Source organism: Actinomadura sp. WAC 06369 (assembly GCF_003947565.1).
Classification (GTDB): domain Bacteria; phylum Actinomycetota; class Actinomycetes; order Streptosporangiales; family Streptosporangiaceae; genus Spirillospora; species Spirillospora rifamycini.
The window spans coordinates 1-40,960 of sequence record NZ_QHJN01000062.1; the positions used below are offsets into that span (position 1 = coordinate 1).

The window sequence follows — 40,960 nt, forward strand, 5'->3', positions numbered from 1 at the left end:
CCTCCCGACCCCCGCCCGCTGACCCCACCCGCCCGGCCCGGCCTCACGACGCGCGCCGCGCTCCCGCCCGCCGAGCAAACGGAGAGCTGACGGCCCTCGGCGCCCGGCGCCCTGGCAGGCATGGTCGGCCCAGCAGGGGACGCCGTTGTCGGCCCGGGCGTCGATCACGCCGGGTTCTCGGGCCGCGCGGACGTCGTGGACAGCCGGGGGCAGGGGGCCGGGGAAGCCCGCAGCAGCCCCCCGGCCGGATCGGCGAGGACCCGCCCGTTCACCTCGCGTTTCTTAGGCTTCCCCGAGCGCGAGGGTGGTCCGTGCTGACCCGGTCGATCGGCGGCAGCGTGCCGCCGAGCAGGACGAACGCCTTCAGCGACGCCGTCCGGGCCGCCTGGGCGTGTGTCGGTGCCGGGGCGGCCAGGATGTCGATCGGGTCCGTCCGGCCCTGGTGCCTGCGCGCGGCCGTCCCACGTGGCGTTGCCGAGGGGCGCGCGTGGCGCGTCCCGCCGCCGGCCTCGACCGGGCCCAGGGCGCCTCGGTCCATCCCGGGGAAGCGACCGGTCGGCCGGTCGGCATGCGTTGCCGGTGGGCTCAGGCGGCCTTCTCGCCGGCGGCGGGCAGGTCGCGGACGAAGGCGCCCATCTCCTCGATGGAGCGCAGGCCCTCGCGGCAGAAGTCGGCGAAGATCTGGAAGACGTGGGGCTGGCGGTCCCAGACGACGAGGGTGACGGGCACCCCGGCGTCCGACAGGCGTCGGGCCATCAGCTCGGCGTCCACCAGCAGCACCTCGGTCGACCCCACGTGGATCAGGGTCGGCGGCATCGCGGCGAGGGCGCCGTTGACGGGCGAGTGCAGCGGTTCCAGCGCGAGGCCGCCGAGCAGCACCGGGGTGAGCTCCGGCAGCAGCGCGCCGGGGATGTAAGGGTCGAGCGGCAGGTTGGCGTGCGCGAGCTTGTCGGCGTGGTCGAGGTTGGTCAGCGGCGACATCGCCACCAGGCCGCCGGGCGCGGGCAGCCCGTCCAGGACGGCCTGGAGCGCGGTCGCGAACGTCAGGAACCCGCCCGCCGAGTCCCCGGCGATCACGATCTCGTCCGCCCGGTACCCCTCGTCCAACAGGAACTCGTACGCCGTCACGCAGTCGGCGATCGACCCGAGCAGCGACGTGCCGGGCAACTGCCGGTAGGCCACCGACAGCGCGGGCGCCCCCGACGCCGCCGACAACCGCGCCACCATCCGCCGGTGCGTCCGCAGACTGCCGACCACGAACCCGCCCCCGTGCAGGTAGAGGATCACCCGTCCTCGCCCGCGGGCCGCGCTCACCCCGGGCCCCAGCACCCACTCCGCGGCGAACCCGTCGAAGGGCACCGCGGCCCGCCGTGTCCCCGGCGGCGTCACCATCACCACGCACAGCGGGTCGAGCACCTTCCACAACCGCATCCCGAACGGAGTGAACAGCACATACCGCATCAGCGGCCGCAACCAGAACCGCAAGAAGAAGGTGAACACCCGGGTGGGCACCCCCACCCCGAGCCGCTCCTCCACCTGTCCCATGGCCGCCTCCCGAGCAAGCGTTAGGCCGCCACGCTACCGGAGCCCCCGCCCGAAGCCCGAGCCGCCCACGCCCTATCCGGGAGGACGCGCCTAAAGCCTGTTTTGTAGTGGCCCGCCCTGCCGGCAACGCGGCGGGGCCTGGGCGAACGTCCTGGCCGGGCCGCAGGCCGGGGCCGACGCCGCTGGGTTGATCGGCTGGCGGATCGGCCTTGATTCCACCGTCCTGCGCGCCCACCAGCACGCCGCCGGAGCCCGCCGCCACGGCGACGAGCAGGCCGAACCGCCCGGCGGAACCACGCCCTGGACGGTCGCGGGGCGGGTTGTCGGCCAAGCTGCATCCGGCCTGCGAGCAGGGACACGAACCCTTGTCGCTGGTGGTCGCCGCCGGGCAGCGTGGCGACGCACCGCAGGTCGAGGCGGTCATGGCCGGGATCCGTGTCGTCCGGAGCGGCGGCGGGCACCCGCGCACGTGGCCCGGACGGGTTCGGGCCGACAAGGCGATTCTCGTCCCGCGCGATCCGCCGCGATCTGCGGCGGCGGGGCATCGCGGCCACGAGCCCGCCGACCAGGCCCGCCACCGGCTGCGGCGCGGCGCCCGCAGCGGTCGGCCGCCGGGGCTCGATCCGGTATCCGGTCATCATGTAGTGGCTCTGGGAGAGGCCCCTGAGCCAGGCTGCGGGTCGCTTGTCTCGTCATATCGGCGAGCCCTAGGACAAGTGTAGCCACGCACTTTTCCGCGCAAGGGGAGTGACCCCTTCCCCGTAAGGGGGATCGGCGGCGGAGAAGACGCGGCCCGATGTGTCGACCGGCCAATCCGGTCGCGGTATGGTCGACGATCGGTCCGTGAAAGTTCAACGAAAGCGGTAATGCAGCGATGTCGCAGGCCCACCTTCAGCAGGTGCGAATGTTCGGCGCGATCCGGGCTCGGCTCCGGCGAACCGGTGGCTTGACGGCCCGCGCGGCCGTCGCCGCCCTGCCGGTCGCGGCCGTCCTGGCCGGTTGCGCGGCTGAAGACGCCCTCAGCCGCGCCGCACCGGGAGACTGCGTGGCGGCGGAAGAGCAGGGCGGCAAGCTGGGCTCGCCGCAGGAGGCCCGCATCGTTTCCTGCACCGCGCCGGACGCCGCCTACAAGGTGGCCATGCGGCTGGACGGCAACGAGCACTGCGGCGACAACACCTACGGATACGTCAGGAACTCGCCGAGCAGAGGCGATGGCTGGCGACTGTGCCTCATGCTGAACGCGAAGGTCGGAGACTGCTTCCACCAGGAGATCGGGTTCCCCACCGGAACGGTCACCAAGGTGGCGTGCGGGCCGTCGGCGAGCTACCGGGTCGTGGCGGTGGTGCCGGGCAGGGCCGACAAGGACGCGTGCGCTCAGGGCGCCGCCCGTCCGGCCGACCCGACACAACCGGTCGCTTTCGCCTACCCCGAACCACCCCACACGGTCTGCGTGGAACGATAAGTCTGGCCGCGCATTGAAACCTCTACCCCGCGACCAGTGCGGCTGTTTCAGTGCGGCTTGATAGACGCCCGGACGCGAGCGGCGTCTTTTAAGGCTTGTCGCGAAAGCGGATTGTCTGTCAGAGCTGCCTGGGATGCTTCGAGCATGGAGATGACAGTGCAGCTGACGATCGACTGCTCCGATCCGCAGAAAATGGTGACTTTCTGGGCCGAGGCGCTGAACTACGTGCTCGAGCCTCCGCCGGGCGGGCACGCCACGTGGCGTGCCCACTGGGCGGCGGCGGGAGTGCCCGAGGCAGAGCTGCCGCCCGGTGCCGGGGACACGCCGGAGTCGATCATCGATCCCGCGGGGCGCGGCCCGAGGGTGTGGTTCCAGCAGGTTCCGGAGCCGAAGGTCGCCAAGAACCGCTGGCACTTCGACCTGAAGGTCGGCGGGGGACCTGACGTCCCACTGGACGTCCGCGTACAGCGGGTCAAGACCACGGTGGAACGGCTGGTCAAAGCCGGTGCCACCGTGCTGCGGATCACGGACGGGCCCGACACGGGGTTCTACGCCGTCGCCATGCATGATCCCGAGGGCAACGAGTTCGACGTCGTCTGAGTCTCCAGGGGCGGCCGTTGCGAGTGGCGCGTGCCTACCGCACTTGGCTTTCGGTGTAGTAGCCCGTGGCGATGAGCTGCTGCTCGTAGTTGCCCTTGTCCACGGTGACCGGTTCGAGCAGGTAGGCGGGGACGGCCTTCGCGCCGTTGTCCTGGGTGCCGGTGACCTGCGGTTCGTCCCCCTTCAGGACGGTGTCGGCGAGCTTCGCCGTGGTGTCGGCGAGCCGCCGCGTGTCGTTGAGGACCGTCGAGTACTGCTCCCCGGCGATGATCGATCTGACGGACTCCGCCTCGGCGCCCTGCCCGGTGATGACCGGGTACGGCCGTTCGCGCGTCCCGTAGCCGCGGGATTCCAGCGCCGACAGGATGCTCCTCGACAGGCCGTCGTACGGCGACAGCACACCCTGGACCGTCGTCCCGCCGCCGTAGTGGCGGGTGATGAGGTCGTCCATCCGCTTGCCCGCCGTCGTCGCGTCCCAGCGCATTGTCGCGACGGTGCCGAAGTCCGTCTGGCCGCTCTCGACGACGAGCCGTTCCGAGTCGATGTACCGCTTCAGGACGTCCATTGCGCCGTCGAAGAAACTCCGTGCGCTGGGGTCCTCCGGCGAACCGGCGAACAGTTCGATGGCGAAGGAGCCTCGTGCCGGGCCCTCCGAACCGTCCGGCTTTCTGATCCCGAGCCCCACCAGCAGGGACGTCGCCTGCTGCCGCCCGACTTCGCGCTGGTCGAAGGACGTGTAGTAATCGATGTCCGGGGAGTCGCGGACGAGCAGATCGTAGGCGATGACCGGGATGTTCTTGCCGGCCGCCGCCCGCAGCCGCTCCGCGATCGCCGGGCCGCCGGCCGAGGCGACGATCAGCAGCCGGGCGCCTTCGCCGATCTGGTCGTCGATCTCGCCCGCCTGGGCGGCGGCGTCGTCGGTGTACTGGAGGTCGACCCGGTAACCGAGCTGCTCCAGCTTCGACCTCAGGCGGTCGCCGTCGTTGGTCCAGCGTTCCGAGAAGGGGTGCGGCAAGGTGACGCCGACGAGCGGGGCCGCCTCCGCCCCGTCGTCGCCTCCGAGACCGGGGAAGACGACGTAGCCGAGGCCGAGCACGGCGAGCAGCGCGAGGGCGAGGAGGCCGCGGCCAGCCCAGACCCGGCGGTGGGCCCCGGCGTTACCGGACGGCCGAGTCGCCGCGGCGTCCCGGTCCGGTTCGGCGTCCGAGGGAGCGTCCCCGCGCCGCCCGCCAGGCTCGTCCGCCACGGTGGGCGCGTCACTGTGCCCGGGCCGTTCGGCGGGCTCGGCGGGTTCGGGGGACAGTGCGGCCGTGTCCTGCCTGGTCGGCGGCGGGCCAATGGGCTGCCGGGCCTGGCCCGGCAGGGCACGCAGGCTGTCCACGACCTCCGCGGACGTGGGACGGTCGGCCGGGTCCTTGGCCAGGCAGGCGCGGACGAGGGGCGCGAGCCGGCCGTCCAGTCCGTCCAGGTGCGGCTCGTCCTGGAGGATCGACCGCATCACCGAGGGGAGGGAGTCGCCGCCGAACGCCGGCTCGCCGGTGGCGGCGAAGACCATGGTCGCCCCCCACGCGAACAGGTCGGCGGCGGGCCCGACCTCGTGATCGGAGAACTGCTCGGGCGCCATGTAGCCCGGGGTGCCGACGATCTGGCCCGCGGTCAGCGACCGGCTGACGTCCAGCGCTCGGGCGATCCCGAAATCGATCACCACCGGGCCGTCCGGGCCGAGCAGGACGTTGCCCGGCTTGAAGTCCCGGTGGACGATGCCCGACTGGTGGATCGCCGCCAGAGCCGTCGCGGTGTTGAGCGCGAGCCGTTCCAGCGCGGCCGCGCCGCGCGGCCCCGTCCCGCGCACGGACTCGTGCAGCGACGGCCCGTCCACGAATTCGCTGACGATGTAGGGCTGTCCGTTCACCACGCCGCTGTCGAGCACCTGTGCCGTGGAGAAGGGCACGACGCGCTTGGCGATCTCCACCTCTCTGAGGAAGCGCGCCCGAGCCCGCTCGTCGATCACCAGATGCGGATGGAGCAGCTTCACCGCCACACGCTCGCCCGAAGCGGTACGGCCGACGTAGACGGCGCCCTGGCCGCCGGTGCCCAGCCGACCCTCGATGCGGTAGGGCCCTACCTCGGCCGGATCCGTGGGCAGCAGAGGCGTCCACTCGCGCATGTGTCCCCCCCAGCCACTCGCCGTGTCGGACGTCCGGGGCGGCGCTGCTTCGAAGCCGGAGTCCCGCCCACATGATCGTCCTAAGAGACACGGATGTCTACTTGACAGGCCGCCCCGGCCGGGCCATCGGCCCATGCCGACCGGACGGCGTCAGGGTGCGGTGTCGGCGATCAGGTCGGGCAGCTTAGCGAGCCTTTCCGAGGTGGGCTCGTCGGCCGGGGTCATCACGGTGAGTCGGTGACCGGTCTCCGCGACGTTCGTGGAGACGAAGTTGAGCCGGAGCATGCCGACGAGAGGGCTGTCCAGGCGCTTGGTCTCCAGGTGCTGGAGCAGGACGTCGTGGCGGTCCCACAGCTCGGAGAACTCCTCGGAGCGCCGCCGCAGCTTCTCGATGGTCTCCGCCGCGCCGGAACCGGCGGTGCTGCCGACGACCGCGCGCAGGTGGGCGACCATCCGCGAAGCGACGACGTCGTCATCGACGTAGCGGCTCCGCCATTCGGCGTCGGTGAAGAACTGGAGCGCGCAGTTGCGTTCGGGCGGTGGTATCCGGTCCATGTCGGTGAACAGGAAGCGGTAGGCGCGGTTGTAGGCGACGATGTCGAACGCACCGGTCTGCAGGCACGCGGGGAACGGGTCGAGTTTGTCCAGCACCGGCTGGTAGGCAGCCGCCAGGGCAGCGTCCAGCGCCGGCGGCCTGCTCGGCTCGGACCGGACGCCGGCGAGGCGCTCCAGGTGCCGCTTCTCCGCGTCGTCCAGGCGCAGTGCTCGGCCGACCGCGGCCAGGACCTGCGTGCTGACGTTGATCGGCCGCCCCTGTTCGAGCCACGTGTACCAGGTGACTCCCACGCCGGCGAGCACGGCGACCTCTTCCCGCCGCAGACCCGGCGTGCGGCGGCGACCGGTCGCGGGGAGACCGACCCGGTCCGGGGTCAGCCGTTCGCGCCGGGAGCGCAGGAACGCACCGAGCTCTCGTCGGGTCTCAGGAGGTCGCACGCCGGTCATGCTCCCATCGTGCAGGAACCGCATGAGCTCATCCAGGTTCGTCCAGTAACCCCATAAACAGGCTCCTGGTACCTGGATAAGAGCGCCGTCAGGGTCGGAGCATGCCTTCGAGACCGACGGCGCAGAACGATGCGCTTCCACCGAACGTCCGAGACCGCCACGAGGCCGCCGCCGGCGCGGCGCCGTCACCGACGCTGGGCATGGCGGGCCTGCTGACGGCGCTGTCGGCGCTGCTCCTGTCGGTGGTGAGCTTCGCCGCCACCGGGATCGCCGTGCCGGACATCGGCGCCTCGCTGCGGGCGACCGCGGCCGAGCAGTCGCTGGTGGTGTCGGTCTACACCCTCGGGTTCGCCGCGCCGATGGTCGTCGGCGGACGGCTGGGCGACCTGTACGGCAGGAGGCGGCTCTTCCTGCTCGGCATGGCCGGGTTCACGGCGGCCTCGCTCGCCTCGATGCTCGCGCCGACCATCACCGTCCTGATCGTCGCCCGCGCCCTCGCCGGGGTGTCCGCGGCGGCCATGGTGCCGCAGGTGCTGGCCACGATCACGGCCTCGACGCAGGGGCGCGAGCGCGCCCGCGCCGTCGCGCTGTTCGGGGCCACCGCGGGCGGCGCGACGGCCGTGGGCCAGGTCCTCGGCGGTGTGCTGCTGTCCGTGCCGATGGTCGGCGCGCCCTGGCGCACCGTCTTCGCGATGAGCGTCCTCATGGGCGTCGTCGCGTTCCTCGCCGCCCTGCGCTGGATGCCCGGCACCGACGCCCCGGGGCACCGCTCCCTCGATCTGATCGGCACCGCGCTGCTCGGCTCGGCGCTGCTCGCGCTGCTGGTCCCGCTGTCCCAGGGCGGCGCGCTCGGCCGGCCGGTGTGGAGCCGGGTCCTGCTGGCGGCCGTCCCGGTGCTGTTCGCGGCGTTCTGGACGCGCCAGCACCGGCTGCACCGCCGCGGCCTCGTCCCTCTCGTGCCGCCTCCGCTGCTGCGGCTGAGGCCCTACCGGCTCGGCCTGGTGATGGCGCTGATGCTCCAGTCGGCCTTCGGCGCGTTCACCTTCCTCTATGCGCTGACCACGCAGACCGGGTTGGGCTGGTCGCCGATGAACGCCGCCCTCGTGCTCCTGCCGTTCGCGCTGTGCTTCTTCGCCGCGTCGATCTGGTCGGGGAGGCTCGCGCCCCGCTTCGGGTTCCGCCGCCTGCTCACGATCGGCGGGATCGTCCAGGCCGTGATGCTGGCGGTCACCGCATGGTCGGTCCTCGTGCAGAGCGACGACCTGGACGCGTGGACGCTGGCCGCGCTGCTGGTCGGTGTCGGCGTCGGCCAGGCCCTCATGTTCGGACCGCTGGTCGGAGCCATGATCGCCGATGTCCCGGCGGCCTTCGCGGGCGCGGCGTCCGGTGTCGTCCAGACCGTGCAGCAGGCGGCCATGGGGCTGGGCGTGGCCGTCGCCGGAGGACTCCTCGGTTCGGCCGTCGCCGGATCGGGCGCGGCCGCGGTGGGGCAGGTCTACGCGACGGCTCTCGCCGTCTGCATGCTCGTCCAGGCCGCGTTCGCCATCGCCTTCGCCCTCTGCGCACTCGCCCTGCCCAAGAGGTGACCGGATCGTTCCGGTGCGCGTCGGGATCGGGTGTGTCGGGCGGGTGCCTCACTCTGGTTTCCTGGTGCCGGTAACGATCTTGGGGCAGCCGCCTGCCTCCACGGCCCGGTCCTCGGGCCGTCCCTGTCGCCGAAGGAGAAGAATGGCAGCCAGCAAGGCCGTCGCCGTCCTCGCGCTCGCGGGGGTGCTCGCCGCGGGATCGGCGGGGTGCTCGCCGGGCGACGGAGAGGAAGCGGCGGCGGGCGCGAGCGGCGGCGGAAGCGGTGGCGGCGCCGGCGGTGGCAAGCCGGCGCTGAAGAGCAGGATCCGGCCGCCCGCGGCGTTCGACGCCACCGCCGGGTGGGAGATCCAGGCCCGCTGGCTGGCGCCCGAGCAGCCCTTCCCGTACGCGGTCTCGCCGAAGAGCGGAAAGATCGCCTACCTGGAGAAGGGGCGGGACGACTTCACGTTGAAGGTGCGCGACGCCGCGGGCGAACTGCTGGCGTCCGCCCGTCCGTGGAAGTCGCCGCAGGTCACGGAGGACCAGATCGCGAGCAAGCCCGGCTCCTTTCCCGCCGTGCCCGTCATCACCCTGGTGAGCGGCGGCGCCCGCGAGTACTTCGCGGTATGGATGGCCGGTAAGAAAGCCGAAGACGAACTGCACGAGGCGCGGTCCGTCGTCTCCGTCGCCTTCTACCCGGTCGACGCGTCCGGGGAGAACGTCGCTCCGTCCGGTACCGCCGACGTCGGCGTCGAACACGATCGCGTTCACGTCTTCCCCGGGAGCGCCGGCATCGTCGTCTCGCACGAGATCGGCGACACCCACCTGATCTCGCCGGACGGAAAGGTGTCCGTCTCCGGCGAGACGGCCAAGGTGCGGATCGGGAACCAGGCGGTCGACCCCGACCCCGCCTTCGCGTACGCGGGCCGGAGCGGTCTGATCACCAACGCCGAGGAGCAGAACGACCCCTACGAGGGCGGCGGATTCGGTGCCGCCGGAGGGTGGCACAGCACGCAGGTCGCCCCGCCCGGCGCCGCCCCGGTCCTGACCTGGAGCAGTGTCAGCAGCGGCTCGGAACGCAAGCCGAACGGGCTTCTCGTCGGCTCCGCGGGCACGAACCTGATCGCGACGTGGACCAAGGGAGACGAAGCCGCCCACTCCGGCGGGCGGGAGCTGCTGACGGCCGTGCACGAGTCGGCGGACGGCAAGGTACGGGCCACCGCGCCTTGCGCCACCGAGCCCCACGACTACGAAGCGGACATCCCCAACCCCGATCGGCGGCTGCCGCGGCTGCCGGCCCTGTCACCCAACGGCGCGTACCTCTCCTCGGCCGCCACCCTGTTCGACCTCGGCCAGGGCAAGGGCCACTGCCTCGGCCAAGAGGAAGGAGCCAAGGACATCACCCTGTTCGCGGTGGGCGACGACGGCGTCGCCTACGGCACGGCGGGCCCCGAACGACGGGACGAGCCCGCCGTGCCGATCTCCGTGGCCGCCGCGACCGGCGCCATCACCACCCTGCCCGCGGAAACCGTGCTCCCCGACGCCCTCGTCAAGGGCGGCGGCGTCTTCGTCGACCGAGGCGCCCTGGGCCCGGTCGAGGCCGGCGGCGGGGACGTGCCGCGGATGATCGTGCTCACCTCGAAGGAGTGACCCACCGCCGGACGTCCGTCACCGAACCGGCGCACGCACGAGTTCGCACGAACGTCGGGCAGGGCGTTGCGCCGTGGCCGCCTGATTGAATAGCCGTACCTGTTCATTTGCCCGGGAGGTGGACGTGCGGCCGCTGCGACCAGGGGATCCCGCGCGCGTCGGACCGTACCGGATCCTCGCGCGGCTCGGGGCGGGCGGGATGGGGACGGTGTACCTCGCGCGGTCGCCGGGTGCGCGGCTGGCCGCGCTGAAGGTCGTCCGGCAGGAGTTCGCCGACGACGCGGCCTTCCGGGCGCGGTTCCGGCGGGAGGTCGCCGCGGCGCGCAAGGTGAGCGGGCTCTACACGGCGCCGATCCTGGACGCCGACGGCGACGCGGCGCACCCGTGGTTCGCCGCGGCGTACGTCCCCGCGCCCACGCTGGGCGAGGCCGTCGCGCGGGGAGGGCCGCTGGACGAGCCCGCCGTCCGGGCGCTGGGCGCGGGGCTGGCCGAGGCGCTGCGCGCGATCCACGGGGCCGGCCTGGTGCACCGCGACCTCAAGCCCGGCAACATCCTGCTCGCCGAGGACGGCCCCAAGATCATCGACTTCGGGATCGCCAGGACCGCCGACGCCACGCGCGTCACCCGCACCGGCGCGATGATCGGCACGCTGGCCTACATGGCGCCCGAGCAGATCGCCGAGAGCAAGGACGCCGGGGCCGCCGCGGACGTGTTCTCCCTCGCGGGCGTCCTGGTCTACGCGGCGACGGGCGCCAAGCCGTTCGGCGAGCGCGACTCGGCCGCGGTGGTCTACGAGGTCATGTACGAGGAGCCGTCCCTCGACGGCGTCCCCGCGTCGCTGCGTGACCTGCTGGCCGCCTGCCTCGCCAAGGACCCGTCCGGACGTCCCGCGCTGGAGTCGGTGCTCGCCGCGCTGACCCCCGCCGATCCCCGGGCGCTGGACTCGCCGCTGCTGCGGCAGGAGGTGGCGGACCGGGAGGCCGAGGCGAACCGGGTGGCGTCGCGGCCGGTCGCGCCGCCCCCGCCGACGCCGCGGGTCGACGGCGGGGTCGGACGGCGGCGGGTCCTGGGACTGGCCGCCGCGGTCGCCGTCGCGGGCATCGGCGCGGGGACCGCGGGATGGGCGATGACCCGCGAGGACCCCGCGCCCGCCGCGTCCGCCGAGCCGGCCCCAAGCGCGACGCCCCTCGCCTCGGCGCCGCCGCCCGTGTGGACGTTCGACCCGCCCCGGCCCGTCGGTGAAACCTCGAAGCTGCTGGTCGCGGACGGCATCGTTCTGTGGGGCGGCGCGAACGAGATGTACGGGGTGGACACCGGCTCCGGGCGGCGGCTGTGGACGAAGGCCGAGGCCAGCGCCGCATACGCGGACGGTACCGCCCGCGGGTCGCGTTTCGTCGTCGTCGGCGGCGTGGCCGGTAATCTCGGTGACCAGAAGGTCACCTTGCTGGACGCCCGGACCGGCAGGGCCACGGAGTTCCCCTGGCCGCTCGACGTCTTCCCCAGGTCCCCCCTCGGCGTCCTCGACGACATGCTCTTCGTGTATTCGCTGGAGGACCTCTGGGCCTTGGACCTGACCAGCGGTGACGTCCGGTGGCACGTCCCGAAGGAGGAGGCCGTGTCGGGAACCGTCGACCGGTCCGGGGTCTACCTCAGCAGAGACCCCTCTCTCACCTGCCTCGACCCTCGCACCGGCCGCGAACGTTGGGTCCGCACCTGGCCCGAGAACCGCCCGGACAGGGGGAGTCTGGACATCGCCCTCGCCAGCGGGCGGGTGTTCGGCAACTTCGGCGACACCGTCCAGGCGGTCGACGCCGCCGACGGGAAGACCGTGTGGTCGCGGAACACCGCCGAGCAGTACGTCGCCGTCGTCCCCGCGGGTCCCGACGTGGCCTTCAAGAACGAGGTCATCGAGGTCTTTGACCAGGCGACCGGTGCTCACCGGCGAACGCTGGTCGCACCGGAACCGTTCGTCTCTCTGAGGCCCTTCGCGGCGAGCGACGCTCTCATCGCGGCCACGTTCAAGGCGTCGGCGGGATCGGCCGAGGGCGTCTACGTCGCCGGGACGGACGGCCGGGCACTGTGGGCGCACCAGGGACAGTCCGGCGGGGAGGACGGTTGGGAAGTCGCGGTGTCCGGCTCGTCCGTCTTCGCGACCGACCACAAGCGGCTCTACCGATTCGAGGCGGTGCAATGACGGCGTCGGACCTGAAACCCGGCGATCCCGAACGCATCGGGCGGTACCGCCTGCTGCGGCGCCTGGGCGAGGGCGGCATGGGGGTCGTCTACCTGGGCGCGTCCCCGGCGGGACGGGCGGTGGCCGTCAAGGTCGTCCGGCCGGAACTCGCCGGAGACCCCGACTTCCGCGCCCGGTTCCGGGGCGAGGTCGAGGCCGCGCAGAAGGTCAGCGGCGCGTTCACCGGCCCCGTCGTCGAAGCCGAACCCGACGGGACCGTCCCGTGGCTGGCGGTCGCGTACGTCAACGGGCTCAACCTGAGGGACGCGGTCGAGCGGTACGGGCCCATGCCCGAGCCGCTGCTGCGCACCCTCGGCGCCGGCCTGGGCGAGGCTTTGATCGCGATCCACGAGGCGGGCCTGCTGCACCGCGACCTCAAACCGGCCAACATCCTGCTCGCCAAGGACGGCCCCAAGGTCATCGACTTCGGCATCAGCAAGGCCGCCGACTCCGCCACGCTCACCGCGGAAGGCCAGTTCATCGGCTCGCCCGGCTACATGGCCCCCGAGCAGATCCGCGGGACGGGCCTCACCTCGGCCGCCGACGTGTTCGCCTTCGGCGCCGTGCTGGCCTTCGCCGCCACCGGCCGTCCGCCGTTCGGCAGGGGCGAGGTCCCCGCGATCGTCCACCGGACCCTGCACAAACAGCCCGACCTGCGGGGCGTCCCGGAGTCCCTGGCGAAGATGGTGGCGGCCTGCCTCGGCCGGGACTCCGACCGGCGTCCGCCCGCGAAGCTGCTGCCGTCGCTGCTGGCCGCCGAGCCGGTCGCGCCCGGCTGGCTCCCCGGCGACATGGGCGAGGAGCTGCGGCGGCGGGAGGACACCCTCGTCCTGGACCTGCGGACGGCCGCCGCGGCCCGCACCCGGCGCCGACTCCTGCTCGGCGGTGCCGCCGCCGCCGGACTCGCCGCCATCGGCGGCGGCACCGCCGCGGCCCTCGCCGCCACGCAGAGCAAGGACGAGCACCGGCTCGCCCCACCGAAGCCGCTGTGGCGCACCACGATCAAAGACGAGGAGCTGACCGAACTCATCGTCCGCCCCGGAGTGGTCATTGTGCTCGCCCACAAGGTCTTCCAGGACGACATCCGCTGCTACTCGCTCGCCACCAAGCGGCAGATCTGGGCCGAAGCGGGCCAACTGGTCACAGGACCGACGCTCCTCTACACGCTGGCCGCCTCCGACGGCTCGGTCACCGCCATGGACGAGACCGAGACGGTCAAGTGGACCTACCGGCCACCGGCGAAATCCAAGTTCCCCGAGCTCTTCGCCCCGGCCGGCGGCCTGCTGCCCCTCACCGGAGACGGGACGGTCACCGGCCTGGACCCCGCCACCGGCCGCCGGCTCTGGACCCGAGAGTGGCCGCAGGAGTCGCCCCCCATCCTCGACGGCCTCCAGGGCCGCACCCTCCTCGTCAGGGTGGACGAAGAGACGGACGGCGTCCGCCAATTCGCGCTCGACACCGCGACGGGCGCGGTCCGGTGGTCCGGTTTGCACGAGACGCTGAACCTGATGCCGCGGGAAGGCAACCTGATCTTCAGCAGTTCCTCCCGCACCACCCTCGACGCGCTGTCGTCCGAAACCGGCCGGAAGGTGTGGAGCGCCGAACTCCCCGACGCCGCGGCGGACCCCGACTTCGAGGACGCCCTCAAGCTCAACGTGACCGTGGCCAACGGGCTGGTCTACGTGAACGGGTCGACCCTCTACGCCCTGGACGCGTCCACCGGCCGGCAGCGGTGGAGCCACACGTCGGCCTCCTCTGACGACTGGACGTGGAACTACTCGGTCGACGAGCGATGCGTCTACCTCCTGGACGCGCCGCGACTCGTCGCCCTCGACGCCCGCACCGGCAGGCGCCTCTGGTCCGCCGACACCCCCGCCTCCGAGGTCCTCCAGGTGACCGTCGCCGGCGGCCTGGTCTTCATCGGCGTGGCGGGCACCGCGAACTCGGGCCTCTACGCCTGGGACGCCAAGACAGGACGACTCGTCTGGAACCACCCCGTAAGCGTCCCTGCCTCTCACGAGCAATGGGCCCTCGACAGCGACGGTTCCACCCTCGCCGCCGCCCACGGCACCACCCTGCTCACCTTCCGCCACGGCTGAGCCGCCGCAGGTCACCCGCCGGTCGCCTGCGCGGCGGACGTTCGGCTGCTGCACAATGTGGCCGGTGATGGAGATGCGTCCAGCGGTGAGCGCCGATCGTCCTGAGGTCGCCAGGATGGTGGAGGCTCGTTGTGCCTGGCTGGAGCATCGGGGACTGGCGAGCTGGCGGGGCGCGCTGGACGACCTGGTCGCACAGTGCGACAACCCTGTCGGGGACGTGTGGATCTTGCAGGACGGTGAGCACGGTGTCGTCGGGCAGATGCTCGTGCAGGAGCAAGGCCCGCCGTGGGGGTGGACCGACGAGGAGCGCGACGAGCCGGCGTTGTACCTGTCGGGGTCGATCACCGATCCGGCACTGCGTGAGCGGAAGCCGGGCACGTTGATGGCATGGTGGGCGGTCGATAGGGCCGCTCGGCTGGAGGTGCCGTGGGTTCGGCGCCACTGCCACTCCGAGCGGGTGGCCCGCTACAACCGGACGCAGGGGTTCGCGTTGGTGCGTGAGGAACAGCGGACGCACGCCCGGTTGTACATGATGGCGAGGCGGGCCGAGCGGCTCGCCCTGCCGTCATGGTTCGGGCTCAGGGCAGGAATGCCCTGACGGCCTGGTCCACGCACGGCTGGACGCGCTACCGCCACTGGAACCGGCCGGGCGCCCGAGCGACGAGCCCAACGGTCACTGAGGCCGCGGGACGAGGATGGCGCGGACGCGCAGGAGCGCTTCGCCCGTCGTTTGCATGGAGTCGAGGAGCCGCTGCCGCTGCCGCTCGCACCGGCAGGCGCCTCTGGTCCGCACCTTCCACCTCGGCTGAGCCGCCGGCCGGGTCGAGTCCTGCGGGCGCGAAGGGGTCACTGGGCGAAAAGTTCTGTCTCCCTGTTGCACAGCCAGCACCGCAGGTCCAAAGGGGCCTGCGTACGTGGATTGTGCAGTGTCGCCCGATAGCACCGCGCGCAGGCGAGCCCCTTGCACGACGAGCACTGGAAACCGGTCCCGTTCATCTCCATGTCTTCGAGGTTGAGATGGTAGGAGAAACTGGCGCCTTCAACGGAAGGGAACGCCGCCGCGGGGATCACCGAATAGCCGCAGCGGGCGCAGTTCTCCCGGGAGAAGGCAGGATCGGGCAGCGCCTTCCGGTCGGCGAGCTCGACGAACGCTCCGTCGTCCTCCTCGAAAATCATGATGAGGTCTTTGCCGAGGTTGCCTTCGGGCGTCTCCGCGATGACGTAGACCTTCTCGTCCCGCACCTCGCAACCGCGCAGAAAGTCGAGGGCTTCCGCTCTGCTGCCAAAACTCTCGATGAGGTAGCGGCCCGAAGGCTGGTTGACCTCGCGGATAGGCCGGTTGTCCGCGTATTCGGGGGGCCAGGAAACGCGATACGTGCCCGACTTGGCGCGTGCCTTGTGTCGATCCCGTCGGAATCTATTGAACAGCGACTTCTTCTGCATGCGGATCACCTTCCCGGGCGGGTGGAGTGCCTCGGCGCCGAACATCGCGTCTCGCGGGCGCGCGGGACTCACTGTGCCTCAAGCCGCCCGGGACCCCTCCCGCCGCGCGTTGACTTCGCGGGCGAACTGTAACTAACCTCGTTGCAGTTACGGTTCGCGGGAGTGGGGGGCTATGAAGGTCAGCAGCAGGACGGCGGTGGCCATCCACGCGTTGACGTTCCTCGCGCGGTGGGAGGACGACGGGCTCCAGTCGTCCAACAAGATCGCGGAGAGTCTGGAGAGCAATCCGGTGCTCGTGCGCCGGATCCTCGGGTCGCTGCGCGCCAAGGGCATGGTCGACTCGGTCGAGGGCAGCGGCGGCGGCTGGCGGCTGGCGCGGCCCGCCGAGGACATCAGCCTCCACGACGCCTACGCCGCCGTGGAGAGCGACGAGGCGCTGCTGCCGGTGCACGCGCACCCGCCGAGCCGGAACTGCATGGTCGGACGGCACATGCAGGCGCTGCTCGAAGAGGAGTTCGCGGCGGCGCAGCGCGCCCTCGAAGAGCGTTTGAGCCGGACGAGCGTCGCCGAGATGCTCGACCGCGTCATCGGCCGCGAACGCACCGCCGTCCCGCCTCGCTGACCGGAACCGCGCGGGCGGAGAGCCACCTCTCCGCCCGTCTTTTTCGCCTAGAACTGCAACTACACCGGTATCAGTTCTCTCGAGATCGGAGACCCCCATGCCCTCGGCCCCGGCGTCCGCGGCGCCCGCCGTGTCAATGCCTCGATTGCTGCTCGTGCTCGTACCGGCGATGCTCCTGAACATCACCGCCGCCGACATGGTCTCGCTCGTCCTCCCGCGCATCTCCGAGCAGTTCGCGGCGTCCACCGCCCAGGTCGCGTGGACGGTGACCGGGTTCCTGCTGGCGTTCGCCGTCGGCGTGCCCTTCTACGGACGGATCGCCGACCGGTACAGCCTCCGCGGCCTCTTCACCGTCGTGCTGGCGGTCTTCGCGGTCGGCGGCCTGATCAGCGCGCTGTCGCCCGGCCTGCCGGTCCTCGTGCTCGGCCGGATCGTCATGGGCATCGGCGGGGCCGCCGTCCCGGTCCTGGGGATCGTGGCCGTGATGCGGCTCCTGCCCGCCGACAAGGCGGCGGTCGGCGTCGGGTTCGTCGCCGCGGCCGCGGGCGTCGGAACCGCCGCCGGACCCGCCGTGGGCGGCATCGTCGGCGAGTACCTCGGCTGGCGGGCCCTGTTCTGGATCACGACCGCCGGTGCGCTGGCCCTCATCCCGGCGGTGCGCCGCGCCATCGCCGACGAGCCCCCCGGCGACTCCGGACCCTTCGACCTCGCGGGCGGCGTCCTGCTTGGCCTCGCCGCCGGCCTGCTGCTCTTCGGCGTCACCCAGTCCGAGGGGGCGGGCTTCGGCCACCCGCGGTCGTGGGGGCCGATCCTCGGCGGCGTCGTCCTCGCGGCGCTGTTCGCCGCACGCAACCGCGCCGCGGCGCACCCGTTCGTCCCGCCGTCGCTGTTCGCCGACCGCGCCTATGTCGCCGCGGTCCTCACCGTCTTCCTGGCGATGACCGCCAACCTCGCCACGCTGGTGCTGGTGCCGGTCCTCATCATCGACGTCAACGGCCTCACCCCCGGCCAAGGCAGCCTCGTCATGATCCCCGGCGGCATCGCCCTGGCCCTCCTGGCGCCACTGGCCGGACGGGTCGGAGCCCGCGGCCGCCACGCGCACCCCGTCCTCCTGGCGGGCCTCGCCGTCATGGGGCTCTCCACCCTCTTCCTGTCCACCGTCGCGGCCGGGTCGTCCCACGTGCTGGTCGGTCTGGCCGTTCTCGGCCTCGACGTGGGCTTCGCGTTCGTCATCACGTTGACCACCGGAGTGGTCGGCAGCGTCCTGCCGCCCCAGCACGCCGGCACCGGAGTGGGCATCTTCCAGGGAGCGCAGTTCCTGGGCGCGGGCACCGGCCCCGCCCTCTTCGGCGCCCTGCTCACCGCGCGAGAGTCCACCGGAGCCGGCGCGGTGAACCCCTTCTACACCGGCGACGCCCCCGCCTACTCCGACGTCTTCCTGGCCCTGACCCTGATCACCGCCTTGGCCGCCCTGGCCGCCCTCCGCCTGCGGACGGCATGGTCCCCGCAGCCCACGGCCCCTTCCCCGGTGGACACCGGCGCGCCGGTCAAGTAGCTTTGATGTCAAAGCCTTTGTTGTCAAAGCTATTGGAGGCGGCCGTGCCGCATCTGACCGTGCACCTTCCGGAGAACCGGCTGGCGGGCAAGGAGCCCGAGCTCGTCACCGCGCTCACCGACGCGATCGTCGGCGTCTACGGCGACTGGGCCCGCGACCTGGTGGGCATCCGGCTGGACGGCGTCCCGGCGGGGCGCCTCGCGCAGGGCGGCAAGGCGGTGGACGCGAGCGCCTCGGTGGTCCTGGGCGTCCGCGCCGGCCTCTTCGACCGTCCCGACGCCGCCCGGCTCACCGCCGACCTCGGCGCCGCCCTCACCGACGCCGTCACCGGCGTCCTGGGCGAGGACTTCCGCCCGGGCACCATGGTCGAACTCGTGGCGTCCCCACCCGAACGCACCTTCGTGGCCGGCGCCCCCGCCACCTGAACCGGGCACACGGCCGCATGCGGCCCGTCCCGGAGGACACCCCACATGCTCGACATCCGTGAGCACGACGCCGTCCTGTCGAGCCCGGCGGCGACGGCGGAGGCGGCCCTCTCGTTCTGAGGGCTCCGGGTCACGGCTCGGCGGGCGGGTCCGGTTGCTCGACGTAGCGGGCGCCCGCGAAGTGGGCGAGCGCCGCTCGGAGGTCGACGATCTCCTCCTCCGCCATGACATCGCTGATCGAGCAGACGACGGTGCCGCCGTGGAGGTCGTCGCCTTCGATCGGGCGCTCGTCCCCGGCGTACCAGATGACGAGCTTGTGCTCGTGGCCGTCGCCGATCACGCCCACCTGCTCGACGAGGTTCCAGGGGACGAACGTGTCCGCGACGTACCGGAACGCGAGGCCGTCGCGGTTCAGGGTGAGGCGGTCCGAGGGGAGCCACAGGCCGAGGAGCGTGAACAGTCCGCCGCCGAGGACGCTGATCGCCGCCGCGGCGGCGATCCTGCCGGACGTCCCGAGGCCGTGGAGGACGGGCAGCGCGAACAGCGGGAGGAGGACGAACATCCAGGTGACGAACAGGCCGGCCGTGAAGTGCGTCGACACCTGCCACCGCCTGTCCCGGACGTAGACGGCCTCGCCCGGGATCCGTGCGAGGACGTCGCCGGGGGTCGGGCGCTCGGCGGGGTCCTTGGCGAGGCAGTCGGCGGCCAGGGCCGCGAGGCCGTCCGGCATTCCGGACAGGTCGGGCTCGTCGTGGACGACGCGGTGCAGGACGTCCTCGGCGGGGCCCGTCCCGAAGGGCGGGCGGCCCGTCGCGGCGAAGGCGAGGACGGCCCCGAGCGCGAACACGTCGCTGGGCGGGACCACGTCGTGCCCGCGCGCCTCTTCGGGCGAGACGAACGAGGGGTGCGCCGCGCCGGACTCGACGACGCGCGGCCCGTCCTCGGCGAGCAGCACCCCGGACGGGTGCAGGCCGCGGCCCGCCGGACTCCGTGCGAGCCGCCGGGCCAGCTCCGCCGCCAGCGCCGCGGCGTCGGCGGGTGCCAGCGGCCCGTACCGGTCGACGGCGTCCCGCAAGGACGCGGGGGGCGGGGTGCCGGCGAGGGCGTGGGCCGGCTCGGAGCCGTCGGTGTGGGTCACGCGGCGGGCGGGGAGTCGATCACGCTCATCGGGCTTCGGACCTCCTCGCGTACGGTGCCCCTAGATCTTCCACGGGCGGGACGGCGTCGGCAATCAGGTCTCGTCGTCGCGTTCGACGACCGCGGCGACGGCGAGGTGCAGCAGGGCCGCCAGGTGCGGTTCGAGCTCGTCGGCGGGGACGGCGCCGACGAGGGCGGGGAGCATGACCCGGTCGCGGGCCGCGGCGGCGGCGAGCACCCGCGCGGCCCAGCGCGCCGGGACCGGCGCCTGCTCGATGCCGGGCCGGATGCCGGCGGCCCGCGGGTGCTCGTCCAGGATCGCCCTGCACCAGACGGCGACGAGGCGCTCGACCGCGGCGGGGCCGCGGTGGACGGCGCGGGCGGTCAGGGCGCGGCTGCGCCGGTGCTCGCCGTAGACGGCGGCCGTCAGCGCCCGCCCGGCCAGCAGCCCGGCGTGCCAGCGGAGGGCGAGGTCGGCCGCCCTGGGCCGGATCGGCATCACCGACTCCCGGGGTCAGTCGCAGAGCGTGGGGCGCGGGCTGGTCAGGCCGTCGGTGCAGTCCTCGGGGACGAACCCGGCCCGCTCCGTCGGGACCTTCGGCCGCCACGTGTGGACGGCCTCGCCCGCGGCGTCGTAGCCGGTCACGGCCGCGACGCGGATGGTGGGCGAGGACATGGCGTCGGTCGACCCGTCGTCCCGCACCATCTCGGCGGGGGTCTGGGCGATGAAGAAGCCGTCGTGGACGACGGCCTGCGCGGCGCGGCCGCCGTCCCATGCCACGCCGACGCGGGTGACGCCGGGTTTGGCGCGGCCGACGACCACGGCGTGCAGTTCGTCCCACTTCAGGGCCTGCACCTGCCGGATGCCGTCCACGCGCAGCGGCGCGTCGAAGCCGAAGAGGCCGCCGTCCTTCCCGCCGGGCCAGGGGTGCACCTGCGGCGGTTCGGTGTTGTGGCCCCCGCCGGTCACGCAGAGGACGTAGCCGCGGGGGCCGCCGACCTCCACGAGCTGCCCGCCCGGCACCCGCTGCCGCGTCAGCAGCCGGAAGTCGGACGACGGCCCGTCGCGCAGGCACGCGCGGGTGATCGCCCGCTCGCTCGGGGTGTCGTCCGGGAGGGCGGGCGGCGACCCGCCGGGCGGGCCGAGGACGCCGGGGGCGGACGTGTCGGCGCCCGCGGCGAACGTCGCGGGCACGGCGATCGCGAGGGCGGCGAGGGCCGCGCCGGCGGCCGTCCTGCCCCGGCGGCGGCGGGCGGCGGTGCGGAGGGCGCGGTCGGCGAGGTCGGCGGGCGGCTCGGCGCGGTCGGCGAGCGCGGTGAGCGCGTCCTTGAGCATCCGGTCGGTCACGGTCGGCCTCCGGCGGGTTCGAGGTGGGCGGCCAGGTCGGGGGCGAGTTCCCGGAGCCGGGCGATGGCGCGGTGCGTCTGGCTGCGGACGGTGCCGACCGAGCAGCCCATGATCGCGGCGACGTCGCGTTCGGGCAGGTCCTCGTAGTAGCGCAGGACGAGCACGGCCCGCTTGCGCGGCGGCAGGGCCAGCAGCGCGCGTTCGAGCGTCAGCCGCAGGTCGACGTCCGGGCCCGGGGAGGGCAGGTCGGGAGGCTCCGCGACGACCGACTCGCGGCGCCGCCGGCGCCACCGGTTGACCTGCTCGTTGTACATGGCGCGGCGGACGTAGCCGTCCGGGTTGTCCCGCACGCGGCCCCACCGCGCGGCCGTCTTCGCCAGCGCGTTCTGCAGCAGGTCCTCGGCGGCGTGCTGGTCCCCGGCCAGTACGTACGCCGTCCGGATGAGGCTGCCGGACCGTGCCGCGACGAACGCGGCGAAGCTCTCGCGGGCCTCTCGGTTCAACGGACCTCCTCTGTGGTGTCACCCTCTGAGACCCGCGAACCCCCCGCGGCTATGCTTCCGCGCCCGAACTTTTTCCCGCCGCCGGTCCGATGGCCACCTTGATCGCCTTCTCTCTGGACGTACGCCTTCCAGATCGACTGCGGCGGGGGGCCGTTCCCGGGCACGGCGGTGATGTCAAAAAAACATGCCATGCTTTACTGGCATGAACGGTGCGGATGTTGCATCGTTGCCCCCATGAGGAGATTCCTGGCGAGTGCGGCCGTCGCGGGCGCCGCGCTGCTGGCCCTGCCGGCGGCGGCGCACGCCGCCGAGACCGACCCGCGCACCGTGCCGCTGCCGTTCCTGTGGCCGCGCGCCGACCTCACCGCCGTTGCCCCGGACGGCGCGGGCGGCGTCTGGATCGGCGGCGGCCAGGGCGCCCACTGCCTGGTCGTCCTCAACCCGTGGTGCTACAACATCGGCAACCCGGTCGTGCGGCGCTGGACCGGATCGGGCTGGCGGGAGTACCCGATCCGCGGCTGGACGGGCAACGGGTTCGTCCGGCAGGTCGCGTCGGGGGCGGGCGGGACGTGGATCGGCGGCGTCGAGCAGGGCGCGGCCGGGACGAACCGGCTGTTCGCGTTCGACGGGACGTCCTTCCGTAGGGTCGAGACGCCGTCCGCCGCCATCGGCGTGCTCAGCACCGGGCCCGCCGGGACCTGGATCACCCAGGACGTCCCCGCCGGTTCGGGCGAGCCGCACCTCCTCCGGCGCGACGGCGACGCGTGGACCGCCGTCGGCCTCCCCGACCCGGGCGCGCGGTTCAACGACGTCCGTGCGTCGTCCGCCGCGGACGTCTGGGCCGCGGGCTCCCGCCCCGGCGCGGACGGCGGCGAACGGCGGCCCGCCGTGGCCCGCTTCGACGGCACCGCCTGGACCCGGCTGCCCGAACCCGACCTGCCGTCCTCCACCGCCGTCGACCGGGTCGTCCCGCTGGCGCCCGACGACGTGTGGGTGTCCGCGAACGCGCACCTCGCCCATTGGGACGGCTCCGCGTGGACGACGATCGACGGGCCGGGCGGCCCCGTCGTCGACATCGCCGTCGACGGTTCGGGCGCCGTGTGGGCGGCGACCGTCCCGTCCGGCGGCACCGGGCTCGCGCGCTACGAGGACGGCGCGTGGCGGCAGGTCGCCGTCCCGGACGGCGCCGAACTGCACGACCTCGCGGCGGTCGGCGCGTCGACGATCTGGGGCGTGGGCCGCGCGAACGACGCCCCGATCGCGGTGCGCACAGGCTGACCCCGGGGCGGGGAGCGTCAGACCTCGGCTCGTCGAACGGCCGGGCCGACGCGCGGGTCGCGGCGGAGTCGCGTCCGCGCGATCGTCGCGTTCCGGCCGGGTACGGGGGCGGGCGTCCGGGCATCCTCTGGACATGGGCGACGCGACCGCCGCCATCCGGCCGTTCCGCCCCGGCGACGCCGGGCAGGTCGCCGGGCTCGTCCGGCGGTGCCTGCACGCGGTGAACGGCCGCGACTACCCGCCCGACGTCATCGACCGGATGTGCGCGCGGTTCACCGCCGAGCGGTTCGTGGAGCTGTCGGCGGTCCGCCGCGTCTACGTCGCCGACGACGGCCGGGTCGTCGGCACCGTCTCCCGCGACGGCAACCGGGTCTACTCGCTGTTCGTCGATCCCGGCGCGGCCGGGCGGGGCCTCGGACGGCGGCTCCTGCGGCACGTCGAGACGCTCGCCGCCCGTGAGGGCCACGCCCACATGGAGACCGGCGCCACCGTCACCGCCCACAGCTTCTACCTGCGCCTCGGCTACCGCGACGCCGACACCGGGCCCGGCTCCGACTACCTCCTGCGCAAGCCGCTGCCCCCGGCCGGGGGTGCCGGGGGTCAGTGCTCGCGGTAGAGGACGAGGTGCTCGTGGTAGAGGACGCCGTCGCGGACGTCGCCGGTGGCGGTGAAGCCGAGGTCGTCGAAGTAGTCGATGTGGTCGCCGGTGACCGTGTAGCGGCCGGTGTAGGCGCGTTCGCGGCCGTCCCGCGCCTCCTCGTAGCGGCCGTCGGGCAGGAGCTCCTGCCGGATGCGGCCGTCGGCGGTGACCCACATGCCCACGTGGGGATGCGGGTCGGTCTGGGGGCGGCCGGGTCGGTCCTGCTTGCAGGCGGACGCGGCGAGGACGGCGAGCAGGCCGAGGGCGACGGCGGCAGTGCGCGGCATGGCGGGCTCCTTGGACGGGTTGCCGGGACGGGTTGCTGGGGGCACCGTCGAGTCTGCTGCGGCGCCGGTGGCGGGGGCAGGGCGCGGTGTTCCTGGGAGGGCCGCACCGAGGAACGCTCGGGGACTCCCCGGCGTGGTCGCCGCGTGACAAGATGTCAGTCAAAGGAACAGGTTTGTTCTCAATAAGGGCGGAGGCGCCGGGTGGCGGTCGCACCGGTGAAGACGGACGATCCGGAACGGGTCGGGCGGTACCGGATCGTGGGGCGGCTCGGCCAGGGCGGCATGGGGCGCGTGTACCTGGGGCTGTCGCCGGGCGGGCGTCCGGTCGCGGTGAAGGTCGTGCGGGACGAACTCGCGGGCGACCCGGGCTTCCGCGGCCGGTTCGTCCGTGAGGTGGCGGCGGCGCGGCTGGTCGCGGGCTTCTACACCGCCGAGGTCGTGGACGCCGACCCGGACGGCGACCCGCCGTGGCTCGCGACGCGGTACGTGGCGGGGCCGTCGCTGGAGGCGGCGGTGGCGGCGCACGGCCCGTGGCCGGAGCGGTCGGTGCGGGCGCTGGGCGCGGCGCTGGCGGAGGGGCTGGAGAGCGTGCACGGCGCCGGGGTGGTGCACCGCGACCTGAAGCCGTCGAACGTGCTGCTGGCCGGGGACGGCCCGCGCCTGATCGACTTCGGGATCTCGCTCGCGGCCGAGGGCACCCAGCTCACCGAGACCGGCGCGGTGATCGGGACGCCCGGCTTCATCGCCCCGGAGCAGCTCGTGCGGGACGAGGCGTCCGCGGCGAGCGACGTCTTCGCGTTCGGCGCCGTCCTGGCGTTCGCGGCGACCGGGAGCGGGCCGTTCGGGGGCGGCCCGGCGCACGCGCTGCACTACCGGGTGGTGCACGAGCCGCCGGACCTGGCGGGGCTGCCGTCCGGGCTCGCGGACGTGGTGGGCCGCTGCCTGGCCAAGGACCCCGAGGAGCGTCCCGCGGTGTCCGAGCTGGTCGCGGAGCTGGGCGGTGCCGGGGACGGCCCGCTGCCCGACGCGGTCGCGGCCGACATCGGGCGCGCGGAGGCCGCCCCGGTCCTGGTACCCGCCGGGGCGGTGGCCGAGCCGCCCGCGGAGCCGACGGCCGTCGACCGCCGCGCGCGGGCCGGGTGGCGCAGGCCGCTGCTCGCGGGCGTCGCCGTCGCCGCCACGGTGTCGCTCGTCGCGGCGGGGGCCGTGCTCGCGGCCCGGACGTCCGGGGACGAGCGGGACACCGCCGGGCCGCCCGCGTGGAAGGAGCGCTGGTCGTTCCCGCTGGACGGCGACCTCGAACTGGTGCGCGTCACCGAGAGCACGGTCTACCTCGGCGACCAGGACGGCACCCTGGTCGTGCTCGACGCCGCCGGCGGCGCGGAGCGGTGGCGGAAGCGCTACCCCGGGGAGTACCCGGCCCTCGAGGAGGGGAGCGACGAGATCGCGTACTACGGGGACGGCACGTACACGTACGCCCTGGACGCCCGGAACGGCCGGGAGCTCTGGAAGGAGAAGGACCACGGCATCACCGGGCCGTCCAGCACCGTCGGAAGCACCACGTACAAGGCGTTCGCCAACTGGCTGTTCGAGATCGACGCCCGCACCGGCGACAAGCGCTGGGAGAAGCGCACCGAAGACGTGATGTGGGACACCCCGGTCGCCGCCGGCGGGACCCTCTACATCGTGGACGGTGAAGCCGCCCTGCACGCCGTGGACGCCGGGACCGGCGACAACCTGTGGCGGTTCGACGCCGGGAGCGAGATCGAGACGCTGCCGGTCGCCGCGGACGGCATGGTCTACATCGGCACCATCGACGGCGCGGTGCACGCGGTGGACGCCGACACCGGGCGGGAGGCGTGGAGCCGGGAGTTCGACGGCGCGGAATGGGACCCGGCCCTCGCGGAGGGGGCCGGATACCCGATCGTCGCGGGCGGGGTCGTCTACTTCGAGAACGACGCCTACGTGTGCGCCTTCGACGCCGGGACCGGCGAACTGCTGTGGAAGCACGAACCGGGCCCGGACAAGGAGCTCGTGCTGCTGGAGGCGATGGACGGCCAGGTCCTCTTCAACGAGGTCCCCGACAACGACGGCGACGACGAGAACGAGACCGTGCACGCCCTCGACGCCCGCACCGGCGAACGGCTGTGGACGGACGTCCTCGGGGAGAGCACGACGATCGTCGGCGGCACCGTGTACTACGAGGACGGCGGGCGCCTGCGGGCGGTCGAGGCCGCCGGGTGAGCGCGAGGAGGAGCAGGGTGGGTGCGCGCGCGCCGCTGGAGGCGGACGATCCGGAACGGGTCGGGCGGTACCGGATCGTCGGCCGGCTCGGCCAGGGCGGCATGGGACGCGTCTACCTGGGGCTGTCGCCGGGCGGCCGGGCGGTCGCGGTGAAGGTCGTGCGGGACGAGCTCGCGGAGGACCCGGGCTTCCGCGGCCGGTTCGTCCGCGAGGTGAAGGCGGCGCGCCGGGTGACGGGGCTGTTCACGGCCGCCGTCGTGGACGCCGACCCGGACGGCGACCCGCCGTGGCTCGCGACCGAGTACGTGCCGGGGATGTCGCTGCGGGAGGCGGTGGCGGCGCACGGCCCCTGGCCGGAGCGGTCGGTGCGGGCGCTGGGCGCCGCGCTCGCCGAGGCCCTCGAAGCCGTGCACGTGGCCGGGGTGGTGCACCGCGACCTCAAGCCGTCGAACATCCTGCTGGCGGAGGACGGCCCCCGCCTCATCGACTTCGGGATCTCGCTCGCGTTCGAGGGCACCCGGCTGACGATGACGGGCGCGGCGCTCGGGACGCCCGGGTTCATGGCGCCCGAGCAGCTGCGGGGCGGCGACACGGGTCCCGCGGGCGACGTGTTCGCGCTCGGCGCCGTCCTGGCCCACGCCGCGACCGGGGACGGGCCGTTCGGCGGCGGGTCGGCGCACGCGCTGAACTACCGGGTGGTGCACGAGCCGCCGAACCTGGCGGCGCTGCCGTCGGACCTGGCGCACCTCGTGGCGCGCTGCCTCGCCAAGGACCCCGGCGCCCGCCCGGCGGTGTCCGAGCTGGTCGCCGAGCTGGCCGCGGACGGGCCGTCCGGCGGGTCCCTCGCGGAGGAGGGGTGGCTGCCCGGGCCGGTGACGGCCGAGCTCACCCGCGAGTACGCCCGCCCGTCCGTCGAGCCCGCGCCGACCGTCGTCGAGACCGCCGTCCTGCCGGACCCGCCGCCCGCCGGACGGCGCAGGTGGGCGCGGCGCCCGCTGCTCGCGGGCGCCGCCGTGGCGGCCGTCATCGCGGCCGTCGCGGCCGTGGTGCTCGTGTCCGGCGGGTCCGGCGCCGGGTCGTCCGGGGCGTCCGAGCCGTCCGAGCCGTCCGCCAGTCCCGATCCGCCGAAGCTGACGCAGCTGTGGTCGTACGAGAAGGCCCCGTCCGATCCGCCCGTCGTGGCGGACGGGACGGTGTACTTCGACAGGGACTCCGTCGTGTACGCCGTGGACGCCCGCACCGGCGGCCTCCGCTGGACGTTCGACCGGACGGGTATCCCGCTGGGCTTGACCGTCGTCGGCGGCCGGCTCTACTTCGAGAGCGGCCACAACGACGACGGTGGCCGCGTGTACGCGCTCGACGCCGGGACCGGCAGGCAGGTGTGGGAGCACCCGGTCGGCAGCACGGTGACCGAAGGGCCCATCGTCGCCGACGGCGCCGTGTACTTCGGCACGTCGGAGTTCGGCGAGGGGGGCAAGGGGGGCGTCCACGCGGTGGACGCGGCCACCGGGCGGAAGATGTGGAGCGCTCCGGCCGGGCTGATCGGCGGGCTGGCCGTCGCCGACGGCGTCGTCTACTTCGCCGAGGTCGGCAAGAAGGGGCGGGAGCACCGCATCCACGCGGTCGACGCCCGCACGGGCGAGGAGCGCTCGAACCTGCTGGACGGGAACGTCGACAACCGGCTGACGTCGCTGACCGCCGCGGACGGCGTCCTCTACGCCCTCAGCGATTACGGCGGTGTCCTCACGGCCCGGGATTCCGGCGGGCGGGTCCTCTGGCGGATCGAGACCGAGATCGAAAGGTTCGAGGACGTCGAGTTCCCGACCGTGCGCGGCGGCGTCCTCTACCTCGGCGGGAACGACTACAACGAGTACAACGGCACGGTGCTCGCCGTCGACGCGCGGACCGGCAAGGAGCTGTGGAGGGAAGAGACCGCCGACGCCCTTGCCGCGCCGCCCAGGCTCGCGGACGGCATCGTCTACGTGAGCACCAAGGAGGGCGACCTCCACCTGCTGGACGCCCGCGCGGGCGACTCGCGCGGGACGGTGCGGCTGGCCGACGGGTCGGACGCGTCCCCGGCCGTCGCCGGCGGGACCGTCTACTTCGACGGCGGCGACGGCCGCCTGCGCGCCGCGGAGATGGCCCGGTGACGCCCCCGGCCCCGGCGGCACGGGGGCACCGCCGGGGCCGGGTTCGTGGAGGTGCGGTCGCCGGACGTCCTGCGGGAGATCCTCGGCGAGCCGCTCCCGATCGTCATCGACAAGGTGCACGACCGGCTGACCCCGGACGACGCCGACATCCTCGCCCGCGCCCGGCTCGCGCTCCTCGCGACGTCCGACGCCGCCGGGGAGCTGGACGTCTCGCCGCGCGGCGGGGAGCCCGGGTTCGTCCGGGTGCTGGACGACCGGACGCTCGTCCTGCCGGAACGCGTGGGCAACCGGCGCGGCGACACGCTGCACAACATCCTCGCGCACCCGAACGTCGGGATGCTGTTCGTGATCCCGGGCGACACGCGGGTGCTGCGCGTCAACGGCCGCGCCCGGATCCTGCGGGACGCGCCGTTCTTCGCGGAGATGGCGGAGAAGGGGACCGCGCCGAAGCTGGCGGTCCTCGTCGAGGTCGACGAGGTCTACCTGCACTGCCCGGCGTCGCTGCGGCGCGCCGGGCTGACCGGCTGACCGGCTGACCGGCACGGCCCCCTCCTCCTGACGGGCGCTCAGGCGAGCAGCTCCGCCAGCTCGCGGGCGCGGGCGTGGCGGCGCAGGCTCGTCATGCCCTTCTTCTCGAGCTGGCGGATGCGCTCGCGCGTCACCCCGTAGTTCCGGCCGATCTCGTCGAGCGTGCGCGGCCCGTCGCCGTCCAGCCCGAACCGGAGCGTCAGCACGGCGGCCTCGCGCTCGGGCAGCGTCGTCAGCACCGAGTCCAGGTAGCCGCGCAGCAGGGACGACGCCACGGCGTCGGACGGGTCGGGCGCGTCGTCGGGGACGAGGTCGCCGAGTTCGCCGTCGCCGTCCTTGTCGGCCGGCGCGTGCAGCGACACCGGCTCCCGGGCGTCCCGCAGCACCCGCTCGACCTTCCCGGCGGGCAGGTCGAGCGCGGCGCCGATCTCCGCGGCGGTCGGCTCCCGGTCGAGGTCGGCGAGCAGGGCGCGCCGGGTGCGGGTGATCCGGTTCAGCAGCTCGACGACGTGGACGGGGAGCCGGACGGTCCGGCCCTGGTCGGCCAGCGCGCGGCCGATCGCCTGCTTGATCCACCAGGTCGCGTAGGTGGAGAACTTCAAGCCGCGCGTGTGGTCGAACTTGTCGACGGCCCGCATCATCCCGATGTTGCCCTCCTGGATCAGGTCGGCGAGCGGCAGCGCGCCGCCGGCCGCGTAACGCTTCGCGATCGACACGACCAGCCGCACGTTGGCCCGCACCATGTGGTCGCGGGCGCGCTCGCCGTCGGCGGCGGCCGCTTCGAGCGCCCGCCGCTCGGCGCCGTCCGGCGGGGCGTCGCCGTCGGCCAGGCGGCGCCGGGCGAGCCGTCCGGCCGCCATCCGCTCGCCGAGTTCGCGCTCCTGCCCGCCCGTGAGCAGCGGAGTGCGGCCGATGCCGTTCAGGTAGTCCCTCACCGCGTCCGTCATGCCGACCGCCTCTCTCCGTCGCCGGTGCCTTCCGACCTAAACTTAGAGCCGACCCAAAAAAAAGTCAAGCACAAATTTCGGTCGAACCCATGTATGGTGGGGGCATGAGCGAGCAGGCGATGGGCTTGAGAGAGCTGAAGAAGCGGCAGACCAGGGAGAACATCTCGAACCACGCGACCAGGCTCTTCCTGGAGCGCGGCTTCGACAACGTGACGATCGCGGAGGTGGCGGCCGCCGCGCAGGTCGCCAAGATGACCGTCACGAACTACTTCCCCCGCAAGGAAGACCTCGCCCTCGACATGCGGGACGCCTTCGTCCAGATGCTCGCGGAGACCGTCCGGGACCGCGGGCCGGGCGAGTCCGCGCTGGCCGCGCTGCGCCGCGCCTTCCTCGCCGCCGTCGCCGAGCGGAACCCCGTCGCCGGCTTCTCCGGCCCCGCGTTCGCCCGCATGATCACCGGCAGCCCGGCGCTCGTCGCCCGGCTGCGCGAGTTCCACGACGAGCGGGAGAAGGCCCTCGGCGACCTGCTCGCCGCCGAGACCGGGGCCGGACCCGACGACATCGCCCCGCGCGTCGCCGCCGCCCAGCTCGGCGCCGTCCACCGGCTGCTGTTCGAGGAGATCCTGCGCCGCACCCTCGACGGGGACGGCGACGACGCGGTCGCGGCGGCCGTCGGCCGCGACGCCCGCATCGCGTTCGACGCCCTCGAACCGTCGCTCGGCGGCTACGCCGTCCGTCCCGCGGACTAGCCGACTGGACGTCCCGTATGTCCTGTACGTCCGGTACGGGAACGGGTTCGGAGGGAGCGGCGAAGGCTCGGTGACGGTCGACCCTTCGAACGGGAGGCGCACATGACGAGACCGCTCACGAGACCGCTGCCGGGACCGGCGACGTGACCGCCGATGTGACGGCCGGCGCGGACCGCCGCGCCGGGGACCGCCGCGCCGGGGACCGCCGCGCCGGGGACGCCGAGCTCGTCGCCCGGTTCCGGCGGGACCCCGACGCGTTCACCGCCGTCTACGACCGGTACTTCCCCGAGGTGTACCGGTACGCGGTCGGACGCCTGGACGTGCAGACGGGCGAGGACATCGCCGCCGAGACCTTCTGCGTGGCCTTCGCGCAGCGCGACCGCTTCGACCCCGGCCGGGGCGGCCTGCGGCCGTGGCTGTTCGGCATCGCCACGAACCTGATGGCGCGGCACCGGCGCAAGGAGGCCCGCCACTACCGGGCGCTGATGCGGACGGACGCGGCCTCGTCCGTCGAGGGGCACGAGGCCCGCGTCGTGACGTCGCTGGCCGCGCGGCGCCTCCAGCCGCGGCTCCTCAAGGCGCTCACCGGACTGAACCAGGGCGAACGCGACGTCGTCCTGCTCATCGCCGTCGGCCAGCTCAGCCACGAGGAGGTGGCGCAGACGCTCGGCATCGCCGCCGGGACGGTCCGCTCCCGGCTCAGCCGAGCCCGCGCCAAGTTCCAGAAGACGATCGACCGGGAGGCATTCCATGGATGACGACCTGCGGCTCCTCGCGGCCGCGCTGGCCAAGCCGGAGCCTTCCGCCGACACCGTCGAGCGGCGGCGGCACCAGCTCCGGAACACGATGCGGGAGCCCGCGCGGGCGCCGCGGCGGCGCCGGTCGCGGCGGCCGCTCCTCGCGCTCGGCACGGCCGCGGCGACGGCCGCCGCGGCCGTCACCGTCATCGTCGCGTCCGACACGGGCCCGTCCGCCCCGCCGCCGTCCCGCAACGGCACGGCGGTCGCGGAGATGTCCGGCCCGCAGGTGCTGCTCGCCGCCGCGACCGTCGCCGAGGCGCAGCCCGCGACGTCCGGCACCTACTGGTACGTCAGGAGCGCGGGCCGGTCGGGCACCGCGAACGCCGGCACCTACGAGTCGTGGACCACGGCCGACGGCCGCAGGTGGTACCGCGCGGAGGGGAAGGCGGTCACCCGGCTCCCCGGGCGGCACCCCATCGCGCTGGAGCGCGCCGGTCTGGAACTGGCGGAGATCGAGCGGCTGCCCACCGACCCGGAGGAGCTGAAGAAGGCGCTGCTGGAGGGCGCGTCCGGCGTGCCCGCGGCGGAGAAGGGCGACATCACGCAGGAGACGCTCATGCTCATGCTGCTGTCCGACCTGCTCGTCGAACTGCCGGCGCCGCCCAAGGTCCGCGCCGCGGCCCTCCGCGCGCTCGCCGCACTGCCCCACGTCGAGAACAAGGGGAAGGCGCCCGGCGGGCAGAGCCTGCTGTTCGCCGGCGACGGCGGCGGGACGAAACTGCTGGTCGACCTCAAGAACGCCGCGGTGCAGACGGAAGGCTACGCCGACGTCAACGGGAAGCAGGAGTCCATGGGCGTGCGCACCACCACGGCCCGGTGGACCGACGAACCGCCCCGCTGACCCGGCGGCCCGGCGGCGGCCCGGCGGCGGCCCGGCGGCGGCCCGGCGGCGGCCCGGCGGCGGGCACGGCGAGATCCGCGGGACGGCCCTGGGAGTGCGCCGGGGCCGATAAGTTCGGTGGCATGTCCGTCCCGCGGCTCGCCGTCTCCGTCGACCTCGTCGTGCTCACCGTGCGGGCGCAGCGGCTCTGCGCGCTGATGTGGCGGCGCGACCGGGCGCCCTACGACGGCGCCTGGTCGCTGCCCGGCGGATTCATCCAGCTCGACGAGGACCTGCCCGTCGCCGCGTCCCGGCTGATGGCCGAGCGCGCCGGGCTCGCCGACGTCCGCATCCACCTGGAGCAGCTCGCCACCTACGGGTACCCCGACCGCGACCCGCGCCAGCGCGTCGTCAGCGTCGCCTACCTCGGCCTCGCCCCCGACCTGCCCGCCTCCAGCCGCGCCCAGGTCCTGTGGACGGCCGTGGACGACCTCCTGCACCACGACCGGGCCGCGTTCGACCACCGGCGCATCCTGTGCGACGGCATGGAGCGGGCGCGGGCGAAGCTGGAGTACACCTCGCTCGCCGCGGCGTTCTGCCCGCCCGAGTTCACCGTCGCCGAGCTGCGCCGCGTCTACGAGATCGTCTGGGGGACCGCCCTGGACCCCCGCAACTTCCACCGGAAGGTCACCGGCGCCGACCGGTTCCTCATCCCCACCGACAGGACGACCACCCGGGACGGCGGCCGCCCCGCCCGCCTGTACCGGCGCGGCGACGCCGAGCAGCTCCGCCCGCCGATGCTGCGGCCCCGCGGCTGAATAAGCTGGGGCGCATCACCCCTGCGCACCCTGGAGGACAACGGTGTCCGAGGCAACCACTCCTCGCTTCCGCTCCGTTCTCGACCGGTTCACGGCTTACAAGCCGGGCAAGGTCGTCACGTCACCCGACGGGCGCTCGTTCAAACTGTCGTCGAACGAGTCCCCGGAGGGGCCGCTCCCGTCCGTGCTGGACGCGATCGCGGACGCGGCGCGGAACGTCAACCGCTACCCCGACAACAACGCGACCGCCCTCACCGAGGCGATCGCCGGGTTCTGCGGCGTCCCCGCCGACCACGTCGCCGTGGGCTGCGGCTCCGTCGGCGTCTCGCAGATGCTCCTCGAAGCCGTCGCCGAGCCCGGCGCCGAGATCGTCTACGCGTGGCGGTCGTTCGAGGCGTACCCGCTGCTCGTCGCGCTGTCGGGCGCCACGTCCGTCCAGGTGCCGCTGAAGGACGAGACCCACGACCTCGCGGCGATGGCCGACGCCGTCACCGAGCGCACCCGGCTGATCTTCGTGTGCAACCCGAACAACCCGACCGGCACCGTCGTCCGGCGCGCCGAACTGGAGGCGTTCCTCGACCGGGTGCCCGCCGACTGCCTGGTCGTCCTCGACGAGGCGTACCGCGAGTACATCCGCGACGACGCGGTGCCCGACGGGCTCACGATGTACGGCGACCGGCCGAACCTGGCGGTCCTGCGGACGTTCTCGAAGGCGTACGGGCTCGCGGGCCTGCGCATCGGCTACCTCGTCGCGCACCCCGAGGTCGCCGCCGCGATCCGCAAGACGTTCCTGCCGTTCAGCGTCAACTCCGTCGCCCAGGCCGCCGGGATCGCGTCGCTGGACGCGACCGGCGAGCTGCTGGAGCGCGTCGAGGCGACGGTGAAGGAGCGCGACCGGGTCCGCGGCGCGCTCGTCGCCGACGGCTGGACCGTCCCGCCCACCGAGGCCAACTTCGTGTGGCTGCGGCTCGGCGAGCACACGATGGACTTCTCCGCGGCCTGCGACGCCCAGGGCGTCAGCGTCCGCCCGTTCGACGGGGAGGGCGCGCGCGTGTCGATCGGCTCGCCCGCGGAGAACGACGCGTTCCTCGCCGTCGCCAACGCCTACCCGCACCGCGTCTGACCCGTCCCCTGACGCCCGCAGGCCCCGGACGTGCGCGCGTTCGCGCGTCCGGGGCCGTGCGCTCGCGGGCGGCCCGCGACCGGGACGTCCGCGGTCAGGACGCCTTGGACGGGCCCAGCTTCTCCACGATCAGCCGGTACAGCTGCCGGGGGCGGCCGGGTTGCGGCGTGCGGTTGGGCGGCAGCGGCCACGCCAGCCCCTCCTCGACGAGGGTGCGCAGCAGCCGCCGCGCGGTGCGCGGGGTGACGCCGAGCATGCGGCCCGCGTTCTCCGCGTCGACGATCAGCGGCTGGTCCTGGTCGCCGAGCTTGTCGGCGAGCCGGGCCAGGATCTCCAGGCCCTTCGGTTTCGCCTGCGGCTGCGACCGCGGCGGCGTGCGCGGCGCGGGGACGAGCGCGCGGCCGTCCCGGTCCAGCGCGAACCCCTGCGACCGCTGCGAGCTCTGCGAGCGCGCCAGCGCCGCGCGGGCGTGGTTCTCCGCCTCGTGCGCGGTGCGGCCCATCCCGATGCCGACCTCGATCGCGAGGCCGAGCTCCTCCCGGACGCGCTCCACGAACGGCGGCGTGCGGAACCCCTCGGTCGTCGCGGTCACCGAACCGCGCGTCGCGATGACGAGGTAGCTGTGGTCGTCCAGCGGCCACACCGACGCGTTCATGCGGTGCGCCTCCTGCAGCAGGACGCGGTGCAGCGCCAGCTTCAGCTCGTCCCGCCAGTAGCGGGGCGTGACGCGGCGGGGCGTCTCGCGCAGCGTGGGGACGTCCACCAGGACGACGACGAGCTGCGACTCCTCCAGCCGGTGGTGCGCGCCGAGCAGCGCCGCCGTCTGCAGGGAACTGCGGATCGCCGCGCCCGTCGGGCGCACCCGGATCGTCGGGACGCCCGCCATCTCCATCCGCTCGGCCGTCGCGTGCACGCACGTCATCGCCACGGTCGTCGCGCCGCGCCGCCACAGCCGCTCGTGGAACGCCGCGAGCGTCCCCGGGCCGGCCGACTCCTCGCGCAGGTGCACCTGCTCGGTGCCGAGGCTGATCTCCGCGTACGCCTCCTCGACCTCCGCGCGGCCCAGCACGTCGATGCTGACCCGCGCCGGGTCGTAGCGCTCGTCGAGGGACGCCCGCAGCAGCGCGCCCTGGAGGGCGGCGCCGTTCAGCGGGACGTACGTCGCGGGCATCGTCAGAACGCCGGCCTTGCGGGCGAAGTCGTACGGGACGGGACTGGCGAACAGGCACACGTCCACCCCCGCCCCCAGCCGCACGACCTTGTCGGCCGCCTCCTGTTCGTCTCGGTACGCGGCGGCCACCAGCCGGCTCGGCACCGGCGTGGGGCCGTGGCCCATCAGCATGACCCGTTCGACCAGGTCATGGGGGCCCACAACCCCGATCGTGAGATCGGGCGTGACCGATCCCGTTCGTGCGGCCGTCATCGATGTTCGCTCGCTTCCGGTCCATCCTCTCGGCGGGGGGCCCGCCCCGGCCATGCGTTCGCGCACGTTCCGCCCAACGGTTGACTCATGTCCTCTTGCCCTGCTTCAGACTCGGCACCGCAGACCCCCGTGCGATTCGCTCCCTCGTTGCCCTCGTGGGCTGATCGGGTCGGGACGACGCCGTGTGACGTCCAGACGCGAAATCGAATCAAGAGTGCGGCGAAAAAGTAACCTACGCGACCCCCTAGTCAGTAATTTGTCACCATTCGGCCAGTCATGATCCTGCATCTTCGGGTGTCCGAAGTTCAAACACAAGACCCGAAATCACGGCGGGTCACCCGCTGTGACCCGGTCGCCCACTGAGGAGACCCCTCCGTCCGGCGATCGGTTTACGCGAGGGCCGAAATGCGGACGTCCCGACGCCGCGCCGCCCGGAAAGACGACGGATCCGGTTCGGCGCTCGCGGCGCTCACTGCCGGTGATTTTTTGCCGCGTTACGGTCGGTCCCATCCGGACCGTTCCAGCGCCTATTCCCCCAGCGAGGAGGCGTGTCGGACGGCCGAAACTCGCGACGGCGCGAAACACCGAGTGATCATCCGGTGACCGATTGCTGATCGCTTTCGGAGCTGTGCGTGACAACGCACGTCAGATGGCACGCCGAAGTTGGTCAGGAGGAACCCGAATGGCGGCACCAAACCGCCCAGTCGCATCGAGAAGTCCGGCGCGGACGGCCCGTTCCGTGCGGAGGTACGTCACGCGGGGGCCCGGCCGGGTGCCGAATCCGCGTGCGGCCGCGCGCCGCGCACGTCCGTCCGGTCCGAAACGCAGAGCACCCCCGCGCTCACCGCCGGTCGTGCGGGCGGTGACCACGGGGGTGTTCCGCTGAGCGGCCCGAAGTCGGGGCGGCCGGCCGGGCGGGCGCGGCCGGCGGGTCAGGAGACTTCGCGGACGATGTCGGCGCCGAGCTGCGACAGCCGCTCGGCGGTGTGCGCGTGGCCCCGGTCGAGGTAGTAGGCCGACGTGATCGTCGTCTCGCCCTCGGCGGCGAGGCCCGCCAGGACGAGCGCGCTGCCGCAGCGCAGGTCGTGCGCCTCGACCTCGGCGCCGCGCAGCGCGCGCGGCCCGTTGACCTTCGCGCGGTTGCCGTCGACGTCGATGTCGGCGCCCATCTTCCGCAGCTCGTCGGCCAGCTTGAAGCGGCCGTCGAAGATGCGCTCGTAGATGTAGGACGGGCCGTCCGCGAGGCACGAGACCGCCATGATCGGCGACTGGAGGTCGGTCGCGAAGCCCGGGTACTCGTCGGTGATGACGTTGATCGGCCGCAGCGTGCGCTCCCGCCGGACCTGGAGCACCGCGCCCTGCTGGTGGAACTCGACGCCCATCTGCTCCAGCTTGTCGGCGGCGACGCCGAGGTGCTCGAGGGTGGCGCCGACGAGGTTCAGGTCGCCGCCGGTGATCGCCGCGGCCATCACGAAGACGCCGGCGTCGATGCGGTCGGGCATCACGGTGTGCTCGACGGCGGTCAGCTCGTCGACGCCCTCGACGGTGATGAACCCGGTGCCGCCGCCGCTGATCTTGGCGCCCATCGCCTGGAGGATCGCGATGTTGTCCAGGACCTCGGGCTCCAGCGCCGCGTTCTTGATCAGCGTGGTGCCCTGCGCGAGCGCCGCCGCCATGATCAGGTTCTCGGTGCCGGTGTGCGACGGGGTGTCGCAGTACAGCGTGCCGCCGCGCAGGTCGCCGGCCTTGATGTGGATGACGCCGTCGCCGTCGTCGCCGACGTTCTCGGTGACGGTCGCGCCCATCCGCTTGAAGCCGTTGTAGTGGAAGTCGAGGTTGCGGGACCCGAGGTTGCAGCCGCCCACGCCCTCGATGACCGCCTCGCCGAGCCGGTGCAGCAGGGCGGGCACGAACAGGAACGAGCCGCGGAACCGGGACGCGATGTCGGCGGGCAGCACGGGGCTGCTGAGCGACGAGGCGTCGATGACGAGGGTGCGCTCGGTCTCGTGCAGCTCGGCGCGGGCGCCGACCGCGCGGGCCAGCTCGACGGCGCGGCGGACGTCCTCGATGATCGGCACGTTGCGCAGCACGGTCCGCCCCTTGGCGGCCATGAGCGAGGCGCCGATCATCGGCAGGACGGCGTTCTTCGCGCCCTGGATGAAAACGGTGCCGTGCAGCTGCCGGCCGCCGCGCACACGGTAACGAACCTCGTGGCCCATGCTCATGCCGCGATACTCCTTTGGATGCGGGAAAACCTGCCGGATCGTGTGGGACCGCCTGGGCCGTGCGCGCCGAACGGCGTCCCCCTTGCGTCTGCCGCGACGCGTCCCCAGTAAACCACCGTGCCGAGGGTGCGGCGCCCGGAGCGACGTCCACGGAGCGGTTCGCTCGTTGAGATGTCCATCGAACGGAAAAAGTTCGCTTGCCCAACCGGACGGTGCAACCGCCACTATGGTGATCAATATGGACGAATCGCCAGGGTGGGACGCGATCGACGCCGCGCTGCGCAACGTGTACGGGGATGTCGCGCCCAAGCGTTGGGGAACCGTCCACCCGTGGGCGCTCGGCGGACCCGACCCGCTCGACGGCATCAGCGCCTACCCGCGCACCGACCCCGTACCGCACTGGCATTTCGTCTCGTACGGCATGAGCGAGCTGTACGAGAAGAGTTCGTCGGACCCGGACGAGTCGGGCTGGGGATTCGAGTTCACGTTCCGCGTGGCCAGGGATCCCGCGGACGAGATGCCCCCGGTCTGGGCGGCGAGCATGCTGCAAAATCTCGGTCGGTACGTGTTCAAAACCGGCAACTGGTTCGAGCCGGGGCACAAGATGAACGTTAACGGGCCGCTCCAGGCCAGTCGGCAGGAGTCCGACATCCGGGCGGTCACCTTCGTCGTGGACCCCGAACTGGGCGACATCGACACCCCGCACGGGTCGCTCCGGTTCCTGCAGGTCGTCGGACTGGCGAGCGAGGAGTACAGGGCCGCGGGCCGGTGGAACGTCGACTCGCTGATGCAGGTCCTCGCACCGCACCTGCCGCTGTTCGTCACCGACCTCGACCGCCGGTCCCTGCTCGACGTCCCCGAGGTCGCCCGCGCCGTCCAGGAAGGCATCGAACGCGACGGATCCAGCGCCGGCATGCAGTTCGTGTCCACCGCCCACTGGGAGCGGGGACCCGACGGCACCACGATCAAACTCGGCGCCCTGCAGGCCCCCGGGCTCGCCGGCGCGCTGCGCGGGCGGCTCCCCTTCGGCCGCGACCTGGTCCTGAAGAGCGACGACACGTTCCTGCTCTTCGAGCCCGCCGACGCGTTCGAAATCGAGGAACCCGGCACGGGCAGCCTCGTCCTGCGCGTCCCGCCCGGCGCCCTGGACGACCTCCTCGCCACCCTGGAGCCCACGGCGGGCCGCAGGCCCGTCCCGTCCCTCCCGGGCCTCACCGTCGAGATCGTCCCGACCGCGATGAAGGACGCGTACGGCAACGAGACGGGCGAAGTGGTCGGCTGACCCGCGCTCAGCGGCTCTCGACGATCTCCACGGGGTCGCCGACCGCCAGCGTGCCCACGGTGCGCGGGACGCAGTTCTGGCCGAACAGCAGCCCGCCGTCCCCGGACCGGTAGGCGGCGAGCGTCCGCAGCGGCTCACGGCCCCGCTCGCCGGTCTCCTGGTCGGTCGTGGTGATCACGCAGCGGGTGCACGGCTTGATCGCCTCGATCAGCGTCCCGCCGATCCGCAGCAGCCGCGCGCCGTCCTCGCCGAACGCCCCGAGCCCCTCGACCACGAGGCTCGGCCGGAACCGGTTCATCGGCAGCGGCTCGGCCAGCCGCCCGTTCAGGTCGTCCAGCGACTCCTTCGAGATCAGCAGCAGCGGGTACCCGTCCGCGTACTGCACGACCCCGCCGCCGCGGCTCGTCTCCCGCCGGCCCGCGAACCGGACGAGCCGGCACTCGCGCCCGAGCAGGTCCGCGAACCACGCGGCGGCCTCGTCGCCCTGGTCGACCCCCCGGCACTCCTTCCAGTGGACGAGCACGTCGCGCGGCTCGCCGTCCCCGGTCACCGCCTTGTGGACGAGCGGCGCCGCGCCCGGCGCCGTCACCGTGAGGACCTCCCCGTCGAACGACGGCCGCATCAGCGCCATCGCCCCCGAGTCGCGCTGCGTGAGCGACCGGCCCTCCGCATTGACGAGCATGAACTCCCGGTCGTACCGCAGGCCCGTCGGCAGCAGCTCGGCGGTGCGCAGCGCGGTGCCGCCGCCGCTCTTGACGGGGTAGACGTTGAGTTCGGTGAGCGTGGCCGGCACGGCTCCTCCGGTCGTTTCGGTCGGGTCAGGTGAGGTCGGCGAGCCGGTCGAACACGGGGCCGAGCCGCTCGACGAACCGCTCGGGACGGCACACCTCGTCCAGCCGTCCCTCGTCCAGGGACAGCCCGGCCTCCGCCGCGTGCCGGCGCAGCGTCTCGCGGAACGGCACCCCGGTCTCCCAGGTCTCCATGGCGGCCTTCTGCACCAGCGGGTACGCCTCGTCGTCGCGCGACATCCCCGCCTCGACCAGCTCCAGCAGGACCGTCGACGTGTAGATCAGCCCGCCCGTCGACTCGAGGTTCTCCTGCATCCGAGCCTCATCCACCACCAGGCCCGACATGAGGCGGTTCGTCAGGTTCAGCATGTAGTCCAGCGCGACGGACGCGTCCGGCAGCGCGATCCGCTCGGTCGACGAGTGCGAGATGTCCCGCTCGTGCCACAGCGGGATGCCCTCCAGCACGGGCACGATCTGCGCCCGCACGATCCGCGCCATCCCCGCGAGCCGCTCCGAGATGATCGGGTTCTTCTTGTGCGGCATCGCCGACGAGCCCTTCTGGCCCTTGCCGAACGGCTCCCACAGCTCCCGCACCTCGGTGCGCTGCCCGTGCCGCACCTCCAGCGCGATCGCCTCGCACACCGTCGCCATGATCGCGAGCGCCGACACCCACTCGCTGATGCCGTCCCGCATGACGACCTGCGTCGACACGTCCGCGCACCGGAGCCCGAGCTCCCGCGCCACGTGCGCCTCGATCGCGGGGTCGATGTTGGAGTACGTCCCGACCGCCCCGGAGATCGCCATCACGCCCACCGACTCGCGCGCCCGGCGCAGCCGGTCGCGGGACCGCGCCATCGCGAACGCGAAGTCCGCGACCCGGTGGCCCCAGACGTCCGGCTCCCCGTGGATCCCGTGCGTCCGGCCCACCCGCAGCGTCCCCTTGTGGGCCAGCGCGTGGTCCCGCAGCGTCGCGACCAGCGCGTCCGCCTTCGCCAGCAGGATGTCGGTCGCCTCGACGAGCTGCAGCGCGAGCGCCGTGTCCAGCAGGTCGGACGACGTCATGCCGAAGTGCACGTACCGCGCGGCCTCGCGCGGCTCGGTGTTGTCCGCCCACGCCGACAGGAACGCGATCACGTCGTGCTGCGTGACCGCCTCGATCTCGTGCACGGCCTCCGGCGTCGGCGGCGGCGCCTTGCGCACCGGCTCCACCACCTCCGGCGGGACCGTGCCGGCCGCGGCGTGGGCCTCGACGACGAGGACCTCCACCTTGCACCACAGCTCGTACTTGTGCGCGTCGCTCCAGACGCGCCCCATCTCCGGAAGGGTGTACCGCTCAATCACGCGACGATTGTCCCAGGTCCAGGAACACGATGACGCGGCGGCCTGAAGTTCGCTCGTGCTCGGGCGCGTTCGGTCCCGGGCCTGCGCGGGGGCCTTGGTGCGGGTGCGGGGCCGGGACCGAACGCGCCCGAGCACGAGCGAACTTCAGGCCGCCGCGTCA

The 40,960-nt window shown here is 73.4% G+C and carries 35 protein-coding genes and 1 pseudogene; 21 read left to right on the forward strand and 15 right to left on the reverse strand.

The features are described 5' to 3' along the window. Positions 1-102 precede the first annotated feature (102 nt). A pseudogene (locus DMH08_RS41690) lies at positions 103-418 on the reverse strand (IS5/IS1182 family transposase); the annotation flags it as partial. A gap of 167 nt (positions 419-585) precedes the next feature. Then, positions 586-1,545 (reverse strand): alpha/beta hydrolase, encoded by a 960-nt coding sequence (locus DMH08_RS18340; RefSeq protein ID WP_125616219.1) that lies wholly within the window; start codon positions 1,543-1,545, stop codon positions 586-588. A 1,045-nt stretch (positions 1,546-2,590) separates the two neighbouring features. On the opposite strand from DMH08_RS18340, the gene DMH08_RS18350 reads away from it, so the two are divergent. Both DMH08_RS18350 and DMH08_RS18355 read left to right on the forward strand, forming a co-directional pair. Beyond that, on the forward strand, positions 2,591-3,007 hold the full coding sequence (locus tag DMH08_RS18350; protein WP_125616222.1) for an LppU/SCO3897 family protein: 417 nt from the start codon (positions 2,591-2,593) through the stop codon (positions 3,005-3,007). A 150-nt stretch (positions 3,008-3,157) separates the two neighbouring features. Continuing rightward, the gene (locus DMH08_RS18355; RefSeq protein WP_233617671.1) at positions 3,158-3,607 is read left to right on the forward strand and encodes a VOC family protein; all 450 of its coding nucleotides are present in this window, start codon (positions 3,158-3,160) and stop codon (positions 3,605-3,607) included. 34 nt (positions 3,608-3,641) lie between these two features. On the opposite strand, the gene DMH08_RS18360 is transcribed toward DMH08_RS18355, so the two are convergent. Continuing rightward, positions 3,642-5,774 (reverse strand): substrate-binding domain-containing protein, encoded by a 2,133-nt coding sequence (locus DMH08_RS18360; protein ID WP_158642342.1) that lies wholly within the window; start codon positions 5,772-5,774, stop codon positions 3,642-3,644. A 150-nt stretch (positions 5,775-5,924) separates the two neighbouring features. After that, positions 5,925-6,776 carry a helix-turn-helix transcriptional regulator gene (locus DMH08_RS18365; protein WP_125616231.1) on the reverse strand — a complete coding sequence of 284 codons (852 nt, stop codon included), beginning with the start codon at positions 6,774-6,776 and terminating at the stop codon, positions 5,925-5,927. A gap of 101 nt (positions 6,777-6,877) precedes the next feature. On the opposite strand from DMH08_RS18365, the gene DMH08_RS18370 reads away from it, so the two are divergent. From DMH08_RS18370 to DMH08_RS18390, 5 genes are all read left to right on the forward strand, one after another. After that, positions 6,878-8,362, forward strand: coding sequence for an MFS transporter (locus DMH08_RS18370; RefSeq protein ID WP_233617669.1), 1,485 nt, complete (start codon positions 6,878-6,880; stop codon positions 8,360-8,362). A gap of 142 nt (positions 8,363-8,504) precedes the next feature. Further along, the gene (locus tag DMH08_RS18375; RefSeq protein ID WP_125616234.1) at positions 8,505-9,992 is read left to right on the forward strand and encodes a hypothetical protein; all 1,488 of its coding nucleotides are present in this window, start codon (positions 8,505-8,507) and stop codon (positions 9,990-9,992) included. 124 nt (positions 9,993-10,116) lie between these two features. Next, a complete protein-coding gene (locus tag DMH08_RS18380; protein WP_125616237.1) occupies positions 10,117-12,186 on the forward strand; it encodes a protein kinase domain-containing protein in 2,070 nt (689 codons plus the stop codon). After that, positions 12,183-14,324: a serine/threonine-protein kinase gene (locus tag DMH08_RS40200; protein WP_158642343.1), complete on the forward strand. Its 2,142-nt coding sequence runs from the start codon at positions 12,183-12,185 to the stop codon at positions 14,322-14,324. Before DMH08_RS18380 ends, DMH08_RS40200 begins: the two co-directional genes overlap by 4 nt. Before the next feature lie 67 nt (positions 14,325-14,391). After that, positions 14,392-14,922 (forward strand): hypothetical protein, encoded by a 531-nt coding sequence (locus DMH08_RS18390; RefSeq protein WP_034520550.1) that lies wholly within the window; start codon positions 14,392-14,394, stop codon positions 14,920-14,922. A gap of 248 nt (positions 14,923-15,170) precedes the next feature. On the opposite strand, the gene DMH08_RS18395 is transcribed toward DMH08_RS18390, so the two are convergent. Continuing rightward, the gene (locus tag DMH08_RS18395) at positions 15,171-15,767 is read right to left on the reverse strand and encodes a hypothetical protein (protein ID WP_125616243.1); all 597 of its coding nucleotides are present in this window, start codon (positions 15,765-15,767) and stop codon (positions 15,171-15,173) included. Between the two features lie 172 nt (positions 15,768-15,939). On the opposite strand from DMH08_RS18395, the gene DMH08_RS18400 reads away from it, so the two are divergent. The 3 genes from DMH08_RS18400 (at position 15,940) to DMH08_RS18410 (ending at position 18,369) form a co-directional block, all read left to right on the forward strand. Next, the gene (locus DMH08_RS18400; RefSeq protein WP_125616246.1) at positions 15,940-16,389 is read left to right on the forward strand and encodes an RrF2 family transcriptional regulator; all 450 of its coding nucleotides are present in this window, start codon (positions 15,940-15,942) and stop codon (positions 16,387-16,389) included. A gap of 154 nt (positions 16,390-16,543) precedes the next feature. Further along, positions 16,544-17,944 carry an MFS transporter gene (locus DMH08_RS18405; RefSeq protein WP_233617672.1) on the forward strand — a complete coding sequence of 467 codons (1,401 nt, stop codon included), beginning with the start codon at positions 16,544-16,546 and terminating at the stop codon, positions 17,942-17,944. Positions 17,945-17,988: 44 nt separating this feature from the next. Then, positions 17,989-18,369: a tautomerase family protein gene (locus DMH08_RS18410; RefSeq protein ID WP_125616253.1), complete on the forward strand. Its 381-nt coding sequence runs from the start codon at positions 17,989-17,991 to the stop codon at positions 18,367-18,369. Positions 18,370-18,499: 130 nt separating this feature from the next. On the opposite strand, the gene DMH08_RS40205 is transcribed toward DMH08_RS18410, so the two are convergent. From DMH08_RS40205 to DMH08_RS18430, 4 genes are all read right to left on the reverse strand, one after another. After that, positions 18,500-19,507: a hypothetical protein gene (locus DMH08_RS40205; RefSeq protein ID WP_158642345.1), complete on the reverse strand. Its 1,008-nt coding sequence runs from the start codon at positions 19,505-19,507 to the stop codon at positions 18,500-18,502. Between the two features lie 93 nt (positions 19,508-19,600). Then, positions 19,601-20,005 carry a hypothetical protein gene (locus tag DMH08_RS18420; protein WP_026405079.1) on the reverse strand — a complete coding sequence of 135 codons (405 nt, stop codon included), beginning with the start codon at positions 20,003-20,005 and terminating at the stop codon, positions 19,601-19,603. 15 nt (positions 20,006-20,020) lie between these two features. Then, positions 20,021-20,854, reverse strand: a complete 834-nt coding sequence (locus tag DMH08_RS18425) for a hypothetical protein (RefSeq protein ID WP_125616256.1) — start codon at positions 20,852-20,854, stop codon at positions 20,021-20,023. Next, on the reverse strand, positions 20,851-21,357 hold the full coding sequence (locus DMH08_RS18430; RefSeq protein WP_051301358.1) for a SigE family RNA polymerase sigma factor: 507 nt from the start codon (positions 21,355-21,357) through the stop codon (positions 20,851-20,853). The genes DMH08_RS18425 and DMH08_RS18430 overlap by 4 nt, the downstream gene beginning before the upstream one ends. A gap of 234 nt (positions 21,358-21,591) precedes the next feature. Between DMH08_RS18430 and DMH08_RS18435 the strand changes: the two genes are divergently transcribed. Further along, positions 21,592-22,635, forward strand: a complete 1,044-nt coding sequence (locus tag DMH08_RS18435; RefSeq protein ID WP_125616259.1) for a hypothetical protein — start codon at positions 21,592-21,594, stop codon at positions 22,633-22,635. A 133-nt stretch (positions 22,636-22,768) separates the two neighbouring features. Next, positions 22,769-23,251, forward strand: coding sequence for a GNAT family N-acetyltransferase (locus tag DMH08_RS18440; RefSeq protein WP_125616262.1), 483 nt, complete (start codon positions 22,769-22,771; stop codon positions 23,249-23,251). Here DMH08_RS18440 and DMH08_RS18445 read toward each other — a convergent pair. Then, positions 23,236-23,562, reverse strand: coding sequence for an Atu4866 domain-containing protein (locus DMH08_RS18445; RefSeq protein WP_125616265.1), 327 nt, complete (start codon positions 23,560-23,562; stop codon positions 23,236-23,238). The two genes, DMH08_RS18440 and DMH08_RS18445, sit on opposite strands and share 16 nt — an antisense overlap. 201 nt (positions 23,563-23,763) lie before the next feature. Between DMH08_RS18445 and DMH08_RS18450 the strand changes: the two genes are divergently transcribed. From DMH08_RS18450 to DMH08_RS18460, 3 genes are read left to right on the forward strand one after another with little or no spacing between them, the layout of a single operon-like run. Then, complete coding sequence (locus DMH08_RS18450) at positions 23,764-25,806, forward strand: serine/threonine-protein kinase (protein WP_125616268.1); 2,043 nt, start codon at positions 23,764-23,766, stop codon at positions 25,804-25,806. Between the two features lie 17 nt (positions 25,807-25,823). Next, entirely contained in the window at positions 25,824-27,956 is a 2,133-nt protein-coding gene (locus tag DMH08_RS18455) for a protein kinase domain-containing protein (protein ID WP_125616271.1), read from the forward strand. 45 nt (positions 27,957-28,001) lie between these two features. Further along, positions 28,002-28,484 carry an MSMEG_1061 family FMN-dependent PPOX-type flavoprotein gene (locus tag DMH08_RS18460; protein WP_125616274.1) on the forward strand — a complete coding sequence of 161 codons (483 nt, stop codon included), beginning with the start codon at positions 28,002-28,004 and terminating at the stop codon, positions 28,482-28,484. 38 nt (positions 28,485-28,522) lie between these two features. On the opposite strand, the gene DMH08_RS18465 is transcribed toward DMH08_RS18460, so the two are convergent. Further along, positions 28,523-29,431: a sigma-70 family RNA polymerase sigma factor gene (locus DMH08_RS18465; protein WP_125616277.1), complete on the reverse strand. Its 909-nt coding sequence runs from the start codon at positions 29,429-29,431 to the stop codon at positions 28,523-28,525. A 104-nt stretch (positions 29,432-29,535) separates the two neighbouring features. Between DMH08_RS18465 and DMH08_RS18470 the strand changes: the two genes are divergently transcribed. From DMH08_RS18470 to hisC, 5 genes are all read left to right on the forward strand, one after another. Next, complete coding sequence (locus DMH08_RS18470; protein ID WP_125616280.1) at positions 29,536-30,180, forward strand: TetR/AcrR family transcriptional regulator; 645 nt, start codon at positions 29,536-29,538, stop codon at positions 30,178-30,180. 143 nt (positions 30,181-30,323) lie between these two features. Continuing rightward, complete coding sequence (locus DMH08_RS18475; RefSeq protein WP_233617670.1) at positions 30,324-30,938, forward strand: RNA polymerase sigma factor; 615 nt, start codon at positions 30,324-30,326, stop codon at positions 30,936-30,938. Next, positions 30,931-31,821, forward strand: coding sequence for a CU044_5270 family protein (locus DMH08_RS18480; RefSeq protein WP_125616283.1), 891 nt, complete (start codon positions 30,931-30,933; stop codon positions 31,819-31,821). The genes DMH08_RS18475 and DMH08_RS18480 overlap by 8 nt, the downstream gene beginning before the upstream one ends. 122 nt (positions 31,822-31,943) lie before the next feature. Next, a complete protein-coding gene (locus DMH08_RS18485; protein WP_026405089.1) occupies positions 31,944-32,618 on the forward strand; it encodes an NUDIX hydrolase in 675 nt (224 codons plus the stop codon). Between the two features lie 43 nt (positions 32,619-32,661). After that, positions 32,662-33,741, forward strand: a complete 1,080-nt coding sequence (gene hisC, locus DMH08_RS18490; protein WP_026405090.1) for a histidinol-phosphate transaminase — start codon at positions 32,662-32,664, stop codon at positions 33,739-33,741. Between the two features lie 94 nt (positions 33,742-33,835). On the opposite strand, the gene DMH08_RS18495 is transcribed toward hisC, so the two are convergent. Both DMH08_RS18495 and murA read right to left on the reverse strand, forming a co-directional pair. Then, on the reverse strand, positions 33,836-35,098 hold the full coding sequence (locus tag DMH08_RS18495) for a transcriptional regulator (protein ID WP_026405091.1): 1,263 nt from the start codon (positions 35,096-35,098) through the stop codon (positions 33,836-33,838). Positions 35,099-36,096: 998 nt separating this feature from the next. Continuing rightward, positions 36,097-37,383, reverse strand: a complete 1,287-nt coding sequence (murA, locus tag DMH08_RS18500) for a UDP-N-acetylglucosamine 1-carboxyvinyltransferase (protein ID WP_125616301.1) — start codon at positions 37,381-37,383, stop codon at positions 36,097-36,099. Between the two features lie 244 nt (positions 37,384-37,627). On the opposite strand from murA, the gene DMH08_RS18505 reads away from it, so the two are divergent. Next, positions 37,628-38,671 carry a suppressor of fused domain protein gene (locus DMH08_RS18505; protein ID WP_158642346.1) on the forward strand — a complete coding sequence of 348 codons (1,044 nt, stop codon included), beginning with the start codon at positions 37,628-37,630 and terminating at the stop codon, positions 38,669-38,671. Positions 38,672-38,678: 7 nt separating this feature from the next. On the opposite strand, the gene DMH08_RS18510 is transcribed toward DMH08_RS18505, so the two are convergent. Both DMH08_RS18510 and purB read right to left on the reverse strand, forming a co-directional pair. Further along, on the reverse strand, positions 38,679-39,464 hold the full coding sequence (locus DMH08_RS18510) for an MOSC domain-containing protein (RefSeq protein ID WP_125616289.1): 786 nt from the start codon (positions 39,462-39,464) through the stop codon (positions 38,679-38,681). Between the two features lie 25 nt (positions 39,465-39,489). After that, positions 39,490-40,800, reverse strand: a complete 1,311-nt coding sequence (gene purB / locus DMH08_RS18515) for an adenylosuccinate lyase (protein WP_125616293.1) — start codon at positions 40,798-40,800, stop codon at positions 39,490-39,492. Between the last annotated feature and the right edge of the window lie 160 nt (positions 40,801-40,960).

What these genes read in the sequence shown, in the direction of transcription:
- DMH08_RS18340 (WP_125616219.1), bottom strand. Translation starts at nt 1,545, where the DNA reads ATGGGACAGGTGGAGGAGCGGCTCGGGGTGGGGGTGCCCACCCGGGTG.
- DMH08_RS18355 (WP_233617671.1), top strand. Translation starts at nt 3,158, where the DNA reads ATGACAGTGCAGCTGACGATCGACTGCTCCGATCCGCAGAAAATGGTG.
- DMH08_RS18360 (WP_158642342.1), bottom strand. Translation starts at nt 5,774, where the DNA reads ATGCGCGAGTGGACGCCTCTGCTGCCCACGGATCCGGCCGAGGTAGGG.
- DMH08_RS18365 (WP_125616231.1), bottom strand. Translation starts at nt 6,776, where the DNA reads ATGACCGGCGTGCGACCTCCTGAGACCCGACGAGAGCTCGGTGCGTTC.
- DMH08_RS18370 (WP_233617669.1), top strand. Translation starts at nt 6,878, where the DNA reads ATGCCTTCGAGACCGACGGCGCAGAACGATGCGCTTCCACCGAACGTC.
- DMH08_RS18375 (WP_125616234.1), top strand. Translation starts at nt 8,505, where the DNA reads ATGGCAGCCAGCAAGGCCGTCGCCGTCCTCGCGCTCGCGGGGGTGCTC.
- DMH08_RS40200 (WP_158642343.1), top strand. Translation starts at nt 12,183, where the DNA reads ATGACGGCGTCGGACCTGAAACCCGGCGATCCCGAACGCATCGGGCGG.
- DMH08_RS18390 (WP_034520550.1), top strand. Translation starts at nt 14,392, where the DNA reads ATGGAGATGCGTCCAGCGGTGAGCGCCGATCGTCCTGAGGTCGCCAGG.
- DMH08_RS18395 (WP_125616243.1), bottom strand. Translation starts at nt 15,767, where the DNA reads ATGCAGAAGAAGTCGCTGTTCAATAGATTCCGACGGGATCGACACAAG.
- DMH08_RS18400 (WP_125616246.1), top strand. Translation starts at nt 15,940, where the DNA reads ATGAAGGTCAGCAGCAGGACGGCGGTGGCCATCCACGCGTTGACGTTC.
- DMH08_RS18420 (WP_026405079.1), bottom strand. Translation starts at nt 20,005, where the DNA reads ATGCCGATCCGGCCCAGGGCGGCCGACCTCGCCCTCCGCTGGCACGCC.
- DMH08_RS18435 (WP_125616259.1), top strand. Translation starts at nt 21,592, where the DNA reads ATGAGGAGATTCCTGGCGAGTGCGGCCGTCGCGGGCGCCGCGCTGCTG.
- DMH08_RS18440 (WP_125616262.1), top strand. Translation starts at nt 22,769, where the DNA reads ATGGGCGACGCGACCGCCGCCATCCGGCCGTTCCGCCCCGGCGACGCC.
- DMH08_RS18445 (WP_125616265.1), bottom strand. Translation starts at nt 23,562, where the DNA reads ATGCCGCGCACTGCCGCCGTCGCCCTCGGCCTGCTCGCCGTCCTCGCC.
- DMH08_RS18465 (WP_125616277.1), bottom strand. Translation starts at nt 29,431, where the DNA reads ATGACGGACGCGGTGAGGGACTACCTGAACGGCATCGGCCGCACTCCG.
- DMH08_RS18470 (WP_125616280.1), top strand. Translation starts at nt 29,536, where the DNA reads ATGAGCGAGCAGGCGATGGGCTTGAGAGAGCTGAAGAAGCGGCAGACC.
- DMH08_RS18480 (WP_125616283.1), top strand. Translation starts at nt 30,931, where the DNA reads ATGGATGACGACCTGCGGCTCCTCGCGGCCGCGCTGGCCAAGCCGGAG.
- DMH08_RS18485 (WP_026405089.1), top strand. Translation starts at nt 31,944, where the DNA reads ATGTCCGTCCCGCGGCTCGCCGTCTCCGTCGACCTCGTCGTGCTCACC.
- murA (WP_125616301.1), bottom strand. Translation starts at nt 37,383, where the DNA reads ATGGGCCACGAGGTTCGTTACCGTGTGCGCGGCGGCCGGCAGCTGCAC.
- DMH08_RS18505 (WP_158642346.1), top strand. Translation starts at nt 37,628, where the DNA reads ATGGACGAATCGCCAGGGTGGGACGCGATCGACGCCGCGCTGCGCAAC.